55 protein-coding genes and 1 riboswitch (2 of these 56 running past the window's edge) are annotated in these 57671 nt (G+C 31.7%); of the genes, 8 read left to right on the top strand and 47 right to left on the bottom strand.

Annotated elements, in window-relative coordinates:
- The 22 genes from asnS to cmk form a co-directional block, all read right to left on the bottom strand.
- Window positions 1–197: the beginning of an asparagine--tRNA ligase gene (gene asnS, locus KA833_RS09275; RefSeq protein ID WP_210128484.1), read on the bottom strand. It extends 1096 nt beyond the left edge of the window; the window shows 197 of its 1293 coding nt (coding positions 1–197); the start codon lies at window positions 195–197; its stop codon lies off the left edge, out of view.
- Window positions 198–271: 74 nt separating this feature from the next.
- Window positions 272–2989, bottom strand: a complete 2718-nt coding sequence (locus KA833_RS09270; RefSeq protein WP_210128483.1) for a helicase C-terminal domain-containing protein — start codon at window positions 2987–2989, stop codon at window positions 272–274.
- Window positions 2990–3014: 25 nt separating this feature from the next.
- A complete protein-coding gene (locus KA833_RS09265; protein ID WP_210128482.1) occupies window positions 3015–3986 on the bottom strand; it encodes a biotin--[acetyl-CoA-carboxylase] ligase in 972 nt (323 codons plus the stop codon).
- The gene (locus KA833_RS09260; protein WP_210128481.1) at window positions 3970–5178 is read right to left on the bottom strand and encodes a CCA tRNA nucleotidyltransferase; all 1209 of its coding nucleotides are present in this window, start codon (window positions 5176–5178) and stop codon (window positions 3970–3972) included. The genes KA833_RS09265 and KA833_RS09260 overlap by 17 nt, the downstream gene beginning before the upstream one ends.
- Complete coding sequence (gene bshA, locus KA833_RS09255; protein ID WP_210128480.1) at window positions 5171–6319, bottom strand: N-acetyl-alpha-D-glucosaminyl L-malate synthase BshA; 1149 nt, start codon at window positions 6317–6319, stop codon at window positions 5171–5173. Before bshA ends, KA833_RS09260 begins: the two co-directional genes overlap by 8 nt.
- A gap of 32 nt (window positions 6320–6351) precedes the next feature.
- Window positions 6352–6669, bottom strand: coding sequence for a nucleotide pyrophosphohydrolase (locus KA833_RS09250; protein ID WP_192945977.1), 318 nt, complete (start codon window positions 6667–6669; stop codon window positions 6352–6354).
- A 331-nt stretch (window positions 6670–7000) separates the two neighbouring features.
- Window positions 7001–7696 (bottom strand): zinc metallopeptidase, encoded by a 696-nt coding sequence (locus tag KA833_RS09245; protein WP_046208235.1) that lies wholly within the window; start codon window positions 7694–7696, stop codon window positions 7001–7003.
- Window positions 7697–7733: 37 nt separating this feature from the next.
- Window positions 7734–8336, bottom strand: coding sequence for a DUF1405 domain-containing protein (locus KA833_RS09240; RefSeq protein WP_064208941.1), 603 nt, complete (start codon window positions 8334–8336; stop codon window positions 7734–7736).
- 4 nt (window positions 8337–8340) lie between these two features.
- Window positions 8341–8901: a YpiB family protein gene (locus KA833_RS09235; protein WP_046208233.1), complete on the bottom strand. Its 561-nt coding sequence runs from the start codon at window positions 8899–8901 to the stop codon at window positions 8341–8343.
- Between the two features lie 21 nt (window positions 8902–8922).
- Window positions 8923–10170, bottom strand: coding sequence for a tetratricopeptide repeat protein (locus KA833_RS09230; RefSeq protein ID WP_204180012.1), 1248 nt, complete (start codon window positions 10168–10170; stop codon window positions 8923–8925).
- A gap of 3 nt (window positions 10171–10173) precedes the next feature.
- A complete protein-coding gene (aroA, locus tag KA833_RS09225; RefSeq protein ID WP_210128479.1) occupies window positions 10174–11472 on the bottom strand; it encodes a 3-phosphoshikimate 1-carboxyvinyltransferase in 1299 nt (432 codons plus the stop codon).
- Window positions 11473–11481: 9 nt separating this feature from the next.
- Window positions 11482–12549 carry a 3-dehydroquinate synthase gene (gene aroB, locus KA833_RS09220; RefSeq protein ID WP_145381171.1) on the bottom strand — a complete coding sequence of 356 codons (1068 nt, stop codon included), beginning with the start codon at window positions 12547–12549 and terminating at the stop codon, window positions 11482–11484.
- A 26-nt stretch (window positions 12550–12575) separates the two neighbouring features.
- A complete protein-coding gene (gene aroC, locus KA833_RS09215; protein WP_210128478.1) occupies window positions 12576–13742 on the bottom strand; it encodes a chorismate synthase in 1167 nt (388 codons plus the stop codon).
- Window positions 13743–14129: 387 nt separating this feature from the next.
- Complete coding sequence (ndk, locus tag KA833_RS09210; protein ID WP_070038216.1) at window positions 14130–14579, bottom strand: nucleoside-diphosphate kinase; 450 nt, start codon at window positions 14577–14579, stop codon at window positions 14130–14132.
- Window positions 14580–14703: 124 nt separating this feature from the next.
- On the bottom strand, window positions 14704–15657 hold the full coding sequence (locus KA833_RS09205) for a polyprenyl synthetase family protein (RefSeq protein WP_176745335.1): 954 nt from the start codon (window positions 15655–15657) through the stop codon (window positions 14704–14706).
- 26 nt (window positions 15658–15683) lie between these two features.
- The gene (locus tag KA833_RS09200) at window positions 15684–16385 is read right to left on the bottom strand and encodes a demethylmenaquinone methyltransferase (RefSeq protein WP_046208358.1); all 702 of its coding nucleotides are present in this window, start codon (window positions 16383–16385) and stop codon (window positions 15684–15686) included.
- Between the two features lie 17 nt (window positions 16386–16402).
- Complete coding sequence (locus tag KA833_RS09195) at window positions 16403–16960, bottom strand: heptaprenyl pyrophosphate synthase subunit A (RefSeq protein WP_046208226.1); 558 nt, start codon at window positions 16958–16960, stop codon at window positions 16403–16405.
- Between the two features lie 327 nt (window positions 16961–17287).
- The gene (locus KA833_RS09190; protein WP_019468914.1) at window positions 17288–17560 is read right to left on the bottom strand and encodes an HU family DNA-binding protein; all 273 of its coding nucleotides are present in this window, start codon (window positions 17558–17560) and stop codon (window positions 17288–17290) included.
- Between the two features lie 169 nt (window positions 17561–17729).
- Complete coding sequence (locus tag KA833_RS09185; RefSeq protein ID WP_064208936.1) at window positions 17730–18728, bottom strand: NAD(P)H-dependent glycerol-3-phosphate dehydrogenase; 999 nt, start codon at window positions 18726–18728, stop codon at window positions 17730–17732.
- 16 nt (window positions 18729–18744) lie between these two features.
- Entirely contained in the window at window positions 18745–20055 is a 1311-nt protein-coding gene (gene der / locus KA833_RS09180) for a ribosome biogenesis GTPase Der (protein ID WP_046208224.1), read from the bottom strand.
- A gap of 196 nt (window positions 20056–20251) precedes the next feature.
- A complete protein-coding gene (gene rpsA / locus KA833_RS09175; protein WP_210128477.1) occupies window positions 20252–21430 on the bottom strand; it encodes a 30S ribosomal protein S1 in 1179 nt (392 codons plus the stop codon).
- A 297-nt stretch (window positions 21431–21727) separates the two neighbouring features.
- The gene (cmk, locus tag KA833_RS09170; RefSeq protein WP_064208934.1) at window positions 21728–22384 is read right to left on the bottom strand and encodes a (d)CMP kinase; all 657 of its coding nucleotides are present in this window, start codon (window positions 22382–22384) and stop codon (window positions 21728–21730) included.
- Between the two features lie 78 nt (window positions 22385–22462).
- On the opposite strand from cmk, the gene KA833_RS09165 reads away from it, so the two are divergent.
- Window positions 22463–23437, top strand: coding sequence for an asparaginase (locus KA833_RS09165; RefSeq protein WP_070658582.1), 975 nt, complete (start codon window positions 22463–22465; stop codon window positions 23435–23437).
- An 86-nt stretch (window positions 23438–23523) separates the two neighbouring features.
- On the opposite strand, the gene ypdA is transcribed toward KA833_RS09165, so the two are convergent.
- The 4 genes from ypdA to KA833_RS09145 all read right to left on the bottom strand — a co-directional run bounded on the left by ypdA (window position 23524) and on the right by KA833_RS09145 (window position 28684).
- Entirely contained in the window at window positions 23524–24510 is a 987-nt protein-coding gene (ypdA, locus tag KA833_RS09160; RefSeq protein WP_070658583.1) for a bacillithiol disulfide reductase YpdA, read from the bottom strand.
- Window positions 24511–24741: 231 nt separating this feature from the next.
- Window positions 24742–26208 carry a LysM peptidoglycan-binding domain-containing protein gene (locus KA833_RS09155; RefSeq protein ID WP_481906378.1) on the bottom strand — a complete coding sequence of 489 codons (1467 nt, stop codon included), beginning with the start codon at window positions 26206–26208 and terminating at the stop codon, window positions 24742–24744.
- Window positions 26209–26352: 144 nt separating this feature from the next.
- Complete coding sequence (locus KA833_RS09150; RefSeq protein ID WP_046208218.1) at window positions 26353–27732, bottom strand: RecQ family ATP-dependent DNA helicase; 1380 nt, start codon at window positions 27730–27732, stop codon at window positions 26353–26355.
- Complete coding sequence (locus KA833_RS09145) at window positions 27719–28684, bottom strand: helix-turn-helix domain-containing protein (protein ID WP_210128475.1); 966 nt, start codon at window positions 28682–28684, stop codon at window positions 27719–27721. Before KA833_RS09145 ends, KA833_RS09150 begins: the two co-directional genes overlap by 14 nt.
- Before the next feature lie 109 nt (window positions 28685–28793).
- Between KA833_RS09145 and KA833_RS09140 the strand changes: the two genes are divergently transcribed.
- Complete coding sequence (locus KA833_RS09140) at window positions 28794–29042, top strand: ferredoxin (protein WP_019468351.1); 249 nt, start codon at window positions 28794–28796, stop codon at window positions 29040–29042.
- 483 nt (window positions 29043–29525) lie between these two features.
- Here the strand turns inward: KA833_RS09140 and KA833_RS09135 are convergent, their stop codons facing one another.
- The 6 genes from KA833_RS09135 to KA833_RS09110 all read right to left on the bottom strand — a co-directional run bounded on the left by KA833_RS09135 (window position 29526) and on the right by KA833_RS09110 (window position 35102).
- Window positions 29526–30071: an ECF transporter S component gene (locus KA833_RS09135; protein WP_046208216.1), complete on the bottom strand. Its 546-nt coding sequence runs from the start codon at window positions 30069–30071 to the stop codon at window positions 29526–29528.
- A 64-nt stretch (window positions 30072–30135) separates the two neighbouring features.
- Window positions 30136–30272: riboswitch (FMN riboswitch) on the bottom strand.
- A 216-nt stretch (window positions 30273–30488) separates the two neighbouring features.
- A complete protein-coding gene (locus tag KA833_RS09130; RefSeq protein ID WP_210128474.1) occupies window positions 30489–32261 on the bottom strand; it encodes an ATP-binding protein in 1773 nt (590 codons plus the stop codon).
- Complete coding sequence (locus tag KA833_RS09125; protein ID WP_046208214.1) at window positions 32245–32970, bottom strand: response regulator transcription factor; 726 nt, start codon at window positions 32968–32970, stop codon at window positions 32245–32247. Before KA833_RS09125 ends, KA833_RS09130 begins: the two co-directional genes overlap by 17 nt.
- 135 nt (window positions 32971–33105) lie before the next feature.
- Window positions 33106–33843, bottom strand: coding sequence for a pseudouridine synthase (locus tag KA833_RS09120; RefSeq protein WP_046208213.1), 738 nt, complete (start codon window positions 33841–33843; stop codon window positions 33106–33108).
- Window positions 33836–34384 carry an SMC-Scp complex subunit ScpB gene (scpB, locus tag KA833_RS09115; RefSeq protein ID WP_080937836.1) on the bottom strand — a complete coding sequence of 183 codons (549 nt, stop codon included), beginning with the start codon at window positions 34382–34384 and terminating at the stop codon, window positions 33836–33838. Before scpB ends, KA833_RS09120 begins: the two co-directional genes overlap by 8 nt.
- On the bottom strand, window positions 34368–35102 hold the full coding sequence (locus KA833_RS09110) for a segregation and condensation protein A (protein ID WP_046208212.1): 735 nt from the start codon (window positions 35100–35102) through the stop codon (window positions 34368–34370). Before KA833_RS09110 ends, scpB begins: the two co-directional genes overlap by 17 nt.
- Window positions 35103–35193: 91 nt before the next feature.
- On the opposite strand from KA833_RS09110, the gene KA833_RS09105 reads away from it, so the two are divergent.
- On the top strand, window positions 35194–35700 hold the full coding sequence (locus tag KA833_RS09105) for a DUF309 domain-containing protein (protein WP_046208211.1): 507 nt from the start codon (window positions 35194–35196) through the stop codon (window positions 35698–35700).
- A gap of 91 nt (window positions 35701–35791) precedes the next feature.
- Here the strand turns inward: KA833_RS09105 and xerD are convergent, their stop codons facing one another.
- The 3 genes from xerD to KA833_RS09090 form a co-directional block, all read right to left on the bottom strand.
- Window positions 35792–36679: a site-specific tyrosine recombinase XerD gene (xerD, locus tag KA833_RS09100; RefSeq protein ID WP_046208210.1), complete on the bottom strand. Its 888-nt coding sequence runs from the start codon at window positions 36677–36679 to the stop codon at window positions 35792–35794.
- 36 nt (window positions 36680–36715) lie between these two features.
- Window positions 36716–37162, bottom strand: coding sequence for a ferric iron uptake transcriptional regulator (gene fur / locus KA833_RS09095; RefSeq protein WP_019468360.1), 447 nt, complete (start codon window positions 37160–37162; stop codon window positions 36716–36718).
- A gap of 108 nt (window positions 37163–37270) precedes the next feature.
- Window positions 37271–37813, bottom strand: a complete 543-nt coding sequence (locus KA833_RS09090) for an NUDIX hydrolase (RefSeq protein WP_046208209.1) — start codon at window positions 37811–37813, stop codon at window positions 37271–37273.
- A 196-nt stretch (window positions 37814–38009) separates the two neighbouring features.
- Here KA833_RS09090 and KA833_RS09085 point away from each other — a divergent pair, with 196 nt between their 5' ends.
- Window positions 38010–38924 (top strand): aldo/keto reductase, encoded by a 915-nt coding sequence (locus KA833_RS09085; RefSeq protein ID WP_210128473.1) that lies wholly within the window; start codon window positions 38010–38012, stop codon window positions 38922–38924.
- 260 nt (window positions 38925–39184) lie between these two features.
- On the opposite strand, the gene KA833_RS09080 is transcribed toward KA833_RS09085, so the two are convergent.
- On the bottom strand, window positions 39185–39943 hold the full coding sequence (locus tag KA833_RS09080; RefSeq protein WP_210128472.1) for an SDR family NAD(P)-dependent oxidoreductase: 759 nt from the start codon (window positions 39941–39943) through the stop codon (window positions 39185–39187).
- Window positions 39944–40088: 145 nt separating this feature from the next.
- On the opposite strand from KA833_RS09080, the gene proC reads away from it, so the two are divergent.
- Window positions 40089–40904 (top strand): pyrroline-5-carboxylate reductase, encoded by an 816-nt coding sequence (proC, locus tag KA833_RS09075; RefSeq protein WP_064208928.1) that lies wholly within the window; start codon window positions 40089–40091, stop codon window positions 40902–40904.
- A 132-nt stretch (window positions 40905–41036) separates the two neighbouring features.
- Here proC and rnz read toward each other — a convergent pair whose 3' ends face one another.
- On the bottom strand, window positions 41037–41957 hold the full coding sequence (gene rnz / locus KA833_RS09070; protein WP_064208927.1) for a ribonuclease Z: 921 nt from the start codon (window positions 41955–41957) through the stop codon (window positions 41037–41039).
- Window positions 41958–42105: 148 nt separating this feature from the next.
- On the opposite strand from rnz, the gene zwf reads away from it, so the two are divergent.
- Window positions 42106–43590 (top strand): glucose-6-phosphate dehydrogenase, encoded by a 1485-nt coding sequence (gene zwf, locus KA833_RS09065; protein ID WP_046208204.1) that lies wholly within the window; start codon window positions 42106–42108, stop codon window positions 43588–43590.
- 288 nt (window positions 43591–43878) lie between these two features.
- Complete coding sequence (locus KA833_RS09060; RefSeq protein WP_046208203.1) at window positions 43879–44748, top strand: AraC family transcriptional regulator; 870 nt, start codon at window positions 43879–43881, stop codon at window positions 44746–44748.
- 117 nt (window positions 44749–44865) lie between these two features.
- Here KA833_RS09060 and KA833_RS09055 read toward each other — a convergent pair whose 3' ends face one another.
- From KA833_RS09055 to KA833_RS09045, 3 genes are all read right to left on the bottom strand, one after another.
- Window positions 44866–46515, bottom strand: a complete 1650-nt coding sequence (locus KA833_RS09055; RefSeq protein ID WP_046208202.1) for a glycoside hydrolase family 13 protein — start codon at window positions 46513–46515, stop codon at window positions 44866–44868.
- Between the two features lie 554 nt (window positions 46516–47069).
- Window positions 47070–48479: an NADP-dependent phosphogluconate dehydrogenase gene (gndA, locus tag KA833_RS09050; protein WP_046208201.1), complete on the bottom strand. Its 1410-nt coding sequence runs from the start codon at window positions 48477–48479 to the stop codon at window positions 47070–47072.
- Between the two features lie 68 nt (window positions 48480–48547).
- Entirely contained in the window at window positions 48548–49687 is a 1140-nt protein-coding gene (locus KA833_RS09045; protein WP_210128471.1) for a M20/M25/M40 family metallo-hydrolase, read from the bottom strand.
- Between the two features lie 201 nt (window positions 49688–49888).
- Between KA833_RS09045 and prli42 the strand changes: the two genes are divergently transcribed.
- Window positions 49889–49987: a stressosome-associated protein Prli42 gene (prli42, locus tag KA833_RS09040; protein ID WP_150822912.1), complete on the top strand. Its 99-nt coding sequence runs from the start codon at window positions 49889–49891 to the stop codon at window positions 49985–49987.
- A 170-nt stretch (window positions 49988–50157) separates the two neighbouring features.
- Here prli42 and KA833_RS09035 read toward each other — a convergent pair whose 3' ends face one another.
- The 7 genes from KA833_RS09035 to KA833_RS09005 form a co-directional block, all read right to left on the bottom strand.
- Window positions 50158–51153: an aromatic acid exporter family protein gene (locus tag KA833_RS09035; protein ID WP_046208199.1), complete on the bottom strand. Its 996-nt coding sequence runs from the start codon at window positions 51151–51153 to the stop codon at window positions 50158–50160.
- Window positions 51154–51165: 12 nt separating this feature from the next.
- Window positions 51166–51603 (bottom strand): bacilliredoxin BrxB, encoded by a 438-nt coding sequence (gene brxB / locus KA833_RS09030; protein ID WP_046208198.1) that lies wholly within the window; start codon window positions 51601–51603, stop codon window positions 51166–51168.
- Between the two features lie 215 nt (window positions 51604–51818).
- On the bottom strand, window positions 51819–53099 hold the full coding sequence (locus tag KA833_RS09025; RefSeq protein ID WP_064208924.1) for a dihydrolipoamide acetyltransferase family protein: 1281 nt from the start codon (window positions 53097–53099) through the stop codon (window positions 51819–51821).
- Window positions 53100–53111: 12 nt separating this feature from the next.
- Entirely contained in the window at window positions 53112–54095 is a 984-nt protein-coding gene (locus KA833_RS09020; RefSeq protein ID WP_210128470.1) for an alpha-ketoacid dehydrogenase subunit beta, read from the bottom strand.
- A complete protein-coding gene (locus KA833_RS09015; protein ID WP_210128469.1) occupies window positions 54088–55086 on the bottom strand; it encodes a thiamine pyrophosphate-dependent dehydrogenase E1 component subunit alpha in 999 nt (332 codons plus the stop codon). The genes KA833_RS09020 and KA833_RS09015 overlap by 8 nt, the downstream gene beginning before the upstream one ends.
- Window positions 55087–55102: 16 nt before the next feature.
- Complete coding sequence (lpdA, locus tag KA833_RS09010; RefSeq protein WP_070658613.1) at window positions 55103–56524, bottom strand: dihydrolipoyl dehydrogenase; 1422 nt, start codon at window positions 56522–56524, stop codon at window positions 55103–55105.
- Window positions 56525–57017: 493 nt separating this feature from the next.
- On the bottom strand, window positions 57018–57671 hold the 3' portion of the coding sequence (locus tag KA833_RS09005) for a phosphate acyltransferase (RefSeq protein WP_210128468.1). The gene runs 255 nt beyond the window's last position; only the last 654 of its 909 coding nucleotides appear in the window; its start codon lies beyond the right edge, outside the window; its stop codon occupies window positions 57018–57020.

Below are 57671 nucleotides of genomic sequence, written 5' to 3'. Positions count from 1 at the left end.
TCTTGCGTAATATCTTTAGCTAACTGAAAAGTATCTTCATCTACATCAGCTTTTACTACGACGCCTTGCATAAAGCCAGTACCATCTCTTAACTGCAAGAATGCAATTTTACCACTTGAACGTTTATTCGTTAACCAAGCACCTATCGTTACTTCTTGGTTAATGTAATGTTTTGCCTCTTTTATCGTTGTTTTCATAACCAAACTCCTAATATTTTTGTAGTCTTCTTTTATTAATCCTTATACATTTTAACAAAATCAAGGTACAACTTCTAGTTGCGAGTGTTACTTATATGATGTATTGTCTCTTTTTTTATTTTTTTAAGTAAGCTTGAAAATTGTTTTATATCGCCTTTTTTTTGACGATAACTTTCTAATGATTGTTCAAAGAATTGTTTGTAATTACTTTTAATTAAACGATCATCAAATGATACGATGATACCTTTATCTTGCTCACTTCTAATAAGTCTGCCTAGTCCTTGCCTGAAACGAGTAACAGCATCAGGTAAAACGAAATCTTTAAATGTGGAAGTGAATTCAGATTCCATTAACCAATATTTCGTATTGTTATGATTCATAAAAGGTAATTTTGTAATCATTACACACTTGATACCATTTGATTGGAAATCAAAACCTTCAAAGAATGTGCTAGTCCCTAATAGGATGGCTTTAGAAAAACTATTAAATTGCTGTACAATTTTATAGTTTTGATTTTGTTGTTGTGTGAGTATTACGTAATCCTCAAACTCAGGTAATTCATTCAAGAGTTCTTGTACCATATGCATCATCTTATAACTAGTGAATAGAATTAAACATTTTGATTCAATAACTGTTGTATATTCTATAACATAGTTGACAATAGAGCTCACATAGTCATCAATATTTTTATAATTATATGAAGCGACATCATTTGGTATAAATACAGTTGTCTGGTTTGAAGATACTGTTGCAGTATCAAGCTCATAAGTATTAAATATGATGTTCTTATTAAACCATTGCTTGAAATTTTCAAATGAGTGATTAAAAGTTAAGGTACCTGAAATAAATGTAAGTGCATTAAATTTATCTAACACTTGTTTTGTTAATATTTCTTTCACATCATAATCTTTTACATTTAATTTGATTGTAGATTTTTGGTTAATGTTTTTAATGGATAAATAACTAGTATGATTATTTTTTAAACTAGTTTCAATTGCTCTAAACTTATCATTAATATAAAGTAATTGCTTTCTTACTGTTTTAATTGTTTTATGGCTCATGCCGTTAAAGAATTCTAAGGTCATATTTAATTTATGAATGATGGCATGCAAATCATTTAAAATAGGTGTTACATCGAAATGATATACAAAATGAACTTTATGCACTTCATCATCATGTATTTCTGATTGTTGGATGCTATTAAACATCGTACTAAACAATTGTTCGTTTAAATCATGTATTTCATTGATATTTGTTTTAAGGCCAAAAACATCGATTGGTGGTATATCTAATTTTTCAAGTATACGTTGTTGTTCTAAATGGTCGATAGCGGCAAGTAGTTTATCGTTTTCAGTTTTACCAATTAGGCCTAATTGGTATTTGACATCAGAATAGCTTAATTCATTCGTAACTTGGTTTAATGCGTAATCAGGTAACCTATGGGCTTCGTCAATGATACAATCATCAAATAATTGATAAATTGTATTGTCATGTGAAGCATGTATTAAATGAGCGTGATTTGTTATACCAATTTGTATATTTTTTGCGTTGCGCTTAATAAAATTAAAATAATTAATGTCATTACGCACTGGAACATAAGTTTCTAACTTTTGTTCATAATACATTTTTTGTCCGCCTTTTAAATCTAACTCTTGTATATCTCCAGTATGTGTTTCTGTAATCCAGATCAATAATTGCATTTTCAAAATGCTAACTTCGTAATTATTAGATTCATCTTTTAAGATTTGACTGATTAATCCTAACGAAATATAATCTCGTTTACTTTTGATTAAAGATGCATTTATTTTAAAATTCAATGCTGATTTTAATGCAGGTATATCTTTTTCCAACAACTGATTTTGTAATAATTTTGTATTTGTAGAAATCATTACATGTTTTCCTGTTTGTATGTTATACATTAATGAAGCTAATAAATATGAAAATGATTTACCACTCCCTAACGGCGCTTCAATCATAGCTTTCTCGCTATGCATCAACTGTTCTAATATAATTTCAGCTAAATATAATTGTTGGGGTCTATATGTTAAATTTAATTTTTCAGTAATGTCTGTATAAAGATCTTTTAAAGTTCCGTCAAAGTTTACTGTGGGCGCTTTAAAATCTCTTTGCTTTTTATAAATAATCTGTTCAAATTGTTCGAAATCTTCACTTAGTTGTTCATGGTTATGGTTTCGAGCCATTTCAAAAAGAATATCATGTAAATCATATTTTAAATTTTTACTTAAATAATAAAGTTGTTTTAAAGTATTTAAATGTAGTGCTTCGAATTTATTGAAAGCAAGTATCATAAGTTGTGCAGTCGTTGCAGCATCTTCATCCGCACGGTGGGCATTATTTAACGTAATACCATGTGCTTCTGCTAATTCACTTAATTGATAACTTTTATCTGTTGGGAAAGCAACTTTAAACAATTCTAATGTATCTAATACTTTTTTGGGTCTATATCTGATATTACATTTTTTAAATGATTTTTTTATGAAATTTAAATCAAAAGTTACATTATGTGCGACAAAGATACAGCCTTCAAGTTGTTTGTATATATCGTCAGCAATTTCATGGAAATATGGTGATTGCTTTAGCATTTCATCTTCAATTGAGGTTAATGCTTGAATAAAAGGAGGAATTTCTAAATCTGTTTTTACCATAGAGTGATAGGTGCCAATTATTTTATTATCGCGGACGAAAGTAATACCAATTTGAATAATTTCATCGTAGTCTAATTGGTTGCCTGTTGTTTCTAAATCAACAACAGCGTAGCAAGGTTGTGTCATTTTCATTCCTCCTTTTCTTATAAATTTATAGTTCTATATCTGCACTCATGAGTTTGTGTTGTGTCTGTTGCTCATCAATGACAATTAGATAACCATGCTCATCAATATCTATAGCTTCACCTTGAAATTGTTGACCATTTTCAGTGAATTTTAAAGTTCTATTCCAAATATTTGAAGCTTCAATGTATTCATGTCGTATCGTGGAAAACGGCTGGCTTAAAAATTGATGGTAACGTTTTTCAATCTGATTTATTAATTGCTCTAATAAATGATAACGATGTATTTTTTGGTTAGCATGTATTCTCAAGCTCGTGGCCTTTGATTGCAACTCACCATGAAAATCTTCAGGCAAGTGATTCATATTTATGCCAATACCGCATATCACCGCTTCTATACCATCACTATTAGCTACCATTTCAGTCAAAAATCCACAAGCTTTTTTTCCATCAATATAGATATCGTTTGGCCATTTAATCGTAACTCTCTCATTACTAAATTGTTGCATTGTATCTCTGATACCTAATGCTATAAACAAGTTAAACTTTGTTATCATTTCAAATGGGACATTTGGACGTAACACAAGAGACATCCATAATCCTTTGCCACGTGATGAATCCCATGGTCTATTGAAGCGCCCTTTTCCTTTCGTTTGCTCATCACTTAAAATTAAAAAGGTGTTTGAGTTTCCAACTAATTTTTGTTTGGCGAGTAACTGTGTGGAATCAACTTGCGCTTTGACCTCTACATGATCAAACATTTTTTGTTCATCGATTAAAGGTTCTACAATCCCACTATACCATTTATCAGGTAGTTCAATTAAGCGATGTCCTTTATGGTTAATTGATTCAATTTCACACCCTTCTTGCTTAAGTTGATCAATTACTTTTTTGACTGCTGTTCGAGAAATTGAAAGATGTTCTGCAATAAACTGTCCAGAAATATATTCTGACTGGTTTGTATATAAGATTTGAATAACATCTTTACTGTATTTCGACATGTGACTTCACCCACCTAATGATTTCTGGTTTAATATTTTGAACATCTCTATTGATAATAGCAATCTCAATATCTCTCAATAGTGTTTTTAGCCAAGGACCGCTTTGCTTATTAACTGCCTCAAGGATATCTTTACCATTAATATCAATATCCTTTCTTGAGTGAATAGGTAACTTTTTAGATTCTTCTTTTACAGATTGTATATTTATAATAAGCGGTGAAAAAGAAGGTAAATGGTTTTTAATATGTAAATCAATGAAATTTAATATTAATAGTATATCTTGTTCACCATAATCATAAAGAAGTATTTTAAAGTCTGATTTAGATTTAATATTGGGTAATTGATTAAGTAGCCGTTCTAATTTACCTATATACTTTTTTTCATTATTACTAATTTTTAAATCATTAAGCGCACCATTTACTAAAGGTTGTTGTGCTTTCAATAAAGCTACAAATAAAGTGAACGGAATGGCTTCATCTAAAATAAAATCATTTAGTTTATAATGTTTGAAAAAAGGAATGTAATTAAATGCATTCAAGTACTGTAAGTTTTCAAAACTATGGACTACATACTTACCAGAAGTGAGTTTTTTTAGTTCAACCACAATTCGTTCAATTGATAAATATTTAATATCATGGATATGTGATTTCATACCATAAAAAGTTTCATTTTCTAATGCAAATCCTAATTGTGCTTGAAAACGTAGACCTCGAATAATCCTTAACGCGTCTTCGTTAAAACGTTCATGCGCATTGCCTACGGTTCTAATTATGTGATTTTCAATATCTTGTTGACCATTGAAGTAGTCGTGAATATGAAAATCGGCGTCCATAGCTATTGCATTCATTGTGAAATCACGTCTTTTAACATCCTCATATAATTCACGCACAAAAAAGACTTCGTTAGGTCTTCGATGATCATCATAATCACCTTCTGCACGAAATGTTGTTACTTCATAGTGTTCACCATTATAGACAACATTGACTGTGCCATGTTCTCTACCTATAGGAATTGTCTTTTCGAAAATAGCTTCTACTTCTTCAGGCGTCGCACTCGTAGTAATATCAATATCGTGTATTGTTTTATGCATTAGATAATCTCTCACAGAACCCCCAACAAAAAATGCTTGGTAATGGTTAGATTGTAAAGTTTTTAATATTGGTTTTGCTTGTTCGAATAATGTTTTAGTCATGATTAACCTCTAACATTTTTTTATAATAATATTCATATTGGTCTGCAATTAAATCTGATGAAAAACGTTCAGCAACATCATCCAGCATTTGCTGCTGCATTTTTTTATAAAGTTCATCATTTGTCAACAATTGTAACGCATACGTACTGGCTGTATCACTATCACCAATATTTACTATAAAACCTGTTTCGTTATGTTTAATTACTTCTTTGATACCTCCAGCTGTAGAGCCAATTGGAAGTACACCTGATTTCATTGCTTCTAGCAATGTGAGACCAAAGCTTTCCTTCTCACTTAATAATAATACTAAATCTGATATTTGATAAAATTCACTCACCCAATTTTGTTTACCTAAAAATAACACAGCATGTTCAATGTCTAATTCACGTGCTTTTGCTTTCATATCCATTAATTGAGGTCCATCACCTAATAAAATAAGTTTTGATGGCAATTTTTGGTGTATCTTTGCGAAAGTTTCAATGACTGTATCAATTCGTTTGACTGCTCTAAAATTAGAAACGTGAATAATCACTTTTTCTTCAGGTTCTATCCCGTAACAAGCTTTTAATTTGATATCAGATTCAGTTGGCATTGAATGTTTTGTAGGGAATTCATTTTCTCTAACGAAATTATAAATTGGAATGATTGTTTTATCTGTTTCAATAATATCAGTCGTTTGTTCTGCAAGTGATTTACTGACACTTGTCACTACATCGCTACCTTCTATACCAAATTTAATCGCATTTTTTAATGAGTGATCATATCCCAATACTGTAATATCAGTGCCATGTAGGGTAGTCATTATTTTAATGTCTTTACCAGACATGTGTTTTGCTAAGATACCACAAACAGCATGCGGTACGGCATAATGCATATGTAATAAATCTAGGTCATATTCATTGATTACTTCAGCAATCTTGGTACTTAAGGTAATATCGTAAGGTGCATATTGGAATACAGCATATTGATTCACTTCAACTTGATGAAATGTAATATTAGGTAAAGGTTTTCTAATTCTAAAAGGTATATTCGATGTTATAAAATGGATATCATGTCCTCTTTCTGCTAATTTGATACCCAACTCAGTGGCGATAATTCCAGAACCACCCATAGAAGGGTAACATGTAATTCCTATTTTCATAGGTGGCACATCCTTTCTTAAACAATATCAATCTATTTTCTTTCAAAACGATTTTTATCTCGTGTATTAAACTTATCCATTGTTTCGTTAAAACTTTCAGTCATATCTATATCTAAGGAATTAGCTATACATAGTAACACGAATAAATTATCTCCAAGTTCTGCCTTTACCGTGTTTGCAGCTTCACTATCTTTTTTCTTTTTTTCTCCATAAAAATGATTGATTTCTCTTGATAACTCTCCTACTTCTTCTGATAACCTTGCGAGATTTGCTAGAGGTGAAAAGTAGCCAGTTTTAAATTGATTTATATAGTCATCTACTTCTGTTTGCATGTCTTTCATCGATTTCATGATAAACGCCTCTCATTCTATCAGTTTCTTTTATAGTATAGACTAATTCTATGATTCATGCATTATTCCTGCAACCTTTATACACTATTCAATATGAATTAAGTAGTTAAATTAAATGATAATATGATATGCTGAGGTATAACAATAATAGATGTAAAGAAAGTCACCATTTAAAATCTATATTTAAAAAAAAAATAATTTTATACATAAAAAAAGAGATTGGGCAAAATGATTGCCTCAACCTCTTATCCTAATTTTATCAACCTAAGCGTTGTGAAACAGTGAAATAAATTTAAATAATTTATATTTCTGTCTCATTTGCATGGATAAATTATTCACTTGATCTAGCGATTAAAATGAAACGTGCAAGTTCTGCTAATGCTACAGCAGTGGATGCAACGTAAGTCATTGCAGCAGCTGATAATACTTTTTTTGCATGGCGATATTCTTTTTCATTAACAATATCTAAGCTTTTAATTTGTTTCATTGCTCTACTACTAGCATCAAATTCGACTGGCAAGGTAACAATTGAGAACAATACTGCGAATGACATTAATGCAATTCCTATCCAAAGTGCAGTTGAACCCAATGTACTCTGTAAACTCGTTAAAACAATACCAGCAAACACTGCCATGTAACCTAAAGAACTACCAATATTTGCTAAAGGTACTAATGAAGTTCTAAATCTTAAGAAGAAATATCCTTGGGCATGCTGTATAGCATGTCCTACTTCATGGGCTGCAATTGCTGTACCAGCAACTGAAGGTCTATTGAAGTTTGCTGGTGATAAGACAAGAACTTTTTTACTAGGATCATAGTGATCTGTTAGAAATCCTTTACCTTCGACAACATCTACATCATAAATTCCATTTGAATGGAGTATTTCAAGCGCTACTTCACGCCCTGTTTTCCCACTAGTTGATCTCACTTGAGAATACTTTTCATAGTTAGATTTAACCTTGTGTTGTGCCCATAGAGGCAGAACCATTAAAATAACAAAGTATATAATCATATAAATAAAAGACAAAAATCCTCACTCCTTTATAAACATTTTACTGTGGACGTTAATAATGGTCAAATATTTTATCTTTTTTAAATAGAGTTAAACTTAAATATAAAACTAAAGGTATAACGCTTAACCAGAATGCTAAGTATGCAATTGCTTCAATGTGACTTGCAATAAAATCATAAAAAGGATATTGCATAAATACATAATCGATAATGTCATTATGAAACACCCATATCATCGCTACGAAAAAGGCAGAAATCGTCACTTTAAATCTTGGATAAAAAATAAAACCTTCAATTGCCATAATGCCGTGAGAAAGTATCAACATACAACCTGTAATTGTAATCATATCGTATTGAATAAAAAGAATGATATTCATAATTACAGCCCATACTCCATACTTGATTAATGTGACAAAAGCGAGTGCTTCGATGATTGGTAAGTTCTTGTTAACAATCAACCCTAGAATAGCAATACATAAAAATAATGATGCAGTTGGACTATCAGGTACAAATGGTATAAATTGCCAAGGTGTAGCACTCATTTGTGAACCGTACCAAATATACCCGTAAACTGTGCCTAATAAATTACATATTAATAAGAAATACAGCATACCTTTATTAAAAATGATAAGTTGCCATAGTGAGTAAATGTTCATATAGTCAATCCTTCGATAATGTATTAAGATTCCTCAACTTAAATGTATTTAGGATTTGAGATAATTGATAAAATAAAGCTCTATCCTGAAGTTGCAGACTTAAGTCAATATTGTCTTGTAAATATTTGATAATAGATGATTCACTTTTTTTTGATAATGGCAAACCATATATATCTTGAATATATACGGCATAATATGGAGAGTGAAGTAATTGTGTTAACAATAAATCGTCTAATTTCGTATCTCTAGAATCTTCTTTATTTAAATATAATTTGATATCAAAAAAGATATTTTGATTTGCGATATAGTCAAATATTTTTTCATTATTAATATATTGTTGATCCTCTACTATAAGTTTTATGGCGATGTTGTCTGTATTCACAGTTGCAATTTCTAAAGTGTTATGACTGGGAATTTGCTCATCTACAAAGTATATTTTTTGTAAAAGTTCAGGTGAGGATTTTATCAAATTTAATACCCATACACTAATTCGAGATTTAAAACGATACTGAAATAATACGTATTCTATAAAACTTGCTTTTAATTGTTGTAAGGTATCAGTCAATATACTCACCTTCTTTACTTTTTAGAATGATTGCAATCTTTCAGCTTCATCATGCCAAGTTTCGTTCGATGGGTCTATTTCTAGCAATTGCTTTAAGATTTGTTGTGCTTGTTCTATATAACCTATTTCAACTAAATAGAAATAATAATCACTTAAAAATGCTGATTGCGTTCTCATGGTTGGATAGGCTAATTCAAAGAAATGTTGTGCTTCTTTATCTCGCTCTTCTTGACCTAAAGCATGTGCTACATGCCACATAAATACGGGATCTAAATCTTCTTCATCTACATATTGTAATAAGCTAATAATTGAATCGTAATCTTCTTCTTGTCTAAAGAAATCACTCAAGATTAAAAGTGGTTCTTGATAAGCATTATCTACGTCTAAGGCTTGTAGTAACAATTGTACACCTTCATTAGCATCTCCGTGTTCTATTTGAATACTACCTGTTGATACCATTAATTCTTTATAAAATTGACTCAAGCGCAATCCTTCTTTACCAATTTCAATGGCATCTGCATGATTATGCTCGTTTTCATATAATTGTTGTAGATAAAAGTAGCCCTGTAGGAAGTCTGGATCTTTTGATAATAGTGTTTGCACTAATTTGATAGCTTCCTGTGTTAAGTCATTTTTTTCATAAGCAATGGCTTTTTTGAAGTATATTTCTGAATCCATTTCATCTTCGCTGATTTCATTAAACATTGTGATGGCATCACTATAATTTCCACTTTGTAAGCTACAATCAGCTAAACGTGAGAATAAATTAACATTATTGATTTGATATTCTCCCGTTTCTAATACCGTTTCATATTCTGAAGAAGCACGTAAATATTGACCATCAAAATAAAGTAATTCTGCCAATGCGAAATGTATGATTGGGTCGTTTGGTTCAATATCAATAGCTTCTACTAATTTATCTATAGCCACTTCAAGCATATTTAATTGTTGGTATAAATCTGCTTCTAGCATCAAACGTTCTGTAGATAGTTCAACAGTGCTTAAATATTCTAATGCTTCATCCGTTTGATCTTCCGCAATCAGTCCTTCAATGAAATAAATTAACAGTTCACTTTCATCTGGGTATTTGTGATAAAGTGTACGAAATACTTCAAGACCTTGTGGCATTAGTCCAAAGTTATATAATGTTTCACCGAGTATAAAGAGCGCATCGTCTTTTGGAGAACTTAGCGCGTCATTTACCCGTGTATCTAAGTTATCTAGTTTTTGTAAGTTGATATCATCTATAAGTTTATAGATATCTTCCATACTTTATCCCTCTTTTTCTAATTGATTAAATTTAGCTAAGAAACCTGGGAAGGAAACATTGACTGCATCAAATTGATCAATCGTTAATGTATCACTAGTTAGTAAAGAAGTTACAGCAAGCATCATACCAATGCGATGATCAGTAAAGCTATCCACTGTGGCAGTTTGTTCCAATCTTGATGGATGGATAATCATGCCGTCACTTGTTGGTTGCAAGGTGAAACCTAATAAATTCAACATGTTTGCCGTAGTGTCAATACGATTGGTTTCTTTGACCTTTAATTCTTCCGCCTCTTTTATAATACTTGTTCCATTTGCTTGAGTACAAAGTAAGGCGATAACTGGTAATTCATCAATCGCTCTTGGTACCAATTCACCTTCAATATGGATAGGCTTCATATTTGGTGTATATTGTACGCGTATTGAAGCGGTAGGTTCTGAACCATTAGTTTGATTGAATAAAGTTATATTGCCATCCATTTGTGTCACGATATCTATGATACCTGAACGTGTTGGATTTATGCCAACATTGTGAATTGTAATATCACTTCCTGGAGTTATCAACCCTGCAACAATGAAATATGCAGCTGAGGAAATGTCCCCAGGTACGTGAAAATCAGTTGCAGTAATATGTTCAATACTATTTTCAGGTAATTGAATCATTTTATCATTGTAAGTAATCGGAATTTGATAATGTTCAAACATTGTTTCTGTATGATTGCGCGTTATACCTATTTCAGAAATCGTTGTTTTTTCGTTTGCAAACAAGCTTGCAAATAATATTGCACTTTTAACTTGAGCACTTGCGACTTCCATTTGGTATGATATGCCTTTAATTTGAGCAGGTTTGATGATTAAAGGCGTAAAGTTATGATTCACGCCTGAAATATCTGCATTCATTAACGTTAGAGGTTTCATAATTCGATCCATCGGTCTTTTACCAATAGAAGCATCACCAGAAAGGACTGCTTCAATGCCTAGTCCGCATAATAATCCAGCAACTAAACGTGTCGTCGTTCCAGAATTGCCAGTATAGAGTACTTGATGTGGTGTTCGGAAAAATTTATATCCAGGTGAGTTTATTTCAATTTTATCTTCTAAAATTTCTATTTCGACACCAAGTAGACGGAAAATTTCTACTGTACGAATACAATCTTCACCAAGTAAGGGTTTATATATCGTTGACCTACCTGATGCTAATGAGCTTAAAATAATCGCTCTATGTGTCATTGACTTATCTCCTGGAACTTCTATTTCTCCAATCAGAGGACCATTTATATCAATTGTTTTACTATTAACCAATTATGCCACCTACTTTTTAAAATATGTTTGTAATGTCGTGAAACTCTCTACTAAAGTGGATTTATCGACATGTTTAACCACAGGATTTCCTATACCTTCTAATAAAACCATCTGTACGCCTTGTTGGTCATTCTTCTTATCTCTTAACATTAATTCATAAAGTGAATCGAATTTGAAGGTATTGATGATATTTAATGGATAATCTAGAGAACTTAAATAATTGACGTAATGTAAAATATCAAATTTTTGGTTTAAAATATGGTTCGATACGATGAATTGAAAAAGAATGCCAATCATCACGGCATGACCGTGTGGTATTTTAAATGTGTATTCAACGGCATGACCAAAAGTATGTCCTAAATTTAAAAATTTACGAACGTTTGATTCTTTTTCATCTTTTACAATAATATTTAACTTTGTCTCTATGCCTTTATAAATATAATATTCCATTTCATCTAATGACGCTAACGTTGTCTTATCATAAAAATGTGATTCAATATTACGTACTGCATCGGCATCAGTTAACAATGCATGTTTATATACTTCAGCGTAACCACTCAATATTTCTGTATAAGGAAGCGTTGAGAGAAAATTCAAATCATAGATAACCGCAGTTGGTCTATAAAATGCACCAATTAAATTTTTACCGTGTTTTGAATTGATTCCCACTTTACCACCAACACTAGAATCATGTGCTAATATCGTCGTAGGTACTTGGATAAAATCAACGCCTCTCAATAGGGTAGCAGCTAAAAATCCAGCGAAATCACCGGTAGCGCCACCACCTACTGCAATGATGCAAGTATTTCTAGTCAAATTTTTGCTCAATAATGTTTCTATAGTCTCTGCATAATAATCTAGAGATTTTGTAGACTCACCTGACGGTACAGCCAACATGTGAGCATCGTATTCAGATGTAATAAATTCTAATGTATCATCCCATTTTTGAGCAATTGTATTATCTACGACTAGTACAATATCTTTGTAATTTTCAATGTAATGACGTAAATGTTTTAGCGCGTTATGTTCTATGATAATAGGATAATTATTAGTCTCATACGTAGTTTGTAATTTCATCGATATCACCTGGCTAATCTTATAATTTAGTATTCAATATTCAACAAGCGGCGTTCTTCAATTTGTGATTTTAATTGCTCGATATGATTACATTGGAATTCTTCTAATAATGCTTTTGCAAGTTCAAAAGCAACGACATTTTCTACTACAACACTTGCAGCTGGAACGGCACAACTATCAGAGCGTTCAACAGAAGCTTTAAAAGATTCTTTAGTATTAATATCTACTGAATTTAGCGGTTTATATAATGTTGGAATTGGTTTCATAACACCATTGACAACAATAGGCATTCCGTTAGACATACCACCTTCAAAACCACCTAAATGATTTGATCCTCTGTAATAACCATTGTTTGTATCATAAAGTATTTCATCTTGTATTTCACTGCCAGGTTTTTCGGCTGCTTTAAATCCTTCTCCAAAACTGACGCCTTTAAAAGCATTAATACTTACAACCCCTTGAGCAATTCTACCATCTAATTTACGGTCATAATGTACATAACTGCCGATACCAATTGGTACTCCTTCAATAATAGTTTGTACAACGCCGCCAATAGTATCTCCTGCCTTTTTGGCGTCATCAATTTTATCTCTCATTTGTTGAGCAATATCATCATTAATCACACGGACATCATTTTTATCAATATTAGATTTGATTGTTTCAAGGTCATAAGCTAAATCATCTTTAATACCACCAATTTCCATAACTCTACTATAAAAATGAATATCGAGTTGCTTTAGTAATATTTTCGATACAGCACCTACAGCCACTCGCGCAGCAGTTTCTCTAGCAGAAGAACGCTCTAATACATTTCTTAAGTCTCGATGATTATATTTCATACCGCCGATTAAATCGGCATGACCTGGACGTGGTTTTGTAATTACGCGCTTCATGTTTTCTTGATCTTCATCGCTAATAGGATCAGCGCCCATGATTTTTCTCCAATGTTTAAAATCATCATTTGTGACAATAAGCGTGATTGGACTACCAAGCGTATATCCGTTACGTACCCCAGATACAATTTCAACACTATCTTTTTCAATTTGCATGCGTCTACCTCTACCGTATCCACCTTGACGTTTAAACATTTCTTCATTTATATCGGCAGCACGAATTTCTAAATTTGCTGGCACACCTTCAATAATTACTGTTAGTTGCGGACCATGTGATTCTCCTGAAGTTAAATATCTCATTATTTACCCACTCCGTTCTTTAGTACTTTAAATGATTATATGTTCCTTATCTTATCACATTCAATTGTTCAAATTAACAGAAAAATTTCAAATAACTAAACTTTATAAGATTTCCTTACATACAACTATAACATCTGTCTAAAATTCAGTAATAACTTAAGATATTAAACGACTTCACTTTAGAATGCAATTGCAACTTTTATACAAAAAAACACCTTCGCATAAATTCATTTTATTATGAATACAACGAAAGTGTTTTGATTTTACGGATACGACCATGAATCGCATTTTTACTATTATTTTTTATCTTTATTGTTGAGCGTATTAAATAATTAAGTTAATAACGCATATCATCTTACAAGTAATGGTGTATAGATTCAACGATGATTATTCGTATAACCATGCTTCACGTGATTCTGTAAAATCACTTAATTCTTCTGCATTAAACCAAAGATTGATTTCTTTATTAGCAGATTCAACTGAATCTGAACCATGAATAATGTTTCTGCCTACAGTTAAACCAAAGTCTCCTCTGATTGTACCAGGTGTAGCTTCTGATGGATTTGTTGATCCAATAATGTGACGCGCAATATGTACTGCATCTTCACCTTCTACAACCATTGCAAATACAGGTGCAGAAGTAATAAAGTCGATTAAATTGCCATAGAATGGTTTATCCGTATGTTCAGCATAATGTTCTTCTGCAAGCGATTTAGGTACTGTCATTAGTTTAGCACCTACAAGTTTTAGTCCTTTACGTTCAATACGTGAAACGATTTCACCTATCAAATTACGTTGAACCGCGTCCGGTTTAATCATTAAAAATGTTCTTTCCATTGTGTGTTTATCCCCCTGTTAGTGATGTAAGTTTTATAAAAATACAAAACAAAATATTATAATGTCTTGAAGCACATTATAATATTAACAGTTAATTTAAGCGCTTTCAATGCTTTTCACACTATTATACGTTTCTTTTCCCTACTTTTTTAATAATTTTTTTAAATATTGGTTTAGCATCATCTTTTTCTAATTGATCAATAAGATGAAGCGCTTTATCTAAATATCTATCGCTAATTGCTTGTGATTGTTTTATCACATCAGAATGTTTAACGGTTTGTATACATTTATCAAATAAGGATTGATCACTGTTTGGGCCAAGTTGTTCTATTTGTGATTTAAACTCAGGATTTTTACGCATTTCTAACAATACTGGTAACGTTAAATGGCCGTTCATTAAATCACTGCCCACTGGTTTTCCTAATTTCTTTTCAGTACTAGTAAAATCTAGAATATCGTCAACGATTTGAAAACTCATACCAATATAATGACCAATCATTTTCAAATTACGAACCGTTTTGGCATCAGCATGTGAAGCAATTGCTCCAACTTCTGTTGATAATTGTATAAGCAATGCAGTTTTACGTTTGATTCTTCTTAAATAATTAGTAATTGTTTGATGTGCATTGAATTGATCTTGAAACTGGTACAATTCACCCATGCATACTTCGACAATTGCACTAGATATCACTTTATGTACTCGGTTATCCTCAATATTTGAAATATGTTCTAAACCGACAGCTAATAGAAAATTACCTGTGAGAATTGCAGTGTCTTGATCCCATTTTTTGGCAATCGTTAAACTACCGCGACGTTTATCACTTTTGTCAATAACATCATCATGTACTAAAGTAGCCATATGGATTAATTCGAGTGCTACAGCAACACGATAGACATCTTCATTAATTTCTTCGCCAAATTGACTACTTAATATTACAAAGGCAGGTCTTACACGTTTTCCGCCTGATGAAAATAAATGATAAGAAGCATCTTCTAAGATTTGATCCTTACTTATTAATGCTTCTTCCAATCGCTGTTCAATTATTTTAATTTCATTGTTCATATTTAACTTTGACACAGTCATCACCTTTGGTTGTTTCATTTTTATTTATAGCCTAGGTGCATCGCTGCAACGCCACCAGTGAAGCTACGTACCTTAATATTACTAAATCCTGCTTGTGAAAATAAACGTTTTAATTTTTCTTTGTCTGGAAAATCAAAAGTAGATTGCTGTAACCATTCATATTCATCTTTCGATTTCGCAAATATTTTACCAAATATAGGCATTACAAATTTAAAGTATAATTTATAACATTGTTTAAATATTGGAGCAGTTGGTTGACTTGTTTCTAAGCAAACAACCATTCCACCAGGTTTTAAAACTCGATTTAGTTCTTTAAGCGTTGCAAGGTAATCAGGTACATTACGTAAACCAAAGCCAATTGTGACATAATCAAATTCATTATCCTCGAATGGTAAATGCATTGCATCACCATGAATGAGTTGGATATTTTGCATGTCCGCTGTTTTCTTTTTACCTACTTCAAGCATGTTTTCACTAAAATCTACACCTAATACTTCACCAGAAGGACCGACTGCTTTGCTTAAAGAAATGGTCCAGTCTGCCGTTCCGCAACAAACATCTAATGCTTTGCTACCATCTTTAACATTCATTTCTTTCATAACGCGTTTTCTCCATGTCTTGTGTTGTTCAAAGCTGATGATGTTGTTTAGGCGATCATATTTTCCAGAAATATTTTGAAAAACGTTATGTACTTGTTCTTTTTTTGCTTTATTATCTGCCATCATTGATTACCTCTTTTTTAATTAATTTCTAATTTAATTTCTTCTAAAAATGTATTTAGTTCATCTTTCGAATATTTTTTTAAATACGAAGGATGATTTTCTAATAAGTTTGTTAATAATTTTTGATTGATATCTGTTGTTTCTATGTTTGGTACGTATCGATTGATAGTAATAAGTGGAAATTTATTTTCGATTTTTAAAATAAAATGACCGATTTCTTCTTTGGGAATCACTCCGTTATGGATGGAGGATTTCATTTCATTAATTTCAACAATCGCTGAACTAATTTGCTTTTGAAAAATTGGATCATGTAACTTCGCTAATAATGTATAAAAGTGAGCGCTTAGTAAATCACCAATCAAAATGGCTTTCTTAGAGGATAAATTTTTGGAAACCTCATCTAAATGACGCATCGCAGTATCTATAGTGAGGCAAGCTAATTTAGCATCTTCAGGTATATCATAAGAATCAAGGATTTTTGCTAATACTTCATTTATATAAATAGCGTCATAATGATGTATACCTTTCAAGCGTTGGGTAATTTGTTTTTCAAAAATACTTAATGTCGTTTCCATGTTCACACCTCACGTTATTATCAATATACATATTAACATTATATAGGGAAAATTAAAATCAACGGTTTTCAAAGTGATAAATATATACGTTTTATGTATTTTGTGAATAGTAAAAATTATAAAAATAAATGAATTATGTTTGTTTATTATCTTTATAAAAACTAAATTGATGTTTGATCACTTTAAAAATCTCTTAATATCATATCATCATATCGAATGATACCATATTAAGAGACTTAGTTTACAATCTATTTTTATTTGTATTTAAAAGTTTTTACCAAAAGAAAAAAAGCCCCTGTAACAAGGGCTTCACTTTTAAGTAAAGAATTATTTAACTGCATCTTTTAAAGCTTTACCAGCTTTGAATGCTGGAACTTTGCTTGCAGGGATATCAATTTCTTTACCAGTTTGTGGATTACGTCCTTTACGAGCAGCACGTTCACGTACTTCGAAATTACCGAATCCAATTAATTGTACTTTTTCACCTTTAGAAAGTGATGTTTGAATTGATTCGAATACTGCATCTACAGCTAAACCAGCTTCTTTTTTAGTTAAATCAGCTTGTTCTGCAACAGCATTGATTAAATCTGTTTTGTTCATTATGAATTCACCTCCCCTAGGGTTTATAATGATAACTTAATATCATTATGGTATGACTTTAACACAACGAATACTGCAACTGCAATGATTTATGTGTAAAAAACGTTGAATTAATAGGATTTTAATATCAAATTGTTATATATTTGCAAAAAAGTGTAATAGTTCTATCTTATTCGGCCTTTTTGCCCCGTCCCATTAAGTCTTTGACGCTTTCATCAACAGGTTGATTTTCAAACAAAACTCTATATAATGCAGTTGTAATTGGCATATCAATATGATGTTCTTTAGCTAAATTATAAACTGATTTTGTAGTATATACACCTTCAACCACCATATTCATTTCTTCTAATGCTTTTTCTAGTGATTTACCTTCACCTAATTTATACCCTAATGTATAATTTCTAGAATGAGTAGACGTGCACGTTACAATTAAATCGCCAATACCACCTAAACCTAAAAATGTCAGTGGATCTGCGCCTAATTTTTCACCAAGTCGACTTATTTCAGCTAAACCTCTAGTCATTAATGCCGCTTTGGCATTGTCTCCGAAGCCCATGCCTGAAATTACACCGCTTGCAACAGCTATAATATTTTTTAATGCGCCACCCAATTCTACGCCTACTAAATCGTCATTCGTATAAACTCTTAAATAATCATTCATAAATAAATCTTGAGCTAGTTTACTCACTTCTGGTGATTTAGAAGAAGCAGCCACTGTAGTTGGTTGTTTGATAACAACCTCTTCAGCATGGCTTGGACCTGATAGTACACCAATACCTGCATTATGTTCAGAGCTAATTGAGTCTTCTAACATTTCAGAGACGCGTTTATAAGTATCGTTTTCTATTCCTTTAGCAACATGGATAAAAGTTTTTTTCGATGTTAAGTGTGAATCAATTTCACTTGCAACTTCCCTCATCGCTTTTGTAGGTAAAGCCATGAGATATACATCTGAATGCGCTATTGCTTTATGAATATCTGTTGTTGCGTTAATTGATAATTCAAGTTGTGCATTTTTAAGATATTTAGTGTTTGTATGAAATTCATTTATTTCATTAACAGTCTTTTCATTTTTTCCCCACATTAATACTTGATGCCCGTTTTCAGCTAAGACATTTGCTAATGCCGTACCGAAACTCCCAGTACCAAAGACAGCTATATTAGACATGTAACCCCTCCATTTATTAATTTCTTCTTCTAGTTATGATGTGTACAGGTGTACCTTCAAATCCAAAGGCAGCTCTGATTTGATTTTCAAGATAACGTTTATAAGAAAAATGCATTAATTCTACGTCATTTACAAACACAACAAATGTTGGAGGTTCTATTGCAACTTGTGTAGCATAAAATACGTTTAATCGACGACCTTTATCTGTTGGTGTAGGATTCATAGAAATTGCATCTGTAATTACTTCATTTAATGTTGAACTTTGAACACGTTTTTTATGGTTTTCACTCGCTTCCAAAATATACGGGAATAGCGTAGATAATCTTTTTTGTTCTTTTGCTGAAACAAAAGCGATTTGTGCGTAATCTAAAAATTGAAATTCTTTGCGTACTTCGTCCTTGAATTTCTTCATAGTATTTGTTTCTTTATCTACAGCATCCCATTTATTGACAACGATAACAATCGCTTTTCCTTCTTCGTGCGCATAGCCAGCAACACGCTTGTCTTGTTCTATGATACCTTGTTCAGCATCGATAACTACTAAAACAACGTTTGATCGCTCTATCGCTTTAAGTGCACGTAAAACTGAGTACTTTTCTGTATTTTCATATACTTTACCCTTTTTACGCATACCAGCAGTATCTATGAGCACATAATCTTGATCGTCATAGCTATATTCAGTATCAACAGCGTCTCGAGTTGTTCCAGCAACATTGGATACTATGACTCGATTTTCACCTAAAATCGCGTTAACTAAGCTCGACTTACCTACGTTAGGGCGACCAATAATTGATAAACGAATTGTATCCTCGTCATATGGATCGGGCTCTTCTTCTTTGAAATTTTTAACTACTTCATCTAATAAATCACCTAATCCTAAACCATGTGAACCAGAAATTGGATATGGATCTCCAAAACCTAGTGAATAAAAATCATAAATTTCATTTCGCATTTCAGGATTATCAACTTTATTCACTGCCAATACAACGGGCTTTTTAGATTTGTATAGCATTTGAGCTACCATTTCATCACTTTGTGTTAAACCTTCTCTAACATTTACCATAAAAATAATGACATCAGCTTCATCTATGGCAATTTCTGCTTGCGCTCTAATCTGTGTTTGGAATGGTGCATCACCTATTTCAATACCTCCAGTATCAATGATATTGAAATCATGAGTTAACCATTCGCCTGATGAATAAATTCTGTCACGAGTCACACCTGGTGTATCTTCAACAATTGAGACACGTTCACCTACGACTCTGTTAAAAATTGTAGACTTTCCAACATTGGGTCTTCCTACAATAGCAACTATAGGTTTAGTCATAACTAACTTCCTCTCTTTTTTAATCTCTATAATTCTATCATACGGGGTAAGTATTTCAAAAGAAATTATTAATGAATCAATTTAAATGACTTTCATGAAATACAATTAATTTATTGATTGATATGTATACTAAAAAAATAAATCTTGCCCTAACGTAAAAATAGGACAAGATTTATTTTTAGTCTTATGATAATTATTAAAACTTAATATCTTTAAGTTTATCTCCGAAAACATCACCTAGTGTTGGATTGTCTTCGTCTTCATTATTATCTAAATATGATTGTGTTGTTTCACTATCACTTTCAACAACATTTTCGTCAGGTAATGTTGCTTTAATAGAAAGTGAAATACGTTCATTGTCAATATCGACACTGAGTATTTTAACACTGACAACTTGTCCTGGTTCTAATACTTCACCAGGTGTACCGATGTGAGAATGACTGATTTCTGAAATATGAACTAAACCTTGCACACCAGGTTTGATTTCAACAAAGGCACCAAAGCTTGTAAGTCTGACAACTTTACCTTCGATTTCTTCACCTTCATTGACTTCTCCTCTTAACGATTCAAACGGGCTTGGTAACGTATCTTTAATTGATAATGAAATACGTTCAGAATCTTTATCAACAGATTTTACTTTCACTTTGACTTGATCGCCAATTGAAACAACATCTTCTGGTGATTTAACATGCTCATGTGATAGTTCGGAAACATGTACAAGTCCATCTACACCACCAATATCGATAAACGCACCAAAGTTTGTTAAGCGTGCAACTTTACCTTCTATGACATCGCCTTCATTAAGATTATTGAGTAAGTCATCTTTTTTCTCAGCATTTTCTAATGCTTCTACAACTTTACGACTAAGAATGACGCGATTATTTGCTGGATCTAGTTCTTCAACTTTTAATTTTAGAACTTGTCCTTCAAAATGAGAGAAATCTTCGATGAAATCAGTTGAAATTAATGAAGCTGGTACAAATCCTCTTTGACCAACATCTACTACTAAACCACCTTTTACAACTTCAGTGACTTTAGCCTCGATGATTTCATCATTATCTAATTTTTCTTGTAAAAATTCATATGATTTTTCAGTTTCTAATTGACGTTTTGATAAGATATAAGCACCTGTCTCATTTTCTTCGTCATATTCCACTTTTGTGACATATGCACCGATTTCGTCACCAACTTTAACAGCATCACTAGGATTATCAATATGATGTGTTGAAAGTTGACTTATAGGGATAATACCGTTAAATTTACCTCCATTAACATGTACAATTACTTGTTTATCTTCAATTTCTTGAATTTCACCAGTAACTCTATCCCCTTCTTTAATTTCGTTAATCATTGATTCATTGAATTCTTCAGTCATCTTGTCTGCCTCCTTATTACACTACATATTTATAACATCTTATAATTTGACAGAATTGTCAAGGAATTCCACTTTATAGTGAATACTCTCATTCTATACATTTAAAAATATTAATTGATACTTAACATGTAGATAATAGTTTTAATATCAATAGCAATTTACATTGACTTATATGTAGTACAAGTTTTAAAAACCTACTACGATAATATACCCTGATTTTGATATTTTATAACTTTTTTACACAATTTTAACAAAAGGACTACAAAAAAAATCAATAGATAATATGATTTTATGAATTTAGATATCTTCTACTAATGTCAAAATTTTATCAGTAACTTCTTCGATACTCATACCGGTAGTATCAATTGTTATTGCATCTTCTGCTTTTTTCAAAGGAGATATTTCTCTATTCATATCATAGTGATCGCGTTCGGCTATTTCTTTTTTTAATTGTTCTACTGTTGATTGTATATCTCTTAGTTCGTTATCTTTTTGACGACGTAAAGCACGTTCTTCAACAGAGGCAATCATATATATTTTTAAATCAGCATCTGGCAACACAACCGTACCAATGTCTCTACCATCCATTACAATGCCTTTTTGCTGTGCCAACTCTTGTTGCTTTTCAACGGCAAATGAGCGCACTGATTCTTTTGAAGATACATAAGAAACATGATTTGTCACATCATTTTCTCTTAAATAATCTGTCACATCTTGATTGTCTAAAATGACTCTTTGTCCTTTTTCTTCGTCATAAGTTAATGAAAGTTCAGTTGATTCGACAAGTTCAGAAAAATTTTCTGTTTTATTTAATTGTAAATATTTATAGGTTATAGCACGATACATTGCACCAGTATCTACATACACCATAGATAACTTAGCTGCCACAAGTTTTGCTATTGTACTCTTACCTGCAGCTGCAGGTCCATCAAGTGCGATATTTATTGGTTTCATTTTAGTAACCCTTCCTTGTTGTTTTATAAATAATATTTTATCATAAATATGTATTTTATAAATAGGAGGAATGCACACATGAAAAAACTTCTTGTCATACATACTGGCGGCACGATTAGCATGTCACAAGATGAATCGAACAAAGTTGTTACAAATAAAGACAATCCAATTTCTAATCATCAAAATATTATTAATCAATATGCTGATGTAACTGAAATAACACCTTTTAATGTACCATCTCCACACATGAATATTGCGTATGTGGAAACTTTAAAACAAATTATAAATCAATCTGAGGATCAAGATGATTATGATGGTTATGTGATTACACATGGTACTGATACACTAGAGGAAACAGCTTATTTATTAGATTTAACAATAGACACCTCAAAACCAATTGTAATCACTGGTGCGATGCGTTCTTCCAATGAAATTGGTGCAGATGGTTTATATAATTTTTTATCAGCAATTAGAGTTGCAATTAGTGATGAATCATTAAATATGGGTGTTATGGTTGTCTTTAACGACGAGATTCATACAGCTAGAAATGTAACGAAAACGCACACTTCTAATACGAATACATTTCAAAGTCCAAATCATGGTCCCTTAGGTGTGATAACAAAACAAAGTGTACAGTTTCATCATAAACCATTTGGGCATTTAGTATTGACTGATATCAATCAATCTTTAAATATCCCACTCGTGAAAGCGTATATGGGAATGAATAGCGATGTTTTGGCTTTTTACAGTGAAAAACAAGTTGATGGGATTATAATAGAAGCGCTAGGTCAAGGCAATTTGCCGCCTACATGTTTAGAAGGGTTGAATCAATGTTTAAATAACAATATTCCAGTTATACTTGTATCTAGATCGTTTAATGGTATTGTCGGCCCTATTTATGCTTATGAAGGTGGCGGTGCAACATTAGAACAAAAAGGAGTTATTTTCTCTAATGGATTAAATGGACAAAAAGCGAGACTGAAATTATTAATCGGCTTAAGTAATCATTTAACCAAAGCACAATTAAAAAAGTATTTTGAAGCTCAGTTATAAAAAAAGAGTTGTGATAAGTAATGTTTTATCTTAAGAATATTGAAAGTATTCTCAAATAATAATCACTTATCCAGCTCTTTTTTATATTATGACTCTAAAGGCGTTTGCTTTTTAGATAAAATATTTTGAGTGATAATGCCACCATGATACTTACCATTTTCAATAAAAATCGTATTTGCATCATTACCTGCAGCAATCACGCCGGCGATATAACAATTTTCTACATTTGTTTCGTAAGTTTCTTTGTTATGAACTGGTGCTGTCCCATATTCATTTTCATTGATTTCAATTCCAATTGATTCTAAGAAATTATAGTCCGGATGATAACCAATCATTGCAAAAATGTAATCGTTAGGAATCTCAATTACTTCTCCATCTTGCTCATAAATAACACTATCTTCAGTAATTTTTGTGACTTCAGCGTTAAAGGCCATGTTTATTTTTTCGTGTTTCACTAATGACTCAAAATTAGGTAAAATCCATGGTTTAACTGCTTTTGGATAGTCAGAACCACGATAGATAACTGTGACATGTGCACCTGCCTTTTCTAATTCCAATGCTGCATCAACTGCTGAGTTTTTTCCACCAATGATGACAACATTTTGATCGAAATAAGGGTGTGCTTCTTTAAAATAATGTTTTACTTTTGGCAATTCTGCACCTTCTACTTCTAAAGTATTATGTTGACCATAATAACCAGTAGCTACGGTTAGAAATCGACACTGATAAACATCTTTCGTAGTAGTGAGTGTAAAACGATTATTAATTTTTTTAACAGTAAGGACTTCTTCGAAAGCATTGATACGCAGTTGATGATGTTTAACAACTTCTCTATAATACACTAATGCTTGATTACGACGTGGTTTGCTTTCTTCGACAATAAATGGAATGTCGCCAATACTTAATTTATCACTTGAAGAAAAGAATGTTTGATGTGTTGGATAGTTATAAATAGCGTCCACAACATTTCCTTTTTCAATTACTAAAGTATCAATCCCTTTTTTCTTTTGTTCAATAGCGGCACTTAACCCACATGGTCCACCGCCGATGATTATACTTTCTACTGTTTGCATAGTATTTGTCCTCCTTTAACCACCCATTTATTATACCAGTAGATTTAAAAAAACCAAGTGATAGATTTTGAAAATTTGTTTACAAAAATGACTAATTCATATAAAAGCTCCCTACAAAGTTTACTTTTTTAAATGTCTACTTTGTAGGGAGCATATCATGTTATGGATTAGTCCTTTTTTAGGAACAGGCTCGATAATCAAGCTTCATTTTATTTGTTAAAGATGAATGTTTTATTGAGGAATAACTAATTGTTGTCCGTTATGAATATCATTACCTTGTAATCCATTTGCTTTTCTGATTTTTTCTACATTTTCAGGAGATCCGCTTCCATAGTATTGGATGGCTATTCTGTAAAGATTTTGACCATTTACAGTATGTGTTTGTTGTCCTGAATTGTTGTTTGAAGCTTGGTTGTTTTGTTGATTGTTTTGGCTGTTAGTTGCTTGACCTTGGTTTGCTGAATCATTACCTTGATTCGTAGCTTGATTATTTTGTTGTGATTGATCATTTTGACTGTTCTGTGCATTTTGATCACTTTGGTTATTTTGATCAGATTCAGTAGCTTGATTTTGATCGCTAGTAGCTGCATCGTCAGAATTAGAATCGCTTTGGTTTGAATTATCATTACTATCTGATTCAGCGTTATCGTCATTATTTGTATTTGCTTTATCACTATCATCGTCTTTGTTTTTGTCTGAATCTTTCTTGCTGTCCTTGTCTGAATCTGAGTCAGATTTTTTATCTTTGTTGTCCGCTACCTTTTTATCGTCGTTATTACTACTATCATCATTGTTGCCAGTTAATGCCATACCACCAAAAATTCCGATTGCTGCTAAAATTAAAATTGCTGCTACGATTGGTAATATTTTTCCAAATAATCCGCCTTTTTTCTTGTTATTGTTGTTATCATCATTTGGATCGTTGTTGTGATCACCGTTACCATTATTTCCACCGGAGCCATTTCCATTCGAATGCGCAGCACTTGCTCCAGCGGCACCTGCACCAGCTGCGGCTGCTCCGCCAGCTACGGCAGCGCCTTTTTTCTTGTTGTCTTTTGAATCATTACTTTTTTCAGAATTAGCTTCTTCAGTATGTTGATTTTTATTATTAGCACCTACGCCTGTAGCAGCATCACTTTTTTCGTTATCGTCTGAGGCTGCATTGTTATCTTTAGCATGATCAGAAGCATCTTTCTTGTCATGGTGTTTTTTTGCGGCATATGCACCTGCACCAGCTGCGGCTGCTCCGCCAGCTACGGCAGCGCCTTTTTTCTTATCATTTTTATCTTCAGATTGGTTACCTTCAGAAATGTCGTGATCTTTTTCACTTCTATTTTGATTAATATTGTTATTTTCTGAAGGGTCTTGATTTTTATTGGTTTCATCCGCATCCGTCTTGGATGATGAATGTGTTTCCTGTTGTTGCTCACTGTCTTGTTGACTAGATGTATCATTTTTCTCATCAACAGGTGATTCATTTCCTTCATTTTGATGTGTTGCCGTATCTCTTCTACGTTGTCTTCTTTGGGCATTTCTTGGAGGGAATTGTTCGTCTTGTTTATCAGAAACTTCCTCTTTTACATTGTCAACGGAATCGTTAACAGAATCCTTTACATCATCTCGATGTTCTTTTGGATCAATAGATTGACGATTTTTCTCAAAATCATCTTTGAAATTATTATTAGACAAATTCATCATCCTTCCATCATTTAATTTTAGTATATACTGTTTTACCCTAAAAGCCAGTATATATGTATTAATTTTATATGAAAAACAAATAAAAATTTAGCGTATATCTAGTATTATAGCTTGATTGAAAAAGTGAAGTAAAGTATTTATCTTTTATTTGAATATATTTCGTAATTTTTCTTTAAAATCCATTTTTCTTTTTACTTTTTTTCTATTAATAATATTAATTGGTTTTAATTCTGTGTCATTATCACAGCACTGTGTTGGTTTTGTTGATAGATTTTCACCGAAAAACTCTACCATATATGACCTACGACATTGGTCTAAATTTTTATAACCTAACATTCGATAATAACCGCGTTGTTTTCTTTCAAATGCTGTTTTGAAAATAGTACGCAATTGTTCAATTTTAAAATTACTACTTAGAACCTCTAATATTTCATTTTTTTCAGGTGGTAAAAACATACCTAATTCAAATGTGTTCACATCTTCTTCAGTAATTATATCTGCAAACAATAAGGTTTCTAATAGATAACTATCATCTGGTTGGTAAAGACTGATGGCTTGGCTAGAGTAGCCATCACGTCCTGCACGACCAATTTCTTGCATATAACTTGATGGACTTGTGGCTAGATGAAAATGTATGATAGTTCGTATATCTTTTTTATTTATCCCCATTCCAAAAGCACTTGTTGCAACAATAATTGGTATTTCATTATTTATAAATTGATGCTGTACAGTATGTCTTTCCTGATAGGTTAAGTCACCATGGTATATCCCAGTTAAAAAACCATATTGATAAATTGCCTTTGCTAAAGTTAGGCACATTTTTTTTGATGAAACATAGATAATAGTTGGACCTGATTGTTCTAACGTTGGAAGTAACCATTTTAACTTTTCATGATCATTTTCGAAATTTATGTGTGATAATGTAATATTTTCTCTATTCGTCGTTGTTTTCACAACAGTAAATGTTTTATTTAGCATGTGATTTAAATCATATGTTAAATAAGGTGGTGCTGTGGCAGTCAAAGCAAGTATATTGGCTTTAGGAAAATAATTGATGATTTTCCCTACAAGTGCATAGTGTGGTCTGAAATCATAACCCCATTCAGATAAGCAGTGGGCTTCATCTAAAACGATTAAACCTAAATCTAGATGTTGTATAAGTTTAAAATTATGTGGTTGCAACAAAAATTCGGGACTTAAAAATATAAAACGACTATGCTTTAAGTATTGTAAATTTTGTTTTTTTTCATTTTCATCTAATCCGGAATGGATGCATGAAACGTAATGCTCGCCTTGTAGTTTTAATTGCATAACTTGATCATCCATTAAGGATATTAACGGTGAGATGATAAGGGTGGGCTTTTGTTTGATATAGGTTGGTAATTGATAACATAAACTTTTTCCACTACCAGTCGGCAATATACCCAAAGTATTTTCATCATTTAATACATGCTCTATAATTTCCTGTTGTCCAGGCTTAAATGAATCAAAACCAAACCATTTTTTTAATTCATGATGTAACATTTAAATCACCTCTTTCAACACCGATGATTAATAGTTTAATTTCAAAGTAATTTAATTTTGGAAATTTCTCTTTGTAATTTCTTAATCTTTCGCTGCGATTTTCTACATAGTAACTTAGAAACTGTGAATATGAATTATCATTTATAAATACATCGTATTGTGAAAGATACCCTTTTATAAATAATTCTAGAATATGATCTTCAATTGTGTTTGATTTTACATTTTGTGTCTTAGCTAATTCGTTAAAGCTGAGACCTTTTTTAATACCTATGTAAGTTTCCTCTGTTTTAAAAAGCAACGTTGGTAAAATAATTAATTGATTTAAAATAGGATATTTAATCGCATTTTCCAATTCAAACATCATGATTACTAATTCATTTATTTCTAGTTCGAACAATTGTTGTTGCGAAATATTTTCTATTAAGCTGACTTGTTGTCTTGTATACATACTTTCTTTATAACCTTGTAAATAATAGTGCAAATACGTTTTACTATTTTTTTCAGAAATTGAAGAGAAAAGAAGATTTAATTCTTTATTTAATTTGCAAGATATATTCTTATTTTTAGCACTGTTATATACTTTTTTAACTCTATGTTGAATTGTATTGTTGTGTGTAATAGGCACAAAATGTAATGAATCATGTGAAATATTCGAAATTGTTTGGGTTAATAATTGAAGTGCCTTAAAGGTGTTTAATAAACTATCATATGTATACCTTGGATGTGTACGAATCAATCGCGTACCATCAACATCCTGTTGTCCATTTTGAATATATCCAACAAATGATGGATATTTTAAGTTTGGTAAGCTATGATACAATGATAATAGTTGTTGACTACAGGCGTCAAAAAAGGTTTGATGGGATTTTTTGCCTGTGATAATATTATATATGCTTTTTTCTGTTTTGTAATTATGTGCTTGCATTCGTGTAAAGCGAATTAAATTATACATGTGTGCTCCCTCATTTTATAAAACAAAAACATTTGATAAAATTTTAAACAGTAACTACAATACTAATTGTGTTATTAGTGTAGCATGTTTGTTAAAGGAGGCGAAGAGTTTGGCTAAATATACAATTGTTGATATGGATACATGCATTGCATGTGGTGCTTGCGGTGCTGCTGCTCCTGATATATATGATTACGACGATGAAGGTATCGCATACGTTATACTAGATGATAACCAAGGTACTGCGGAAGTACCAGAAGAATTATATGAAGACATGGAAGATGCTTTAGAAGGTTGTCCTACAGATTCTATTAAAATTGAAGAGGAATCTTTTGACGGAGACCCTCTAAAATTTGAATAATAAAATTAATCAAATAGATATTCATTTTTGCATGAAATGAATTTATAAAAGCTCAGTATATTCATTGTTTTAATGAAAAAGCTGAGCTCTTATTTTATGAAAAATAATCATTTATTAATTGTAGTATGAAAATAAAGCAAGTTGAAATATAGCATGTAAATCTCACAATCAAAATAAATGACTAATTCATATGAAATAGCTTGGTTATTTTAAATTTTAAAATTCGACAAATTCGACCAGGTTGTTCACTCGTCTGGAGATATGACTCGATTCTATAATCTTGTGCTTATATCATTCCATTAAGTGTTAACAAGTTAAAAAACTATTTTAAAAGATGCGTTTAAGTACAAAAATAATGATAAGCAACTTCACTTTCAACTTTAGCAAAAGTTTTCAATAATAAAAGAAGCTGAGNNTCTCAGCTTCTTTTATTATTGCGTGTCCATTTTTTCATATTCGTTGTATAAGCTAATTAATTAAAAATTATCTAAGTAAAATCTTTTTTAAACGTTTGAATAATAACATAAATATTAAAGAAATTATTATACCTTTTACTATATTAAAAGGTATAACACCTGAAACTATCACAATTTTTATATTTTCAACTACATTTGATAAATTCATAATCATCCCATAAAGTGGTAATAAAACAAAATAATTTAAAATACTTAGAACAATCGTCATAACAATCGTCGCTATCGTAAATCCAATGATTTGTGTTTTGACTGTATGATTATTTTTAATTATATAAAAGGCACTTAAAATAAAACTAGCGCCAGCTAAGAAATTAGCAATTGGTCCAACTGGATCCCCTATATTAAATAAGAAATTAAGTAAATTTTTTATAAATAATATAATAATACCAGCTACTGGTCCTAAACTAAAAGTTGCTAATAGAGCTGGAATATCACTAAAGTCTAATGTTAAATACGGTGGTAAAAATGGGATTGGAAATTTGATAAACATCAAAATAAATGACACCGCACTTAACATACTTATCGTAATAAGTCGCTTGGTTTGTTGTTGCATATTCAATTATCTCCTTCCATTCATCTTACTTAGAAAAGGAGGATTTAATTGCACAACAAAAACCCTCCATCTTCTCCCATCCAGACTATACTGTCGGCTCTAGAATTACACTAGATCAGCCATTTATCTTTTTAATAGATAAATGGGTCGCAGGCTTCAATTACTGCCGGTTGGGAATTACACCCTACCCCGAAGATGAATTTCTTAAATTTTATAAATATATCATAGCCTATTACTCAGATAAAAACAATAGACCTGCTTATGCTAAGTAAATTACATAATTTATGAAAAAGACGAGATTGAAAATCAATAGTAATGTATTGACTCTCAATCTCGTCATTTATAGAACACACATGCTTGATTTACATTAAGATTATAAATTAAATTACATTTCACTCTCTATGATTACTTTAATAGTCATGTATCTTCATATTCTTCTGTTGGTTTTGGTAATTTAATTATAAATGTTGTGCCTTTGCCAAGCTCACTTTTGACGTCTATCGTACCTCCATGTTCATCAATAATCATACGACAGATAAACAGACCTAACCCAGTACCTTGTTTACCTCGTTTACGAGCAGTGTCGACTTTATAGAAACGATCAAATACTTGTTGTAAATGTTCTGGAGCAATACCAGATCCTGTGTCTGAAATGTATAAAATATTTTCATTTTCTGCCTCTCCATAACTAATCGATATTAAATCACCAGGTTCTGTATATCTAGTAGCATTATCTATAAGATTAGTTAAAACCTGTTCAATTCTATCGGTGTCGAAATACCATAATTGATTGTGTGTATTTGGATTTAAATTCATCGTTAACTTTAAGTCATTTGCTTGTTTCTGGTATTTTTGTTGCATTCTATTAAGCAATGGATCAATTGGCTGTTTCACTTTCTCTACAGTTAGCCCTTCAGCATCCATACGTGCAACATTGAGCAACTCATTTACTAATCGATTTAAACGTTTTGTTTCATCAAGGACAATAGACAATGATTCATGTATTTCGTCTGGCTCTGTTACAATACCATCCACTATCGACTCTGTATATCCTTGTAGCAAAGAAATAGGTGTACGCAATTCATGTGATACATTAGCAATAAAATCTTTTTTCATTTGATCAATATTATGTTCATTGGTCATGTCACGAATAATAGCTACAATACCACTTCTGCCATCAGGCTGAATTTGTTCAATATAACTTGTAATAATGACAAAATAGCGTGTGCTAATTTCATATTCTTCGAATTGTGTTTTTTTGGATTTAAATGTTAATTCATTTTGACGATCAAGCTTGTCTAAATCGTGTGCATCCAATATTTTCAAAATATTTTGTGCCATCTTGTTTGATATAATTATTTCTTGTTTATCATTAAAACCTAGAACACCTTCAACCATAGAGTTTATTAAACTATCTCTGATATTTTTTGATGAGGATAATGCGTCGATGTGTTGTTGTATTTCCGAACTCATCGTGTTAAAAGCACGTGATAACTCACCAATTTCATCTCGAGAATTAACAGGAACTACTTGTGTATAGTCTCCTTTAGAAACTTTTAATGCTTGAGTCCTTAAATTTCTTAGTGGTTTTGTAATTCGAGATGATAAGAAAAAGGCAAACACAGTAGTAATAGATAAAAAGATTATAGCAATAATTAAAATAATGACTGTAATCACATTATTGGTATCTTCTATCGTTTTCAAATCTTGATAGATAAAAACACCACTATATTTACTATTATGTGCACTCGATTCTAAATTTTTTGATGGATAACCTATTAAAACATAAGTTTTTTGCTGTTTATTTATATCTATTGTCACGTGCTCAGATATCTGCTTTCCTTTATCGAACACTTTTTCGTAGTTTTTATTACTTTTTATTTCTTTGAACATCTTTTCTTTTGTCTCATCATTATTGACGCTATCCATGTGTTTATGATTCATGATAATAAGCCCCACTGGACCCTCGATAAGAGACTTACTATGCTTTATGGCAGTCGTTTTATCTTCTGAATGCTCAACTAAATGACTGATTCTTTTAGCATCTTCAAGTAATGAATCTTCTGTTTCTTGCGTAAAGTAAGATTGTATAAACGTTATAAGTGCTGCACTTAATAAAATTAAAACTGTCGTTACTATAAAAATTATAGTTAACCACAGTTTTACTACTACATTATTGAGGCGGTTCATTTTCAGATTTAACCTCGAATTTATAGCCAACGCCCCAAACTGTTTGAATCATTTGGGCAGCTTCATCAGAAACGCGATTTAATTTCTCTCTTAAACGTTTTACATGTGTATCAACAGTACGCAAATCTCCATAAAATTCATAATGCCATACTTCTTTTAATAGTTGCTCACGATCAAAGACTTTATTTGGCGTTTTTGCTAAAAAGATTAAAAGTTCATATTCTTTTGGCGTTAAGTTTACTTGGTTGCCATCAGCTAGCACCCGATGAGCATCATTATCAATCACAAGATGTTCAAATTCTATTAAATCTCGTGCATGTGGTTCACTTTGTTCTGTATGTGCAACTTGAGTTCGTCTTAATAGCGCTTTGACACGTAAGACCACTTCACGTGGTGAAAATGGTTTTACAATATAATCATCTGCACCGGATTCGAAACCTTCTACGCGGTTTGTTTCTTCTCCTTTAGCAGTTAACATAATAATTGGTGTTTCTTTCTGTTCTCTGAGTCTAGCTGCTACAGTAATGCCATCCATTTCTGGCAACATTAAATCTAACAAGATACATGCATAATCATGTTCCATTGCCATTTTGTATGCTTCTTGTCCATCTCTAGCTTCATGAGTTTCAAAAGATTCTCTTTCTAAGTACAATTTTAATAATCGTCTGATTCTATCTTCATCATCAACGATAAGTATTTCGTTTGACATAGGTTCGTACCCTCCCACACTGCTAACTTCAATTTCAACCATATTATATCATAGGTTGAGCTATAAAAGTGTTTATGAATGAAAAGTTTGTGAAAAAATTATCAATATCAGGATTTTGTTAAAGGAATGTCATAATTATTGTCCGTGTTCTGCAATTTGACGTAATATTTTTACTTCATGCGGTGTAAGTACTCGGCCTTCGCCAGCATTGAGTCCTTTCAAATTTAACGGTCCAAATTCTATGCGTTGTAATTTTGATACTTGATGCCCAAAATATTCAAACATGCGTCTAACTTGTCTATTGCGACCTTCAGTTATTGTAATTTCTACAAGTGTCGTATTTTTATCTTTATCTTGGTTTTTAACTTTAACTGTCGCAGGTTGCGTTTGCCCATCTTCTAAATTAATGCCTTGTTCTAATGCTTTAACTTCTTCACGCATGAGATACCCTTTTAATTTAACAACATATTTCTTTTTGATTTTATAACGTGGATGTGTCATTAAGTTAGTGAATTCACCATCATTGGTAAGTAAAAGTAGCCCTGATGTATCATAATCTAAGCGTCCTACAGGGTATATTCTTGTCTTAATTTGTTTGAAATAATCAGTAACGACCTTTCTACCTTTGTCATCAGAAACGCTAGTGATAACTTGTGAAGGTTTATAGAAAAGAATATATAGTTTGTCTTCTTGTTCTAATTTAATGCCTTCAACTTCTACTGTATCCGTTGGTTTTACTTTAGTACCTAATTCTGTTTTGATTTCACCGTTTACTTTCACTTTACCTTCTGTAATTAATGTTTCCGCTTTACGTCTTGAAGTATAGCCACTATTTGCGATACGTTTTTGTAATCTTTCTGTTTCTTTATTCATTTTTTTCTCCTTTTTGATTTACTAAATTACTGAAGAAGGCTTCTATTTCCTCATCTTCTTCATCCGTAGTTGGTAAATCATCTAATTGTTCAATACCAAATACATTTAAGAATAGTTCTGTTGTATATAATTGTTGGCTTCTAGAATCTTCCTCATCTTTGGCTTCAATTAAACCTCGTGCTATCAAGGTTTTGACGGCTCCGTCCGAATTTATACCTCTAATCAATTCAATATCACTACGAGATAATGGCTGATTGTATGCGATTATCGATAAAGCTTCCATAGCTGCTTGTGATAATTTCATTTTTGATTTTTGTTCAATTAACTTCTCAATAAATTCTGACGCATCTTTTTTGGTGGTTAAGACATAATTTTTACCATAATGTTGGATCTCTAAGCCACAAGCGTCATATTCATTGATTAATGTATGAAAACGATGTTGGTCAATGTCTAAAATTTCTAGTATTTGCTTTTCTTCAAGTCCTTCATCACCTGCAGTATAAAGTAATGCTTCTAGGATTCCTTTATCGTTCAATGCCATAATTAACTCCTCTTAAAATATTAATATCGTCAAAACTTTTTTGTTGTTCAATATTTACTATTCCAGATTTCGACATTTCTAGTATGGCGAGGAAATGAGTGACTACCATTTCCAGTGGTTCAGTAAAATTAAATAAACTAAAAAAGTTGAATGATTCATGTTTTTGCAAACGTTGAGTTACTTGTGTAGTAGCTTCTTGTATTGTGAACGTTTCTTTTCGAATATCAACGGTTTTGGGTGTTTGGTATTCCACACGATTTTTCACTTTTTGATAAGCAATGATGAGTTCTGTTAAATCAATCGTATTATTAGGGTCCCAAGTTTCATTTGACTCTAAATGTGTTAAATCCGTTGGGTGTTTAGAATAATACTTCTCTCTTTCTGCTCTTTTTTCGTTTAATAGCACTGTATATTCTTTATAGTTTTGATATTCAATTAATCGCTCAACCAAATTTTCACGTGGGTCATCTTCTAAATCGTCAACTTCATCTGAATGAGGCAAAAGCATTTTGCTTTTTATCATTAGTAATTCTGATGCCATAACTAAATATTCACTTGCCACATTAATTTCTAATTGACTCATCGCATGAATATATTGCATATACTGTTCTGTTAAAGATTTCATTGGTATATCATAAATATCAATTTCAAATTTTTGAATAAGATGCAATAATAAATCTAAAGGACCATTAAAGGCATCGAGTTTTACTTCATACATTTTATCTACCTCATATTAGCAAGTTAAGTGCGTAATTTACTAAAATATTATAGCATGTTTAATACAAACATTTAAAATCGGAGCGATAAACATGTTAAAAATTGCACTTCAAGATTTTTATTTCCAATTCCATACAAAGCAACATTACTTTCTTTGTCACGATATTTTAGAAGACGCTTGGAAAACAAACCCAAATTACAATAAAGGAGATGCTGTTGTAAGTCTTATATTGACTGCAACTGGCGCTTATCATTACCGTAGACATAATTATGTAGGTGCCTATAAATCGTTTGGTAAGTCATTAAAAGTAATAGAAAAGTACGACTCAGCAATTAATATTGGACTCGATATAGAAGCGTATAAAGCGCTATTAGTCGAATTAATTAATGCTACAAAGAAGGAGAAATCTTTCGAGCCTATTCATCTCCCATTAACTGCGACAATGGAGCAAGTTATATTACAACAATACCCGCATTATGCGATGACATATTATAAAATTGAAGATGATTATATCATTGACCACCATTTAAAAAGAGACAGAACTGAAGTCGAAGCAGCAAGAAAACGCGCTCTACAAGCTCGAAACAAATGGATATAAGCATTAATCTTATATGAATATATTTATTTAAATAATGTAACTACAATAAAAAACACAGTCTAGTTATTCAATAGAATAAACCAGGCTGTGTTTATGCTCTTGGATGAAATTCATTATACATTTTACGAATTTGTGATTTTGAAACATGTGTATACAATTGTGTTGTAGATATGTCAGAATGGCCGAGCATTTCTTGTACTGCACGTAAATCTGCTCCATTTTCGAGTAAATGTGTGGCAAATGAATGTCTTAATGTATGTGGTGTTAAAGTTTTTAGTATATTTGCTTTGATACCATTTTGTTTAATCATCTTCCATATGGCTTGTCTTGATAAAGGTTTACCGTGCATATTTAAAAAGAGTGTGTCAGTTACCGTGTTTTTTAATAATTGTGGTCTTACTGTTTCCAAATAAGTATTTAAGTATTCAATCACAGTATCTCCTAATGGCACAATTCTTTCTTTATTTCCCTTACCAAAAACACGTATAAAGCCCATAATTAAATTAACATCTTCTAACTCTATTTGAATCAGTTCTGACACACGCATGCCAGTGGCATAAAGTAATTCTAACATCGTGCGATCTCTATATCCGTTATTTTTGGATAAATCAGGTGTTTCTAATAGTCTAAGTACTTCATCTATTTCTAAAACATCTGGTAATTTACGATCATATTTCGGCGTTTCTATTAATACTGTTGGATCTTTAGCTGCATATTTTTCTCTTAATGCAAACTGATGAAAACTGCGGATAGTGGAAATGAAGCGTGCTAACGATTTTGAAGATGTGCCTTCATCATGTAAGTGACCCAAACATTCTTGAATAAGTTGTCTATCTACAAAATCAATATGACTAATTTTGTGTAATGTTAAAAATTCATCATATTTTTTTAAATCTCTTCGATATGCACCAATTGTATTTACACTTAATCCTTTTTCTAATTGTATAAATTTCAAATATTCATCTATAATATTTTTCACTGTACTACCTCTGTTTCTGAAATAGTATTTTTTAAATTATTTTCCTTTTGCTTGGCACGATGCACAAATACCATGGAATGTTAAACGATGGTCTAATATTTTAAATTCAAATTCATTTTCTACTCTTTCCTCTACGCGAGGTAATAAGTCTTCTTCGATTTCTTCTACTTTACCACATTCCATACACACAAGATGGTGGTGAAAATGTTTTGCTCCTTCTTTTCTTAAATCGAATCGTGCAACACCATCGCCAAAGTTTATTTTATCCACTACCTTTAATTCTGCTAGCAATTCTAATGTACGATAGACAGTTGCAAGTCCTATTTCAGGTGCTTTGTCTTTAACTTTTAAATAAACATCTTCAGCACTTAAATGATCTTTTTCATTTTCAATTAAAACTCTCAATGTTGCCTCACGTTGTGGCGTCAATTTATAAGATGATTGCTGTAATTGTTGCTTCACGCGATTTAATCGTTCTTCCACGGAAGCCTCACTCCCCTACTAATAATTATAATCATTTTAATTTAGTTATGATATATATATATATTTAAAATACCAATAATTGATAAAATTCGCAAGTATTCTCGCCTCTTATTTATAATGATTATAATTAAGTAGTAAATGTTGTAAAGCAATAATGGTTTTTGCATCTTCCAATTCTTTATTATCTAATAATGTTTTAATTTCATTTATATCAAAATATGCTATTTCTAAAAATTCATCTTCATCTAAATGCATTTCACCTTTTGTTAAATTTTTTGCCATATAAATTGATATTTTTTCGTTTGAGAAACCAGGTGAACCATACATTTCAGTAATATGTTCTAATTCATCTGCAATATAACCAGTTTCTTCCTCAAGTTCACGCTTAGCTGCGGATATACGTTCTTCGTCTTTTTCTAATTTACCTGCTGGTATTTCTAATAGTGGTTTTTCGCAAGCTTTACGAAATTGTTTCACTAATATCACTTTATTATCAGGTGTAATTGGACAAACAGCGACAGCACCGTTGTGGTATATTAATTCACGTTTAGAAGTTTGTCCATCGGGTAGTTCAACATCGTGGACTTCTAAATCTATGATTGCTCCTTTATAAATAGAAGCGCTATGCAATGTCTTTTCAAATAGGTTCATAAATAATCACTGTCCTTTTAATTCTTTTAAGATATTGTTAAGATGTACTCATTAGTTAGTTATTATGGGAATAGCGAATGAACACATATTATTGAGTTTGATTTTTGTTTTGTATAGAATAGTTAATATTGAAAAATCCAACTTACTTTATTACGTCTACGCCCTATTATCCAAGTGTATCGAAAGGAGATAAAACATGCAAAAAAATGTTTTGAAAAGCGGTATAGAAATTTCAGAGTTAGGTTTAGGCTGTATGAGTCTTGGGACAAATAAAAAGCAAGCAGAGCCTATCATAGAACGTGCAATTGAACATGGTATCACTTATTTTGATACAGCTGATATGTATGACAAAGGTGTAAATGAGACAATCGTTGGTGAGACTTTAAAGAAATACCAAAATAGAGATGATATAATCATTGGCACAAAAGTAGGAAATCGTTTAACGGAAGATGGGTCTACAACATGGGATCCTTCTAAATCTTATATTAAAGAAGAAGTGAAAGGCTCATTGAAAAGACTTGGTTTAGATCATTTAGATTTATATCAGCTACATGGTGGTACAATTGATGATCCTATAGATGAAACGATTAGCGCTTTCGATGAATTAAAGAAAGAAGGTATTATCCGTGCTTACGGTATCTCCTCAATAAGACCTAACGTAATCGATTACTATTTAAAACATAGCGATATCGAAACGCTAATGTCTCAATTTAATTTAATTGATAACAGACCGGAACAACTTTTAGATGATGTACATGCTAAAAAAGTTAAAGTATTAGCTCGCGGTCCAGTGTTTAAAGGATTATTAACTGCTAAAAGTAATAATGTGTTAGATTCAAAATTTAGTGAAGGTATTTTTGACTATACTTATCAAGAACTCGGCGAAACAATTGCATCCATAAAAGAAATAGAAAGTAATTTAACTGCACTTACGTTTAATTATTTAACGTCTCATGATGCTTTAGGTTCTATCATTGTTGGTGCAAGTAGTACAGATCAACTTGATGAAAATGTAAAAAATTATCAACGTTCAAAAGACATAAGTTTAGAAGCTTTAAAAGCAGCACAAGAGCGTGTGAAAAATTTAGAGTATACCCAACATTTAAAATAAATCTCTTTTACTTGTTTCCAATATGTATGTATGCGAAAAATTGAAAATATTAAAGTTTTAATTGTATAAACGAGGTTGTTTCTAAGACCGAAAGCTAAAAAATAAATAACTTCAATCAAAGCCAAAACGTCAATTTCTATTGTGATTTTATAGAAATTGACGTTTTTATATTAAAAGCTTAATTATCCGTAACACCATTATTGCTATCTTCTATTTTAATGCTATTGTCAAAATGACAATTTCTCATTTTTGAAGTAGCGTTACCTTTTGTTTTTAAATAATGAAGTGAGTTTTTTTTCTATAAAGCGTGGCATTAATTGATAAATTTTTAGTAAATTATGCATCCATCTAGGTTGATTAATTTCTAATTTTTGCCTAATTATACCTTCGATAATTTGGTTTGCTAGTTTTTCGGGATCAAGCATTATATCTCTGTATTTTTTAGCAAATTTCATTGATGGATCTGCTTTTTCATGGAATGGCGTCGCTATTGGCCCTGTATTAACTGTCATAATATGATAATTTGGTTTTTCAATGCGCAGTGCATTTAATAATTGATTGAAAGCCGCTTTACTTGCACCATAATGTGCAGCATAACCTTGGCTTATAAAGGCAGCTTGACTACCTATACCAACGATAATTGGATTTTTAGAGAAAGCCGGTTGTACAACTTTCATTAATAGATTAAAATGCAATACATTCAACTTATATGTTTCAAACATTTCAACAGATGTATGGTCTTCAATGGATTTAAAATACCCAAGACCAGAACAATAGATGAGTCCATCAATCGTTTGGTGTTGAAAGTAATTTTTTAAATCCATGATTTCCTGTTGTGATTGTAGATCACATTTAATGATATTAAGATGTTCTGTGTTATATTGTGTTTTAAATTGTTTTAATTTCTCTGGATTTCGTGCAAGTACCGTAACATGTACTTTTTTAGTTAATAATGTTTTTAATATGGATTTTCCTAATCCACTTGTACCACCTGTTAATATAAAATGTTTACCTATCATAGTAAATTCTCCTAGCTTTAAATTCATAGTTTAAGTATATGAGTGTAAATGATATTTTACTATAGATCTTTAAAATTTCTTAGCCATAACTTAAAACTATGTTAGTATGGAAACATAAAAAGCAAAGAGGAAGTGAAGTCTTCACATGAAACTAGTATTTTATGGTGCCGGAAATATGGCGCATGCAATTTTTACAGGTATCGTTAGTTCAAAAGTGATTGATTCTAAAAATATTTATTTAACGAATCGTTCGAATGAAGTTGCATTAAAAGAATATGCTGACGAGTTAGGTGTGAACTATAGCTATGATGATGCGGCATTGTTAGAAGATGCAGATTATGTATTCTTAGGAACGAAACCATATGATTTTGATGAGTTAGCAGACCGTATCAAACCATATATTGCAGAAAAGAATAAATTCATTTCTATTATGGCTGGTTTACCGATTAGCTATATTCGTGAAAAATTGGCTTCTAATAATCCAATTGCGCGTATCATGCCAAACACAAATGCACATGTCGGACATTCAGTTACTGGCATTAGCTTTTCCAATAATTTTGGCGCTAAATCAAAAGAAGAAGTTGATAGTTTAATAAATGCATTTGGTTCTGCAATAGAAGTTTCAGAAGATAATTTACATCAAGTAACAGCGATTACTGGAAGCGGTCCAGCATTTTTATACCATGTCTTTGAGCAATATGTTACAGCAGGTACACGTTTAGGTTTAGAAAAATCACAAGTAGAAGAATCGATTCGGAATTTAATTATAGGAACGAGTAAAATGATAGAACGTTCAGAATTGAGTATGGAGCAGTTAAGAAAAAATATCACTTCTAAAGGTGGTACAACACAAGCAGGACTTAATGCACTTGCAGATCATGATATAGAGGCTATATTCGAAGATTGTTTACGTTCTGCAGTTAATAGAAGTATTGAATTATCCAACCAAGACAATGATTAATATCTTTTAAAAAAATTAAATTATTATAGATAAGTGGGACAGTAATCTAAATTGTAAAATACTTCCAAAGTTTATTATTAAGACTCGTTTTGGAATACATCAATTTTTAGATAACTGCCCCACTTTTCATTTTTAAAATTGCCAAGCATCAAAGTCATTAACAAAATTAAATGGTGGTGTATCACTTAAAAGTTTAAGTGATTTACTAATTTCACATACTTCTTCTTTAGTATAACGATTACTGATATGTGTGATTAAACTGTAGTCGACATTGGCTTCTCTTATCAATTCAAAAACATCATCAATATGACTATGGTGATAACTATTAGCCAATGATTTATCTCCTTCTATATATGTACTTTCATGTACCATGATATTTGCATCACGTGCAATTAATAATTCGTTTTTACAAGGCATAGTGTCTCCAAATATTGCTACTACTGGACCTTTAACTGCGTCGTCTTTAAAGTCCTTGGAGTTGTAGATTTCACCTTTATATTCAAATGTTTCATTGTTTTTTACATCTTGATATTTAGGGCCGGGTTCTAATCCGATGCTTCTAAGTGCTTCAACATTTATTTTACCAGATTTATATGGTGCTTCCACTCTATATCCAAATGAAGGAATACCATGATTTAACATATGTGCTTCAACATTAAATCCATTGTGTTGATAGGACAATTGTTCCTCAATCTCAATATAGGTAATAGGATAATTTAATTTTGATTCTGATAAAGTTAAAGTTGTTTCTATATATGATTTAATACCTTTGGGACCAATAATCGTAAGCGGTTTACCCTCACCTCCTTGGAAAGATCGGCTTGTTAGCAAGCCAGGTAAGCCAAATATATGATCTCCGTGCATATGCGTGATAAAAATGTGATCAACTTTACCTAATTTAATTGAATGATGTAAAATTTGATGCTGTGTGCCCTCACCAACATCAAAAAGCCATATGCTGTTAGAGTATGGTTCCAAATTTAATGCAATCGCTTGCGTATTTCTTTCTTTAGTTGGCAGACCAGCACTTGTCCCAAAAAACGTAATTTCCATGCATATGCCTCCTCTTCTTGTTCATATTTTATCATATAAAAGTATTAAAAATATAATAAAATATGATATTACAAGCAAAATTGTGGGAAGATACTGGTATATTGGTCTATAATAAATACAGATTTAATAAAGAATTGAGGTTTTGATCTTGAATACTAGAAATAAAGATATCCCATGCTTAATTACTATTTTTGGAGCAACTGGTGATCTTAGTCACAGAAAATTATTTCCATCATTATTCCATTTATACCAACAAGAAAATTTGAATGAGCACATTGCAATCGTTGGAATTGGTAGAAGAGATTTAACAAACGATGATTTCCGTAGTCAAGTGAAGTCGTCAATTCAAGAACACGTTAAAGATACTAAACACTTAGATAAATTTATGGAACACGTATTTTATCATAAACACGATGTAAGTGATGAAGCGAGTTATCAATCACTATTAGAATTCAGTAATAAATTAGATCATGATTTCCAATTGCAAGGTAATAGACTCTTTTATTTAGCTATGGCTCCAAATTTCTTTGGTGTTATATCTGACTATTTAAAATCTTCTGGATTAACAGATACAACAGGTTTTAAACGCCTAGTAATTGAAAAACCATTCGGCTCAGATTTAGAATCTGCCGAAAAATTAAATGAACAATTACGTCGTTCATTTAAGGAAGAAGAAATATACCGTATCGATCATTATCTAGGTAAAGATATGGTTCAAAATATTGAGGTATTACGTTTTGCCAACGCAATGTTCGAACCATTGTGGAATAACAAATACATTTCTAACATTCAAGTTACTTCATCGGAAGTGCTTGGTGTTGAAGACAGAGGTGGCTACTACGAATCTAGCGGCGCATTAAAAGATATGGTTCAAAACCATATGTTACAAATGGTTGCCTTACTCGCAATGGAAGCACCTATTAGTTTAAATAGTGAAGATATCAGAGCAGAAAAAGTTAAAGCTTTAAAATCTTTACGTAAATTAGAACCAGAAGAAGTTCGGCAAAATTTTGTTCGTGGTCAATATGATGAAGGTGTCATTGAAGGTCAGCAAGTAAAACGTTATAGAGATGAAGATCGTGTAGCAGAAAATTCTACCACACCAACTTTTGTTTCAGGTAAACTAACGATTGATAATTTTAGATGGGCTGGTGTACCGTTCTATATAAGAACTGGTAAACGAATGAAAAGTAAAACGATTCAAGTAGTTGTCGAATTCAAAGAAGTCCCTATGAACCTATACTATAAAACAGATAAAAAATTAGATTCCAACCTCCTAGTTATTAACATACAACCAAATGAGGGTGTCTCCTTACACTTAAATGCTAAAAAGAATGTACAAGGCATTGAAACTGAGCCAGTACAACTATCGTACGCAATGAGCGCGCAAGATAAAATGAATACGGTTGATGCTTATGAAAATTTATTATTTGACTGTTTAAATGGAGATGCAACTAACTTTACACATTGGGAAGAATTAAAATCAACTTGGAAATTCGTTGATGCAATTCAAGAAGAATGGAACCAAAATGAACCTGAATTCCCTAATTATACAGCTGGAACAAATGGTCCATTAGCAAGTGATTTACTATTAAGTAGAGATGGTTTCCACTGGTGGGACGATATTCATTAGTTAACATGTAACTAATTAAAAATAAGGCAATGATACAAGTTTCTATTTATGCTTGTGTTGTTGCTTTTTTATTATACCCTATTTGTGTTATGATTTAGACTATTGATTAAACTATGAATATACAATTTTAGATTGTTTACATTTTACCCTATTTAATATTTTTGAGATGTAAGTCATATAAAAATGATGTAAAATAGAACTAATCAACAATGATTCATAACATAGTGTATAGAAAAGTAACGAGGTACATATTTAATTGTATTTAGTTATAATTTAGGAGTGAAAGTTTTGGACGTTATCAAGCAAATCCAACAGGCAATTGTATATATTGAAGATCATTTGCTAGAACCTTTACATTTGCAAGCACTTAGTGATTACGTTGGTCTTTCACCATTTCATATTGATCAATCATTTAAAATGATTGTAGGTCAATCGCCAACAGAATATGCAAGGTCAAGAAGATTGACTTTAGCTGCTCAAGACATTTTAAGTGGTTCAGCTCGCTTGGTAGATGTTGCAAAAAAGTATAGCTATAAAGATGCTAATGATTTTGCTAATGATTTTAGTGATTTTCATGGTGTTTCTCCTATTCAAGTCAATACAAAACGAGACGATTTAAAAATGCAACCAAGACTTTATATTAAACTTACTACTACAGAACGTGCGCCTTATACGTATCGTTTAGAAGATACACAAGGCTTATCTTTAGTGGGTTATGCTAAATTTTTGAATTCAGACGAGATTGACAACCCATTTAAAGTGCCTGATTTTTTAGAAGATTTATTAATTGACGATAAAGTTAAGGAATTACAACGATATAATGATACGAGTCCACATGAGTTATTTGTGGTTAATTGTCCACTTGATCATGGTATGGAAATTTTTGTTGGCGTGCCAAGTGAAAGATACCCAGCTCATCTTGAAAGTCGTTACTTACCTGAAAGACAATATGCTAAATTTAATTTGCAAGGTGAGATGGATTATGTCGTCAATGAAGCTTGGTATTATATTGAGACTAGCCTGCAGATGACTTTACCCTATGAACATAATAGTTTGTACGTTGAAGTTTATCCATTTGATATTTCATTCGATGATCCATTCACTAAAGTTCAATTATGGATGCCTGTTGATCAAGAGCAATATGACATACTTGAATAACAATACACAAAAATGCTTAAATAACAAAAAGCGAGTAAGCAAACTTATTATTAATTGAGTTGCTTACTCGCTATTTTGTGTTTGTAATACTATTTAATGTGGTAAATCGAAAATGTTTTATAATTTAATTACAAATGCTTCGTATGGTTGGATATTTTCAAAATCAATAGTATTGTTTTTATAGTTGTGTAGTAAGATATTTTCTTCTATCACATTCATATCAAAGTATAATTTAGCTTCTTGATTTGTTAAATTACCAACAATTAGTACACTTTGACCATCTAATTCTCGTGTATATGCAAATACTTGACTATTTTCTGAATCAACCAGATTAAACGTTCCATATGTAAAAATATCTTGAGATTTTTTTAATTTTATTAAAGCTTTATAGAAATTTAATATTGAATTTGGGTCTTGTTGTTGTTGTGCAACATTAATCGTTTTATAGTTTGGATTTACAGGGAACCAAGGCGTTACGTCTGAAAATCCTGCAAAGTTAGAACTATTCCATTGCATAGGCGTTCGTGAATTATCTCTATTTTCTTTTTTATGTTTATCTAAAAGTTTGGATACGTCGCCACCCTGCTGTTTGACAATTTGGTATTCATTGACTACTGCAACATCATTAAAAGTTTTAATATCATCAAATGGATAATTGGTCATACCAATTTCTTGACCTTGATAGATAAAGGGTGTACCTTGTTGTAAAAAATAAACGACTGCATGACTTGTAGCAGATTCAAACCAATAATGCGAATCATCTCCCCAAGTTGATACACGTCTTGGCTGATCATGATTTTCAATAAATAATGCATTCCAACCAACATTTTCAAGTTTTTTTTGCCATTCATTTAACACATTTTTATAGGCATTGACATCAAATTTAACATCACCTGAATTCCATAAACTTAAATGTTCGAATTGAAAAATCATATTGAACTTACCAGTTGACTCACCTACCCATGGTTCAGCATTATCTGGACTGACGCCGTTTGCTTCCCCTACAGTCATAATATCATAATGATTTAAAGATTTATCCTTCATTTCTTGTAACCAAGTTTGTATGCCAGGTTGATTCATATCCACTTCAAATGCTGGCGCATAATCTTTTCCTTCTGGTAGTTTTAAGTCACCAGCTTCAAATGTTTTTTTAATATGTGTTATTGCATCTACTCTAAAACCATCTATACCTTTATTAAACCACCAATTCATCATTTCAAAAATAGCATTTCTCACTTCTTTATTTTCCCAGTTTAAATCTGGTTGTTTTTTACTGAATAAATGAAAATAATATTGACCTGTATGTTCATCAAATTCCCATGTAGATCCATTAAATATACTTTCCCAATTATTTGGCTCTGAACCATCTGGTTTCGGATCTCTCCAGATATACCAGTCACGTTTAGGATTATCTTTACTTGATTTTGATTCTATAAACCACTGATGTTCATCTGATGTATGGTTTACGACTAAATCTAATATTAATTTCATATCTCTTTGATGTACTTCATATAGTAATTGATCAAAATCTTCCATAGTACCAAACTCATCCATAATATCTTTATAGTCGCTAATGTCATAACCATTATCATCATTTGGAGATTTATACATTGGGCTAAGCCAAATAACATCGATGCCTAAATCATCTAAGTAATCTAATTTTTCTATCACACCTTTTAAATCTCCGATACCATCGTTATTTGTATCATTAAAGCTTCTTGGATAAACCTGGTAAGCGATTGCTTCTTTCCACCATTCCCTGTTCATATAAATCCCCCTTCAAAAGTATTGAATTCGTTAAATCCGTTCATTATTAATATTTGAAGTGTTACCTATAAGTTGTATTGTCATAAAATATTTGCATGACAAGCAGTAGCGAATATTTCATTGTTATAGGTTAATACAATATTAAATATAAAAGAATTAATTACATATATTATTAGGTTAATTAATGTATGTATAAAAGTCAAAAGTTTAGCGTAATCGCTTCCAAATGAAACAGGTATGATATAAAAAAGATATTTAGTTTATACATATAGATTTCATTTTTAAAAATCAGCTAAACAATAACTTTATTTTTAAATTCGATTGAATAAGTAATTTTATTTATAGAAAAAACACTTCCGTATAAATTCATTTTATATTATGAATTTAGCGAAAGTGTTTATATTATAATTATGAACTTCACTATTTGAGGCCAATCCATCGTTAATTTTAATGACAATTAACAAGCTTTAGCTAGAATTACTTATGTTTTTGGTAATTTTTCAGTTCCATCTGAGATAATTATATTAGAACATGAATGTTATAAAACATCTAAATTATTCATCAATCCACTGTGTATGGAAAATACCAGAACGGTCTTTACGCTCATATGTGTGTGCACCAAAATAATCGCGTTGTGCTTGTATTAAGTTAGCTGGTAAATTTTCTGAACGATAACTGTCATAATAGTTAATACTTGCAGAAAAACCAGGTGTTGGTACGCCATTTTGTACGCCTGTTGCTACAACGTCACGTAAAGCATCTTGATAATTTGTAACGATGTCTTTGAAATAAGGATCTAATAGTAAGTTTTGTAATTCACTATCATTATCATACGCTTCTTTAATTTTTTGTAAGAATTGCGCACGGATTATACAACCTTCACGCCAGATCATAGCAAGCTCACCTAATTGAAGATTCCATGCATGGTCTTCACTAGCTTTTCTCATTTGAGCAAAACCTTGCGCGTAAGAACAGATTTTACTCATATAAAGTGCTTTGCGGATTTTTTCAAGGAATGCTTCTTTATCACCCTCAAATTTAGCACTAGGTCCATTTAATTGTTTAGAAGCATTTACACGTTCTTCTTTAATTGAAGAAATAAAACGAGCAAATACAGATTCAGTGATTATTGTTAAAGGTATTCCTAGTTCTAAAGCATTGATAGATGTCCATTTACCAGTACCTTTTTGGCCGGCTGTATCTAGTATTTGTTCAACTAATGGTCCATTTGTTTCATCATCTAATTTATTGAAAATATCACCAGTTATTTCTATTAAATAACTTGATAATTCCCCAGCATTCCAATCCTTAAATGTTTGAGCGATATCTTCATGTGACATACCTAGTAAGTCTTTCATCATTGCATAACTTTCTGCAATTAACTGCATGTCAGCATATTCTATACCATTATGGACCATTTTAACGTAATGTCCGGCACCATTTGGTCCGATATAGGCTACACATGGTGCGCCGTCTTTTGCTTTTGCTGATATAGCTTCTAATATATGACTCACTTTATTAAAAGCTGCTTCTTGTCCACCAGGCATAAGTGAAGGTCCTGTTAATGCACCAACTTCACCACCAGATACACCCATACCAATGAAATTAACACCACTTTCAGCGAGTGCTTTGTTTCGTCTGATTGTATCTTGATAATTAGTATTTCCACCATCAATTAAAATATCATCATCATCTAATAATGGTAAAAGCGTATCAATTGTTGCATCTGTAGCTGTTCCTGCTTTTACCATTAGTAGTATTTTACGGGGTTTTTCTAAGGAATTTACAAATTCTTCCATTGAATATGTTGGATGTATGTTTTTTCCTTCAGATTCTTTTACCATTTCATCTGTTTTTTCTGAAGAACGGTTAAAAACTGATACGCTGTATCCACGTGATTCAATATTCCAAGCAAGGTTTTTACCCATTACGGCTAAACCTACTACACCTATTTGTTGTGTCATTTAACTAACCTCTCTTATTAAAGTTTTCTAGTATATTGTATCACAAAGGTATCTTTATATTCACTTAATCAGTTTATAGATTGTTTAATAAGCTCGTCGTTAATACTTAAAAGTTGACTAGCTAACTGATTTAAAGATTCAATTGAAATTCTTTCTTCTGTAGTGTGAATGTTTTCATAACCTACACCTAAAATGACTGTAGGTATTCCAAGTTGATTTATTATATTACCATCTGATCCACCACCAGCAATGACAGTATTTGCTTCTAAACCTAAAGCTAAAGCGCTAGATTTTGCTATAGAAGTTACCGCTGCATCATCAGAAATTTTAAATCCTGGATAACTTTTGATGATTTCTACTTCGGCATGACAATGATACCTTTTTGCTGTTGTTTCAAAAACAGATTTCATATGATTGACTTGTCTGACGATACTTTCTTCTGAATGTGAACGTGCTTCTGCATTTAATGTTACTTTTTCTGCCACAATATTGGTAGCAGAACCACCTTCAAAACGACCAATATTTGCAGTGGTATAGTCATCTATTCGACCTAAGTTCATTTCACTAATTGCCTTTGCAGCTACATTGATTGCGCTTATACCATGGTTAGGTGTACTGGCGTGCGCTGTTTTTCCAAATATAGTCGCATTCAGTTTCATTTGAGTTGGCGCACCAACTACAGTTGTGCCAACTGGAACACTTGCATCAATTGCAAACCCATAACTCGCATCTAGTAAAGTTTTATCTATTGCTTTCGCCCCCTCTAAGCCAATTTCTTCACCAACAGTCAAAATAAATTGAATTTGACCATGAGGCAAATGTTGTTCATTAATAACATGGATAAATTCTATAATAGCTGCTAAGCCAGCCTTATCATCTGCACCTAAAATCGTAGTTCCATCTGAGTATATGTATCCATCATCTTTTACAGTTGGTGTGATTTTTTGACCTGGTACAACTGTATCCATATGACTTGTGAAATATATTTTTTCAAGATGTTCATAATTGGGCGTTGCCTTTAAGGTGCAAATTAAATTATTCGCACCTAAAGTATCATTTTGAATACTGGCTTTATCTTCATAGATATCTATATTTTGCTGTTCCATTATTTTTTTAAGATGGTATTGGATATCCTGTTCATTGCCACTTTCAGAATCAATTTGAACGAGTTCTAAAAATGTCTCTAATAGACGTTGTTTATTTATCATATAAATCCCCTTTTCTATAATCACAATTTATTTTAGTTTACATAAGTTTAAAGCTTAGCAAAATAAATATGTTTATACGTATTCGTCTAGTTATGTTATAATATACATTGATAAAATAGTAGTGACTTGAAATATTGTGGATGAGTCACAGTACAATATTGCTTTTTAAAACGCATTTGATATATTTTGGAGGAATTAAGTTTGAATAACAATAAAGTGCTAAGATTTATAATTGTAGTTATGTTGATAGCAGTCGTACTTGCATTAATCTTGACGAGTATCGTTCCTTTAACAAATTAAAAAATGAAAATAAATATTAATTAAAATTGTGTCATGTATCATTTAGCGATGTAAATTATATTGCTTTATGGTACATTTTTTGTGCTTTTTTACATTAAAATGACCTAGGTAAAAGAAAGTGAGTGCGCCATTTCTTTTACCTAGGTCAAGGTGATTATTATTTATGCATATTATGAAAAAATTGTTGATTTTGTATCTTTATGTAATTTTAAGGATCCGAATTGTGATTTAACTTCTAAATATTCTTCTAATTCATTGAGTAATTGTTTAATGCTTGCTCTAGTTCTGAAAGAAGCATGTGAGTTTGGTAACTCTAATTGATCTAACTCTAATTTGATTTCATAAAGAGAATGCAAGCGTAAAGCAGTATAATCATTACTATTTACGTTTTGAGCTACCTCTAAAAACAAACTACTGATTTTATCTAATAACGTGTCTTTTGTTTCAATGTTTTGTATCATTTTAGACATTCTTTCTAATAATTCTAACTGTGCTTCTCTCATATCAAAATAATGATAGTAAGAATTTTCATTACGTACAAAATGATTTTTAACATCTCTAAATGCAATTGATTTTGCTTTTTGTATCGTAAGTTGTAATTGATTGAAGGACATATCTAAAGAAGGGTTAGGTGCTTTGCAAGTAGTACTGAATGTTTCAAAGATTTTTGTGAATTGATTTTCTATTTCCTCTTTATATTGTTTTAGTTTAAAGTCTAAACTAGGCATGATTAAATTCATTAAAAATGCAATACCAAGACCAACGATTAACAATAAAATTTCATTGATAAACAAGTGTATGTCAATGACTTTAGCATTAAATACATGCAGCAAAATAACACAACTTGTAACTACTCCCTCTTGTACTTTAAAAACAACAGTGAGCGGTATAAATAAAAGTACGATCACACCTAAAATAATCGCGCTTTGACCAAAATAACTGAAAGCTATTGAGCCAATCACAAGGATTAATATACAAGAGACAAATCTAGATATTATCGCTTGTAGTGAATGCACTTTTGTATGTTTAATACAAAGCACCACTAAAATGGCACTAGAAGCAAAATTATCTAACCCCATTAATTTAGCAATGATAATTCCTAGTGCCATACCTACAGCAGTTTTAATTGTTCTAAATCCGATTCGATATGGATTTAATCGCATCATCGATGTTAACCTCTATCTTTCATCACAATAAGTATCAAATAAATTTTGTAATTGATTAATAACATCCATCACATCGTGGCCTTCGATTTGATGGCGTTCTATCATTTGTGTGATTTCACCATTTTTTATTAATGCAAATGATGGGCTTGATGGTGCATATCCTTTAAAATAATCTCTTGCTTGTTGAGTTGCTTCTTTATCTTGTCCAGCAAACACTGTTACAAGTCTGTCTGGTAATTTATCATAATGTAATGCATGCGTAGCTGCTGGTCTAGCAATACCACCGGCACAACCACAAACTGAGTTAACCATTACTAGTGATGTGCCTTCTTGATTTAAGACTTTATCAACTTCATCAGCTGTCGTTAATTGTTCATAACCTGCTTCTTCGATTTCATTTCTTGCTTGGCTTACTACATCATTCATATATAAATCAAAATTTAAATCCATATTCAAATCACCTTTCGTTATCAATTTATTAATTTCATTTTACTAATATATAGACAATAGTTCAACATGTGTGTTTAATCTGACAACAAGTTCGTGCATCATGGAACCTTCAATAATAAAGTCTTTAAAATAAAAAAGTTAGAAATCAAAATAATGAAATTTGATTTCTAACTTACTATTTATCACATTTAATAGTATTTACCGATATTACAAAACTAATAAATGCTTGTGTTTTCTATAGAATATTGCTCGATTCTCGTTTTGACGAAATTCATAAATCTACCAGCTTGCAAGCCATCTAATATACGATGGTCGATAGAAATACATAAATTAACCATATGTCTAATTGCAATCATATCATCAATAACGACAGGTTTTTTGATAATAGATTCAATTTGAAGTATTGCTGCTTCAGGGTGATTGATAATTCCCATAGATGATACTGAACCAAATGTACCAGTATTATTGACTGTAAAAGTACCACCTTGCATATCTTCAGATCTTAATTTTTTATTACGTGCTTTTTGAGCTAAATCATTAATTTCTCTAGCAATGCCTTTTAAAGATTTTTCATCAGCATTTTTGATTACTGGAACATATAATTTCTCTTCATCAGCTACTGCAATTGAAATATTAACATCTTTATGCATTACTATTTCAGAATTTTGCCAGCTGCTATTTAGTAAAGGATATGCTTTTAAGCCTTCTGCTACTGCTTTTACAAAGAATGCAAAATAAGTAAGGTTATAACCTTCATTTTCTTTAAAACTATTTTTATGATAATTTCTTGTTTTAACTAGATTTGTAGCATCTGCCTCTACCATCATCCAAGCATGTGGGATTTCATTAACACTGTTGACCATATTTTCAGCAATTTGCTTACGAACGCCATTTACTGGTATTGCTGAACCCGGAGAGGGTTCATTATATTGCACTTGCTTATTGACTTTAGGTGAGTCTTTAGGCGCGATGATTTCTGAACCTAATTTATGGGTACCTTCTTTGATTGCTTTCTCTATGTCCTTTTTAGTTACTCTTCCTTCAAAGCCAGTTCCTTTAACTTGTGAAAGGTCAATTTGATGTTCAGACGCTAGTTTAAATACTACAGGTGAAAAACGTCCATTATTTTGAGGGCGCTGATCAGCTGCAGCGTTTTCGCTATTGTTTACATTTGAGTTACTCTCTTGAGTTTGTGATGTTTCTTTTACATCTTCAGGTTGGTCATTTGTAGCACCGTTATCGGTATTTTCATCTGATACATCTTCTTCAGTATCTAAGTAACAAATTACTTCACCTACTTCAACTGTTGTACCTTCCTCCACAATAATTTCACGGATTGTACCTGCAAATGATGATGGCACTTCTGCTGTAACTTTATCAGTTATGACTTCACAAAGTGGGTCATATTCTTCTATTTTATCGCCTACTGAAACAAGCCATTGTTCAATTGTTCCTTCATGTACACTTTCACCGAGTTTAGGCATTTTAATTTCCATGGTTGTGCCTCCTTAAAATTCTGCGAGTTCACGCATTTTGTTTTTTATTTTTTCTGGATTTATCATAAACTCATTTTCAAGCGTCGGTGCAAATGGCATTGATGGAACATCTGGCCCGGCAAGTCTCATAATCGGTGCATCAAGGTCAAATAAACAGTTTTCTGAAATAATAGCGGCTACTTCAGAAATAATACTTCCTTCTAAATTATCCTCAGTAACTAATAATATTTTACCTGTTTGTTTCGCGCGTTCAATAATTGTATATTTATCTAATGGATACACGGTACGTAAATCTACAACTTCAACATTGATGCCTTCTTCCATTAACATATCAGCAGCTTGTATACAATAATTGACACATAAGCCATAGGTAAATACTGTAATGTCATCTCCTTCACGTTTTACATCAGCTTTACCAATTGGCACCGTATAATATGACTCAGGTACTTCTTCTTTTAATAAACGATATGCTTTTTTATGTTCAAAGTATAGGACTGGGTCATTAGATTCGATTGAAGCAAGTAATAGCCCCTTTGCATCATAAGGTGAAGAAGGTATGACTATTGTTAAACCAGGTGTTGATGCAAAAATAGATTCTACACTTTGAGAATGGTATAAAGCGCCATGAATTCCACCGCCAAATGGAGAGCGAATGGTTAATGGACAGTGCCAATCATTATTTGAGCGATATCTCATCTTAGCAGCTTCACTCATAATTTGGTTGGTAGCAGGTAAAATGTATTCTGCAAATTGTATTTCTGCCACTGGTCTTTTACCCATCATTGCTGCTCCTATACCAGTTCCCACAATGTTAGATTCAGCTAATGGCGTGTCTAACACACGTGCTTCCCCATATTTTTGTTGTAATCCTAGAGTAACACCAAAGACGCCACCTTTTTTACCTACATCTTCACCCAATACAAAAACATCATTGTCTTTTTCCATTGCTTGGTCTAGACCTTGATGAATCGCTTCTAAATAAGATAATTTAGCCATTATTTAAGCTCCCTTCTTCGTAGACATGTGTGTAAGTTTCTTCTGGTGATGGATAAGGTGCTTTTTCAGCTTCTTTTGTAGCTTGATTAACAATTTCTTTATGTTCTTTTTCTATTTCATCCAACCACTGTTCATCAATAATTCCTTCTTCTAATAAGAAAGATTTGAATTTTTGATTACAATCCAATGATTTTAATCCTTCACGTTCTTCTTGTGAACGATATTTATCATCATCATCAGAAGAATGCGCAGTCAAACGTGTACACATCGCTTCAATTAAAGTTGAACCTTTGCCACTCAATGCACGCTCACGAGCCTCTTTCATAACTTTATATACTGCAATAGGATCATTGCCATCTACTTGTTCACCATGTATACCATATCCAATAGCACGATCAGATAATTTTTCAGCACCATATTGCAATGAGTCAGGTACAGAAATAGCATATTTATTATTTTCTATAACGCAAATAAAAGGTAATTTATGTACACCAGCGAAGTTTAAACCTTCATGGAAATCTCCTTGGTTAGAACTTCCTTCACCTACAGTAGTTATTGCAATATTTTGTTTACTGTCCATTTTTAAAGCTAGTGCAGCACCAACTGCATGTAATATTTGTGTAGCAACTGGTGAACCTTGAGATAGAATTCCTTTATCTTTTTTACTAAAATGAGATGGCATTTGTTTGCCGCCAGAACTGATATCATCACGTTTACCAAAAGCAGCTAACATTGAATCAAGTGGCGTCATACCTAAATATGTAACAAGTGCAAGATCTCTATAATAAGGTGATGAAATATCCCCTTCTTGCATTGCGAATGCCATACCTATTTGTGTAGCTTCTTGTCCCTGACAGCTTATTACAAAAGGTATTTTACCTGCACGATTAAGTAGCCACATGCGCTCATCAATTTTTCGGCCTAAATCCATCCATTTATACATAGATTTTAATTCAGAAGTATCAAGACCTACTGATTTATAATCAAACATTTTGTATCCTCCTTAATTAAACGTGAATCGATCTATTTTCGACTTTTAATCCTAATTCCATCAGCACTTCTGAAAGTGACGGATGTGCATGTGTAGTTAACCCTAATTCCAATGTTGAACCATTCATAAATTGAAATAATGATAACTCATTAATGAGTTCAGTTACGTGGGGGCCAATCATATTTATACCTAGGACGTTATCGTTTTCTTGATCAATTACAATTTCACAAAAACCATTCAAATTTTTTGTATTTTCAATGACTGCTTTTCCAATTGCCTTAAATGGAACTTTAAATGTTTTTGTTTTGAATCCTTCCTCATTCGCTAATTCTTTATTTTGACCAATACTTGCAACTTCTGGTTGTGTATAGACACATTTTGGCATTTTATTATAGTCTACTGAGATTGGTGTAGCATCAAACATATGCTCAATGGCTGTTATGCCTTCTTTAGATCCAACATGTGCGAGTTGTAATTTACCTATACAATCTCCAGCAGCATAGATATGTTTGTCTTCTGTTTGTTGATATTCATTTACGACTATATGGTCTTTATCCGTCAGTTTTATTTTTGTGTTGTTTAATCCAATATCTGTTGTATTTGGTTTACGACCTATGGCTACTAATAATTTATCAAAAACGAATAATTCTTCCTCGATTTGAATTTCAATACTGTTATCTTTAGTAGAAACATGTTCTTCAGATAGTTGGACATCTACATAAAAATTAACGCCACGTTGTTCTAAATCATTTTGCAACGCTTTTGCTATTGATTTACTTTCAGTAGGCAAAATACGTGGTCCTGCTTCGATAACAGAAACTTCTACACCTAAGTCCACCATTAAAGATGCAAATTCTAAACCAATTACTCCGCCTCCTATGATAGCAAGTGTTTGCGGTAATTTATCTAACTTCAAAATATCATCACTAGATAACACAGTGTTGCCATCAAAAGATAAAAAAGGCAAGGGCATTGGAGATGATCCTGTACAAATTAATACATTATTATTTGGAATTAATTCTGATTCACCATCATCATATTCTACTGAAATAGTGCCACTTTGAGGTGAGAAAATAGATGGACCTAATATTCGTCCGATACCATTAAACACATCTATTTTATTATGTTTCATAAGTTGTTCAACACCGTTAAACATTTGTTGGACTACTTCATTTTTACGCGTTTGCATTCTTGAAAAATTTAACTTAAATGCATCAATATCTACACCAAATTCACTTGAATTTGTAACTGTTCTTAATACTTCAGCGGATTTTAAGAGCGCTTTTGTTGGTATACATCCTTTATGTAGGCAAGTACCTCCTAAAAGTGACTTTTCTACAAGCGCAACTTTTTTACCTAATTGAGATGCTCTTATTGCTGATACATACCCAGCTGTTCCTCCACCTAAAATTACTAGATCATATTTTTCATCTGCCATATTTTTGCTCCTAACTGCAATCTTAGTATTATGTCAAAAATCATATTTAAACATTAAATTCGTATAGTATTTAAAATTCAATCTATAGTTTACAGTTTAATATTTATTTAAAAGAACATTGATAAAAGAATTGTATAGCAAGTTTAAAGTATTTAACAAACTGAATTGTTTAATGTTAATTAATTTAAACATACGAATAAAATCACCTTTGAATTTTAAAAGTGATTTCAATACAAATTTTTGAAATTTACTAAAATAACTTCATTTCATTAATTTTTAAAAACGAATACTTTCAGTAAAATGTTTAAATAATGAAATATGAATAGATACTATTATTACAATAAGTCTTATATAGAAAATCGTTACTTACTTTACATAAACAAGTGCAACAGCATTTAAATTTTCTATTAATTGATATCCTTTACTATCTTACATCAAAATTCAGTATTATAAAATTAATAACCTAAATAATAGTGTAAAAATTCAAATTTATTTAGTGGTTAAATTTATTTTGTGTTTTCAAAGCAAGTAATAAGGAGTTTAACTTATTTTGCTTACTTTCTGCCCTTGACGTGAAAACAATTGGGAATTTTGCGCCGAGTAACAAACTGGAAACAGAAGCATTTCCAAAATGAGTTAAAGATTTTAATAATGCGCTCCCAACATCTATATTTGAAACGATAAGTGCATCAACATCACCAGCAATACTAGATGTGTAATTTTTTTCAATCGCTCTTTTTTTACTGATTGCATAATCAAATAGAATTGGTCCATCTACTTTTACATATACATCCGAAGTTCGATTGAAAATATTTTTTAATTTTTCAGCATCAATAGATGATGGTATCTTTTTAGACGCATATTCGACTGCAGATAATAATCCAATATTAAATTTATCGTAACCTAATGTATTACTAAATGTAGTTAGATTTTTAATGATTTGCTTTTTTTCTTCTATCGTAGGTGCCACATTATATGCTACATCACTAATCATTAAAGTTTTATGGTAATTAGGTATACTAAAACACGCGACATGGTTTAAAAATCCATATTGGTCTATAAAATTTTTATTGCTTAAAATAAAAGAAATCATTGATGTGGCTTTCATTTTTCCTTTCATTAAAACAGTTACTTTACCCTGCGATAA

The sequence above is a fragment of the Staphylococcus sp. GDY8P67P genome (assembly GCF_017892545.1).
In the GTDB taxonomy this organism is placed as follows: Bacteria; Bacillota; Bacilli; order Staphylococcales; family Staphylococcaceae; genus Staphylococcus; species Staphylococcus ureilyticus.
This window is presented reverse-complemented; position numbering and strand designations above follow the sequence as displayed.

Excerpts from the sequence above, each read along its gene's own strand:
- KA833_RS09090 (WP_046208209.1), bottom strand. The coding sequence starts at position 37,813 with ATGAACCTATTTGAAAAGACATTGCATAGCGCTTCTATTTATAAAGGA.
- cmk (WP_064208934.1), bottom strand. The coding sequence starts at position 22,384 with ATGAAACCAATAAATATCGCACTTGATGGACCTGCAGCTGCAGGTAAG.
- KA833_RS09055 (WP_046208202.1), bottom strand. The coding sequence starts at position 46,515 with ATGAACAGGGAATGGTGGAAAGAAGCAATCGCTTACCAGGTTTATCCA.
- KA833_RS09260 (WP_210128481.1), bottom strand. The coding sequence starts at position 5,178 with ATGACTAAAACATTATTCGAACAAGCAAAACCAATATTAAAAACTTTA.
- KA833_RS09195 (WP_046208226.1), bottom strand. The coding sequence starts at position 16,960 with ATGGAAACGACATTAAGTATTTTTGAAAAACAAATTACCCAACGCTTG.
- KA833_RS09125 (WP_046208214.1), bottom strand. The coding sequence starts at position 32,970 with ATGTCAAACGAAATACTTATCGTTGATGATGAAGATAGAATCAGACGA.
- KA833_RS09035 (WP_046208199.1), bottom strand. The coding sequence starts at position 51,153 with ATGATGCGATTAAATCCATATCGAATCGGATTTAGAACAATTAAAACT.
- aroB (WP_145381171.1), bottom strand. The coding sequence starts at position 12,549 with ATGAAATTACAAACTACGTATGAGACTAATAATTATCCTATTATCATA.
- proC (WP_064208928.1), top strand. The coding sequence starts at position 40,089 with ATGAAACTAGTATTTTATGGTGCCGGAAATATGGCGCATGCAATTTTT.
- lpdA (WP_070658613.1), bottom strand. The coding sequence starts at position 56,524 with ATGGCAGATGAAAAATATGATCTAGTAATTTTAGGTGGAGGAACAGCT.
- ndk (WP_070038216.1), bottom strand. The coding sequence starts at position 14,579 with ATGGAAAGAACATTTTTAATGATTAAACCGGACGCGGTTCAACGTAAT.
- KA833_RS09130 (WP_210128474.1), bottom strand. The coding sequence starts at position 32,261 with ATGAACCGCCTCAATAATGTAGTAGTAAAACTGTGGTTAACTATAATT.
- KA833_RS09230 (WP_204180012.1), bottom strand. The coding sequence starts at position 10,170 with ATGGAAGATATCTATAAACTTATAGATGATATCAACTTACAAAAACTA.
- KA833_RS09045 (WP_210128471.1), bottom strand. The coding sequence starts at position 49,687 with ATGATAAATAAACAACGTCTATTAGAGACATTTTTAGAACTCGTTCAA.
- gndA (WP_046208201.1), bottom strand. The coding sequence starts at position 48,479 with ATGACACAACAAATAGGTGTAGTAGGTTTAGCCGTAATGGGTAAAAAC.
- brxB (WP_046208198.1), bottom strand. The coding sequence starts at position 51,603 with ATGGATTTAAATTTTGATTTATATATGAATGATGTAGTAAGCCAAGCA.
- KA833_RS09145 (WP_210128475.1), bottom strand. The coding sequence starts at position 28,684 with ATGTATAATTTAATTCGCTTTACACGAATGCAAGCACATAATTACAAA.
- scpB (WP_080937836.1), bottom strand. The coding sequence starts at position 34,384 with ATGGCATTGAACGATAAAGGAATCCTAGAAGCATTACTTTATACTGCA.
- KA833_RS09265 (WP_210128482.1), bottom strand. The coding sequence starts at position 3,986 with ATGTCGAAATACAGTAAAGATGTTATTCAAATCTTATATACAAACCAG.
- KA833_RS09250 (WP_192945977.1), bottom strand. The coding sequence starts at position 6,669 with ATGAAATCGATGAAAGACATGCAAACAGAAGTAGATGACTATATAAAT.
- KA833_RS09200 (WP_046208358.1), bottom strand. The coding sequence starts at position 16,385 with ATGGCAGATAATAAAGCAAAAAAAGAACAAGTACATAACGTTTTTCAA.
- KA833_RS09025 (WP_064208924.1), bottom strand. The coding sequence starts at position 53,099 with ATGGAAATTAAAATGCCTAAACTCGGTGAAAGTGTACATGAAGGAACA.
- rpsA (WP_210128477.1), bottom strand. The coding sequence starts at position 21,430 with ATGACTGAAGAATTCAATGAATCAATGATTAACGAAATTAAAGAAGGG.
- KA833_RS09165 (WP_070658582.1), top strand. The coding sequence starts at position 22,463 with ATGAAAAAACTTCTTGTCATACATACTGGCGGCACGATTAGCATGTCA.
- KA833_RS09105 (WP_046208211.1), top strand. The coding sequence starts at position 35,194 with ATGTTAAAAATTGCACTTCAAGATTTTTATTTCCAATTCCATACAAAG.
- der (WP_046208224.1), bottom strand. The coding sequence starts at position 20,055 with ATGACTAAACCTATAGTTGCTATTGTAGGAAGACCCAATGTTGGAAAG.
- bshA (WP_210128480.1), bottom strand. The coding sequence starts at position 6,319 with ATGAAAATAGGAATTACATGTTACCCTTCTATGGGTGGTTCTGGAATT.
- KA833_RS09020 (WP_210128470.1), bottom strand. The coding sequence starts at position 54,095 with ATGGCTAAATTATCTTATTTAGAAGCGATTCATCAAGGTCTAGACCAA.
- rnz (WP_064208927.1), bottom strand. The coding sequence starts at position 41,957 with ATGGAAATTACGTTTTTTGGGACAAGTGCTGGTCTGCCAACTAAAGAA.
- KA833_RS09185 (WP_064208936.1), bottom strand. The coding sequence starts at position 18,728 with ATGTCTAATATAGCTGTCTTTGGTACTGGGAGTTTCGGTACGGCATTA.
- KA833_RS09015 (WP_210128469.1), bottom strand. The coding sequence starts at position 55,086 with ATGTTTGATTATAAATCAGTAGGTCTTGATACTTCTGAATTAAAATCT.
- KA833_RS09085 (WP_210128473.1), top strand. The coding sequence starts at position 38,010 with ATGCAAAAAAATGTTTTGAAAAGCGGTATAGAAATTTCAGAGTTAGGT.
- KA833_RS09080 (WP_210128472.1), bottom strand. The coding sequence starts at position 39,943 with ATGATAGGTAAACATTTTATATTAACAGGTGGTACAAGTGGATTAGGA.
- ypdA (WP_070658583.1), bottom strand. The coding sequence starts at position 24,510 with ATGCAAACAGTAGAAAGTATAATCATCGGCGGTGGACCATGTGGGTTA.
- KA833_RS09110 (WP_046208212.1), bottom strand. The coding sequence starts at position 35,102 with ATGTATGAAGTAAAACTCGATGCCTTTAATGGTCCTTTAGATTTATTA.
- KA833_RS09240 (WP_064208941.1), bottom strand. The coding sequence starts at position 8,336 with ATGAACATTTACTCACTATGGCAACTTATCATTTTTAATAAAGGTATG.
- KA833_RS09270 (WP_210128483.1), bottom strand. The coding sequence starts at position 2,989 with ATGACACAACCTTGCTACGCTGTTGTTGATTTAGAAACAACAGGCAAC.
- aroC (WP_210128478.1), bottom strand. The coding sequence starts at position 13,742 with ATGAGATATTTAACTTCAGGAGAATCACATGGTCCGCAACTAACAGTA.
- KA833_RS09190 (WP_019468914.1), bottom strand. The coding sequence starts at position 17,560 with ATGAACAAAACAGATTTAATCAATGCTGTTGCAGAACAAGCTGATTTA.
- KA833_RS09150 (WP_046208218.1), bottom strand. The coding sequence starts at position 27,732 with ATGTTACATCATGAATTAAAAAAATGGTTTGGTTTTGATTCATTTAAG.
- KA833_RS09155 (WP_481906378.1), bottom strand. The coding sequence starts at position 26,208 with ATGATGAATTTGTCTAATAATAATTTCAAAGATGATTTTGAGAAAAAT.
- KA833_RS09120 (WP_046208213.1), bottom strand. The coding sequence starts at position 33,843 with ATGAATAAAGAAACAGAAAGATTACAAAAACGTATCGCAAATAGTGGC.
- KA833_RS09135 (WP_046208216.1), bottom strand. The coding sequence starts at position 30,071 with ATGCAACAACAAACCAAGCGACTTATTACGATAAGTATGTTAAGTGCG.